The sequence below is a fragment of the Streptomyces olivaceoviridis genome, assembly GCF_014650115.1.
Taxonomy (GTDB): domain Bacteria; phylum Actinomycetota; class Actinomycetes; order Streptomycetales; family Streptomycetaceae; genus Streptomyces; species Streptomyces olivaceoviridis.
Genome location: NZ_BMUI01000001.1, coordinates 739,240 through 795,208 on the forward strand (window position 1 = coordinate 739,240; position 55,969 = coordinate 795,208).

General features: G+C 71.4%; 53 protein-coding genes, 1 tRNA gene and 2 pseudogenes (2 of these 56 running past the window's edge). 17 read left to right on the top strand and 39 right to left on the bottom strand.

Annotation, left to right across the window (positions count from 1 at the left end):
* Nucleotides 1-1,041, top strand: partial view of a PTS transporter subunit EIIC gene (locus IE273_RS03360; RefSeq protein ID WP_059261448.1) — the 3' portion only. Its footprint begins 222 nt before the window's first position; 1,041 of the gene's 1,263 nt are visible here — the last part of the coding sequence; its start codon lies off the left edge, out of view; the stop codon is at nt 1,039-1,041.
* A 74-nt stretch (nt 1,042-1,115) separates the two neighbouring features.
* Here IE273_RS03360 and IE273_RS03365 read toward each other — a convergent pair whose 3' ends face one another.
* On the bottom strand, nt 1,116-1,868 hold the full coding sequence (locus IE273_RS03365; RefSeq protein WP_189813585.1) for an MBL fold metallo-hydrolase: 753 nt from the start codon (nt 1,866-1,868) through the stop codon (nt 1,116-1,118).
* A gap of 238 nt (nt 1,869-2,106) precedes the next feature.
* Here IE273_RS03365 and IE273_RS03370 point away from each other — a divergent pair, with 238 nt between their 5' ends.
* A complete protein-coding gene (locus tag IE273_RS03370) occupies nt 2,107-2,565 on the top strand; it encodes a type II toxin-antitoxin system PemK/MazF family toxin (protein WP_189813586.1) in 459 nt (152 codons plus the stop codon).
* A gap of 8 nt (nt 2,566-2,573) precedes the next feature.
* On the opposite strand, the gene IE273_RS03375 is transcribed toward IE273_RS03370, so the two are convergent.
* From IE273_RS03375 to clpS, 8 genes are all read right to left on the bottom strand, one after another.
* Nucleotides 2,574-3,035 carry a hypothetical protein gene (locus IE273_RS03375; RefSeq protein WP_189813587.1) on the bottom strand — a complete coding sequence of 154 codons (462 nt, stop codon included), beginning with the start codon at nt 3,033-3,035 and terminating at the stop codon, nt 2,574-2,576.
* An 82-nt stretch (nt 3,036-3,117) separates the two neighbouring features.
* Entirely contained in the window at nt 3,118-4,068 is a 951-nt protein-coding gene (locus tag IE273_RS03380; protein ID WP_189813588.1) for a PLP-dependent cysteine synthase family protein, read from the bottom strand.
* A 17-nt stretch (nt 4,069-4,085) separates the two neighbouring features.
* Nucleotides 4,086-4,364: a MoaD/ThiS family protein gene (locus tag IE273_RS03385; protein WP_189813589.1), complete on the bottom strand. Its 279-nt coding sequence runs from the start codon at nt 4,362-4,364 to the stop codon at nt 4,086-4,088.
* Nucleotides 4,365-4,452: 88 nt separating this feature from the next.
* Nucleotides 4,453-4,548: a putative leader peptide gene (locus tag IE273_RS45055; RefSeq protein ID WP_309550412.1), complete on the bottom strand. Its 96-nt coding sequence runs from the start codon at nt 4,546-4,548 to the stop codon at nt 4,453-4,455.
* Nucleotides 4,549-4,627: 79 nt separating this feature from the next.
* Complete coding sequence (locus IE273_RS03390; protein WP_189813590.1) at nt 4,628-5,050, bottom strand: M67 family metallopeptidase; 423 nt, start codon at nt 5,048-5,050, stop codon at nt 4,628-4,630.
* Between the two features lie 165 nt (nt 5,051-5,215).
* The gene (locus IE273_RS03395) at nt 5,216-6,634 is read right to left on the bottom strand and encodes an amino acid permease (RefSeq protein WP_189813591.1); all 1,419 of its coding nucleotides are present in this window, start codon (nt 6,632-6,634) and stop codon (nt 5,216-5,218) included.
* A 331-nt stretch (nt 6,635-6,965) separates the two neighbouring features.
* Nucleotides 6,966-7,571, bottom strand: coding sequence for a DUF2017 domain-containing protein (locus IE273_RS03400; protein WP_189813592.1), 606 nt, complete (start codon nt 7,569-7,571; stop codon nt 6,966-6,968).
* Nucleotides 7,572-7,581: 10 nt separating this feature from the next.
* Nucleotides 7,582-7,890, bottom strand: coding sequence for an ATP-dependent Clp protease adapter ClpS (gene clpS, locus IE273_RS03405; RefSeq protein ID WP_014672994.1), 309 nt, complete (start codon nt 7,888-7,890; stop codon nt 7,582-7,584).
* A gap of 65 nt (nt 7,891-7,955) precedes the next feature.
* On the opposite strand from clpS, the gene IE273_RS03410 reads away from it, so the two are divergent.
* Entirely contained in the window at nt 7,956-9,302 is a 1,347-nt protein-coding gene (locus IE273_RS03410) for a nicotinate phosphoribosyltransferase (RefSeq protein ID WP_189813593.1), read from the top strand.
* A 94-nt stretch (nt 9,303-9,396) separates the two neighbouring features.
* Nucleotides 9,397-9,990, top strand: coding sequence for an isochorismatase family protein (locus tag IE273_RS03415; RefSeq protein ID WP_189813594.1), 594 nt, complete (start codon nt 9,397-9,399; stop codon nt 9,988-9,990).
* Nucleotides 9,991-10,075: 85 nt separating this feature from the next.
* Here the strand turns inward: IE273_RS03415 and IE273_RS03420 are convergent, their stop codons facing one another.
* Both IE273_RS03420 and IE273_RS03425 read right to left on the bottom strand, forming a co-directional pair.
* Entirely contained in the window at nt 10,076-10,402 is a 327-nt protein-coding gene (locus IE273_RS03420; protein WP_189813595.1) for a hypothetical protein, read from the bottom strand.
* 121 nt (nt 10,403-10,523) lie between these two features.
* Nucleotides 10,524-12,881, bottom strand: a complete 2,358-nt coding sequence (locus IE273_RS03425) for an immune inhibitor A domain-containing protein (RefSeq protein WP_189813596.1) — start codon at nt 12,879-12,881, stop codon at nt 10,524-10,526.
* A gap of 360 nt (nt 12,882-13,241) precedes the next feature.
* Between IE273_RS03425 and IE273_RS03430 the strand changes: the two genes are divergently transcribed.
* Nucleotides 13,242-13,478: a hypothetical protein gene (locus IE273_RS03430; protein ID WP_189813597.1), complete on the top strand. Its 237-nt coding sequence runs from the start codon at nt 13,242-13,244 to the stop codon at nt 13,476-13,478.
* A 94-nt stretch (nt 13,479-13,572) separates the two neighbouring features.
* Here the strand turns inward: IE273_RS03430 and IE273_RS03435 are convergent, their stop codons facing one another.
* Nucleotides 13,573-14,265: an RDD family protein gene (locus IE273_RS03435; RefSeq protein ID WP_189813598.1), complete on the bottom strand. Its 693-nt coding sequence runs from the start codon at nt 14,263-14,265 to the stop codon at nt 13,573-13,575.
* A gap of 65 nt (nt 14,266-14,330) precedes the next feature.
* Nucleotides 14,331-15,824 carry an RDD family protein gene (locus IE273_RS03440; protein WP_189813599.1) on the bottom strand — a complete coding sequence of 498 codons (1,494 nt, stop codon included), beginning with the start codon at nt 15,822-15,824 and terminating at the stop codon, nt 14,331-14,333.
* A 232-nt stretch (nt 15,825-16,056) separates the two neighbouring features.
* Between IE273_RS03440 and IE273_RS03445 the strand changes: the two genes are divergently transcribed.
* Nucleotides 16,057-16,470, top strand: a complete 414-nt coding sequence (locus IE273_RS03445) for an SsgA family sporulation/cell division regulator (protein WP_189813600.1) — start codon at nt 16,057-16,059, stop codon at nt 16,468-16,470.
* 26 nt (nt 16,471-16,496) lie between these two features.
* Here IE273_RS03445 and IE273_RS03450 read toward each other — a convergent pair whose 3' ends face one another.
* Nucleotides 16,497-17,903, bottom strand: a complete 1,407-nt coding sequence (locus IE273_RS03450) for an FAD-binding oxidoreductase (RefSeq protein ID WP_189813601.1) — start codon at nt 17,901-17,903, stop codon at nt 16,497-16,499.
* Between the two features lie 92 nt (nt 17,904-17,995).
* Here IE273_RS03450 and IE273_RS03455 point away from each other — a divergent pair, with 92 nt between their 5' ends.
* Nucleotides 17,996-19,462 (top strand): tetratricopeptide repeat protein, encoded by a 1,467-nt coding sequence (locus tag IE273_RS03455; protein ID WP_229887049.1) that lies wholly within the window; start codon nt 17,996-17,998, stop codon nt 19,460-19,462.
* Nucleotides 19,463-19,471: 9 nt separating this feature from the next.
* On the opposite strand, the gene hppD is transcribed toward IE273_RS03455, so the two are convergent.
* The gene (gene hppD, locus IE273_RS03460; protein ID WP_189813602.1) at nt 19,472-20,620 is read right to left on the bottom strand and encodes a 4-hydroxyphenylpyruvate dioxygenase; all 1,149 of its coding nucleotides are present in this window, start codon (nt 20,618-20,620) and stop codon (nt 19,472-19,474) included.
* Nucleotides 20,621-20,742: 122 nt separating this feature from the next.
* Here hppD and IE273_RS03465 point away from each other — a divergent pair, with 122 nt between their 5' ends.
* On the top strand, nt 20,743-21,222 hold the full coding sequence (locus IE273_RS03465) for an Lrp/AsnC family transcriptional regulator (protein ID WP_189813603.1): 480 nt from the start codon (nt 20,743-20,745) through the stop codon (nt 21,220-21,222).
* Between the two features lie 20 nt (nt 21,223-21,242).
* Here the strand turns inward: IE273_RS03465 and IE273_RS03470 are convergent, their stop codons facing one another.
* The 4 genes from IE273_RS03470 to IE273_RS03485 all read right to left on the bottom strand — a co-directional run bounded on the left by IE273_RS03470 (nt 21,243) and on the right by IE273_RS03485 (nt 26,743).
* A complete protein-coding gene (locus IE273_RS03470; RefSeq protein ID WP_189813604.1) occupies nt 21,243-22,034 on the bottom strand; it encodes a S16 family serine protease in 792 nt (263 codons plus the stop codon).
* Nucleotides 22,035-22,220: 186 nt separating this feature from the next.
* Complete coding sequence (locus IE273_RS03475; RefSeq protein WP_189813605.1) at nt 22,221-22,862, bottom strand: IclR family transcriptional regulator; 642 nt, start codon at nt 22,860-22,862, stop codon at nt 22,221-22,223.
* 468 nt (nt 22,863-23,330) lie between these two features.
* Nucleotides 23,331-25,130, bottom strand: a complete 1,800-nt coding sequence (locus tag IE273_RS03480; RefSeq protein WP_189813606.1) for a DEAD/DEAH box helicase — start codon at nt 25,128-25,130, stop codon at nt 23,331-23,333.
* 167 nt (nt 25,131-25,297) lie between these two features.
* A complete protein-coding gene (locus tag IE273_RS03485) occupies nt 25,298-26,743 on the bottom strand; it encodes an MFS transporter (RefSeq protein ID WP_189813607.1) in 1,446 nt (481 codons plus the stop codon).
* A 178-nt stretch (nt 26,744-26,921) separates the two neighbouring features.
* Here IE273_RS03485 and IE273_RS03490 point away from each other — a divergent pair.
* Nucleotides 26,922-26,993 (top strand) — tRNA-Cys (locus tag IE273_RS03490).
* Nucleotides 26,994-27,062: 69 nt separating this feature from the next.
* Here the strand turns inward: IE273_RS03490 and IE273_RS03495 are convergent.
* The 13 genes and pseudogenes from IE273_RS03495 to IE273_RS03550 all read right to left on the bottom strand — a co-directional run bounded on the left by IE273_RS03495 (nt 27,063) and on the right by IE273_RS03550 (nt 41,002).
* Nucleotides 27,063-27,272 carry a DUF397 domain-containing protein gene (locus IE273_RS03495; protein ID WP_189813608.1) on the bottom strand — a complete coding sequence of 70 codons (210 nt, stop codon included), beginning with the start codon at nt 27,270-27,272 and terminating at the stop codon, nt 27,063-27,065.
* Nucleotides 27,269-27,997: a DUF5753 domain-containing protein gene (locus tag IE273_RS03500; RefSeq protein ID WP_229887050.1), complete on the bottom strand. Its 729-nt coding sequence runs from the start codon at nt 27,995-27,997 to the stop codon at nt 27,269-27,271. Before IE273_RS03500 ends, IE273_RS03495 begins: the two co-directional genes overlap by 4 nt.
* Before the next feature lie 31 nt (nt 27,998-28,028).
* The gene (gene ltrA, locus IE273_RS03505; RefSeq protein WP_189813609.1) at nt 28,029-29,783 is read right to left on the bottom strand and encodes a group II intron reverse transcriptase/maturase; all 1,755 of its coding nucleotides are present in this window, start codon (nt 29,781-29,783) and stop codon (nt 28,029-28,031) included.
* 651 nt (nt 29,784-30,434) lie between these two features.
* Nucleotides 30,435-30,636: pseudogene (locus tag IE273_RS03510) on the bottom strand (helix-turn-helix domain-containing protein); the annotation flags it as partial.
* 103 nt (nt 30,637-30,739) lie between these two features.
* Entirely contained in the window at nt 30,740-31,897 is a 1,158-nt protein-coding gene (locus IE273_RS03515; RefSeq protein WP_189813610.1) for an SUKH-4 family immunity protein, read from the bottom strand.
* Nucleotides 31,898-32,025: 128 nt separating this feature from the next.
* Nucleotides 32,026-32,604, bottom strand: coding sequence for an AAA family ATPase (locus IE273_RS03520; protein ID WP_189813611.1), 579 nt, complete (start codon nt 32,602-32,604; stop codon nt 32,026-32,028).
* A gap of 13 nt (nt 32,605-32,617) precedes the next feature.
* Entirely contained in the window at nt 32,618-32,746 is a 129-nt protein-coding gene (locus IE273_RS44615; protein WP_014673016.1) for a hypothetical protein, read from the bottom strand.
* A complete protein-coding gene (locus IE273_RS03525; protein WP_189813612.1) occupies nt 32,743-35,052 on the bottom strand; it encodes a xanthine dehydrogenase family protein molybdopterin-binding subunit in 2,310 nt (769 codons plus the stop codon). The genes IE273_RS44615 and IE273_RS03525 overlap by 4 nt, the downstream gene beginning before the upstream one ends.
* Nucleotides 35,049-37,136 (bottom strand): 2Fe-2S iron-sulfur cluster-binding protein, encoded by a 2,088-nt coding sequence (locus IE273_RS03530; protein WP_189813613.1) that lies wholly within the window; start codon nt 37,134-37,136, stop codon nt 35,049-35,051. Before IE273_RS03530 ends, IE273_RS03525 begins: the two co-directional genes overlap by 4 nt.
* Entirely contained in the window at nt 37,133-38,026 is an 894-nt protein-coding gene (locus tag IE273_RS03535; RefSeq protein WP_189813614.1) for an FAD binding domain-containing protein, read from the bottom strand. The genes IE273_RS03530 and IE273_RS03535 overlap by 4 nt, the downstream gene beginning before the upstream one ends.
* A gap of 249 nt (nt 38,027-38,275) precedes the next feature.
* On the bottom strand, nt 38,276-39,913 hold the full coding sequence (locus IE273_RS03540) for a beta-N-acetylhexosaminidase (RefSeq protein ID WP_189813615.1): 1,638 nt from the start codon (nt 39,911-39,913) through the stop codon (nt 38,276-38,278).
* Nucleotides 39,914-40,118: 205 nt separating this feature from the next.
* Nucleotides 40,119-40,400, bottom strand: coding sequence for a DUF3039 domain-containing protein (locus IE273_RS03545; protein WP_030651613.1), 282 nt, complete (start codon nt 40,398-40,400; stop codon nt 40,119-40,121).
* Between the two features lie 29 nt (nt 40,401-40,429).
* Nucleotides 40,430-41,002 carry a YqgE/AlgH family protein gene (locus IE273_RS03550; protein ID WP_189813616.1) on the bottom strand — a complete coding sequence of 191 codons (573 nt, stop codon included), beginning with the start codon at nt 41,000-41,002 and terminating at the stop codon, nt 40,430-40,432.
* Nucleotides 41,003-41,281: 279 nt separating this feature from the next.
* Between IE273_RS03550 and murA the strand changes: the two genes are divergently transcribed.
* Nucleotides 41,282-42,622 (top strand): UDP-N-acetylglucosamine 1-carboxyvinyltransferase, encoded by a 1,341-nt coding sequence (gene murA, locus IE273_RS03555; protein ID WP_189813617.1) that lies wholly within the window; start codon nt 41,282-41,284, stop codon nt 42,620-42,622.
* A 182-nt stretch (nt 42,623-42,804) separates the two neighbouring features.
* On the opposite strand, the gene IE273_RS03560 is transcribed toward murA, so the two are convergent.
* The 6 genes from IE273_RS03560 to IE273_RS03585 form a co-directional block, all read right to left on the bottom strand.
* Nucleotides 42,805-43,086 carry an HU family DNA-binding protein gene (locus IE273_RS03560; protein ID WP_014673024.1) on the bottom strand — a complete coding sequence of 94 codons (282 nt, stop codon included), beginning with the start codon at nt 43,084-43,086 and terminating at the stop codon, nt 42,805-42,807.
* Nucleotides 43,087-43,408: 322 nt separating this feature from the next.
* Nucleotides 43,409-44,824, bottom strand: a complete 1,416-nt coding sequence (locus IE273_RS03565; RefSeq protein WP_189813618.1) for an NAD-dependent malic enzyme — start codon at nt 44,822-44,824, stop codon at nt 43,409-43,411.
* Nucleotides 44,825-45,200: 376 nt separating this feature from the next.
* Nucleotides 45,201-47,546, bottom strand: a complete 2,346-nt coding sequence (locus IE273_RS03570; RefSeq protein ID WP_189813619.1) for a HelD family protein — start codon at nt 47,544-47,546, stop codon at nt 45,201-45,203.
* A 69-nt stretch (nt 47,547-47,615) separates the two neighbouring features.
* Complete coding sequence (locus tag IE273_RS03575; RefSeq protein WP_308437022.1) at nt 47,616-48,395, bottom strand: anti-sigma factor family protein; 780 nt, start codon at nt 48,393-48,395, stop codon at nt 47,616-47,618.
* Between the two features lie 50 nt (nt 48,396-48,445).
* The gene (locus tag IE273_RS03580; RefSeq protein WP_009188888.1) at nt 48,446-49,030 is read right to left on the bottom strand and encodes a sigma-70 family RNA polymerase sigma factor; all 585 of its coding nucleotides are present in this window, start codon (nt 49,028-49,030) and stop codon (nt 48,446-48,448) included.
* 228 nt (nt 49,031-49,258) lie between these two features.
* Nucleotides 49,259-49,852: a CGNR zinc finger domain-containing protein gene (locus tag IE273_RS03585; protein ID WP_189813621.1), complete on the bottom strand. Its 594-nt coding sequence runs from the start codon at nt 49,850-49,852 to the stop codon at nt 49,259-49,261.
* 303 nt (nt 49,853-50,155) lie between these two features.
* On the opposite strand from IE273_RS03585, the gene IE273_RS03590 reads away from it, so the two are divergent.
* On the top strand, nt 50,156-51,529 hold the full coding sequence (locus IE273_RS03590) for a nitrate/nitrite transporter (RefSeq protein ID WP_189813622.1): 1,374 nt from the start codon (nt 50,156-50,158) through the stop codon (nt 51,527-51,529).
* An 86-nt stretch (nt 51,530-51,615) separates the two neighbouring features.
* Nucleotides 51,616-52,767: a uroporphyrinogen-III synthase gene (locus IE273_RS03595; RefSeq protein ID WP_189813623.1), complete on the top strand. Its 1,152-nt coding sequence runs from the start codon at nt 51,616-51,618 to the stop codon at nt 52,765-52,767.
* A 13-nt stretch (nt 52,768-52,780) separates the two neighbouring features.
* Here the strand turns inward: IE273_RS03595 and IE273_RS44895 are convergent, their stop codons facing one another.
* A complete protein-coding gene (locus IE273_RS44895; protein WP_308437023.1) occupies nt 52,781-52,933 on the bottom strand; it encodes an ATP-binding protein in 153 nt (50 codons plus the stop codon).
* Between the two features lie 538 nt (nt 52,934-53,471).
* On the opposite strand from IE273_RS44895, the gene IE273_RS03605 reads away from it, so the two are divergent.
* The 5 genes and pseudogenes from IE273_RS03605 to IE273_RS03625 form a co-directional block, all read left to right on the top strand.
* Nucleotides 53,472-54,326 carry a helix-turn-helix domain-containing protein gene (locus tag IE273_RS03605; protein ID WP_189813624.1) on the top strand — a complete coding sequence of 285 codons (855 nt, stop codon included), beginning with the start codon at nt 53,472-53,474 and terminating at the stop codon, nt 54,324-54,326.
* 9 nt (nt 54,327-54,335) lie between these two features.
* Complete coding sequence (locus IE273_RS03610) at nt 54,336-54,533, top strand: DUF397 domain-containing protein (protein WP_189813625.1); 198 nt, start codon at nt 54,336-54,338, stop codon at nt 54,531-54,533.
* A gap of 121 nt (nt 54,534-54,654) precedes the next feature.
* A pseudogene (locus IE273_RS03615) lies at nt 54,655-54,960 on the top strand (DUF6879 family protein); the annotation flags it as partial.
* Nucleotides 54,957-55,787 carry a helix-turn-helix domain-containing protein gene (locus IE273_RS03620; RefSeq protein WP_189813627.1) on the top strand — a complete coding sequence of 277 codons (831 nt, stop codon included), beginning with the start codon at nt 54,957-54,959 and terminating at the stop codon, nt 55,785-55,787. The pseudogene IE273_RS03615 and the gene IE273_RS03620, both read left to right, overlap by 4 nt.
* A 77-nt stretch (nt 55,788-55,864) precedes the next feature.
* Nucleotides 55,865-55,969, top strand: partial view of a DUF397 domain-containing protein gene (locus tag IE273_RS03625; RefSeq protein WP_189813628.1) — the 5' portion only. Its footprint extends 120 nt past the window's final position; 105 of the gene's 225 nt are visible here — the first part of the coding sequence; it begins with the start codon at nt 55,865-55,867; its stop codon lies beyond the right edge, outside the window.

Consider the following 55,969-nt stretch of genomic DNA (forward strand, 5'->3'; position numbering starts at 1 on the left):
GCGCTCACCGGCTCTCTTCCGCTGCTGTTCTGCATCGGTGTGGCCATCGGCTTCGCCAAGAAGTCCGACGGTTCGACGGCCCTCGCCGCGGTGGTCGGCTTCCTCGTCTACAGCAAGGTCCTCCAGGCCTTCCCGCTGACCGAGCAGCACATCGAAAAGGGCAAGATCGTCGAGGCGACGTACAACGACCCCGGCGTCCTCGGCGGCATCATCATGGGTCTGCTCGCGGCCGTGCTGTGGCAGCGGTTCCACCGCACCAAGCTCGTCGACTGGCTCGGCTTCTTCAACGGCCGCCGGCTCGTGCCGATCATCACGGCCTTCGTCGGCATCGTGCTGGGCGTCTTCTTCGGACTGGTCTGGGAGCCGATCGGCAACGGCATAGCGCACTTCGGCGAGTGGATGACCGGTCTCGGAGCGGGCGGCGCGGCCCTGTTCGGCGCCGTGAACCGCGCACTCATCCCGGTCGGCATGCACCAGTTCGTCAACACCGTGGCGTGGTTCCAGCTCGGCGACTTCAAGAACGCCTCGGGTGAGATCGTGCACGGCGACATCACCCGGTTCCTCGCCGGTGACCCGTCCGCCGGTCTCTTCCAGACCGGTTTCTTCCCGATCATGATGTTCGGCCTGCCGGCCGCCGCGCTCGCCATCGCCCACTGCGCCCGTCCCGAGCGCCGCAAGGCCGTGCTCGGCATGATGGTCTCGCTCGCGCTGACCTCGTTCGTCACCGGCGTCACCGAGCCGATCGAGTTCTCCTTCATGTTCGTCGCGCCGCTGCTGTACGTCCTGCACGCCGTGCTCACCGCCGTGTCGATGGCCGTCACGTGGGGCCTGGGCGCGCACGCCGGGTTCAACTTCTCCGCCGGCCTGATCGACTACGCCCTCAACTGGCACCTGGCGACCAAGCCATGGCTGATCATCCCGGTCGGCCTCGTCTTCGGCGCGATCTACTACGTGACCTTCCGGTTCGCCATCCTCAAGTTCGACCTCAAGACCCCGGGCCGCGAACCCGAGGACGAGGTCGAGGACCTCGCGAAGGCGTGAGGCCGGCCGCCACGGCATGACAAAGGCCCCCGGAGCCGACGCTCCGGGGGCCTCGTCGTGCGCGGACGGTGCTGTCAGATCTCGTACGTCTGCCGCGGCGCCGCCAGGTGTACCGACCCGGTGAACACCTCACGGGCGTCCCGCAGGTTCACCTCGGGGTCGGTCCACGGCGGGATGTGGGTGAGGACGAGCCGCCGCGCGCCCGCGCGGGCCGCCGTCTCCCCCGCCTCGCGGCCGTTGAGGTGCAGGTCGGGAATGCTCTCCTTGCCGTGCGTGAACGCGGCCTCGCACAGGAACAGATCGGTGTCCCGGGCCAGCTCGTCCAGCGCCGCGGTGACGCCGGTGTCGCCGGAGTACGTCAGGGACTTCCCGCCGTGCTCGATCCGGATGCCGTACGCCTCCACGGGGTGGCGGACCCGCTCGGTGTGCACGGTGAACGGGCCGATCTCGAACGTGGACGGCTTGACCGTGTGGAAGTCGAAGACCTCGCTCATCGAGGAGGCGGAAGGGGTGTCCGCGTAGGCCGTGGTCAGGCGGTGCTCGGTGCCTTCGGGGCCGTAGACCGGGAGGGGATCGCACCGGCCGCCGTCATAGCGGTAGTAGCGCGCCACGAAGTACGCGCACATGTCGATGCAGTGATCGGCGTGCAGATGGCTGAGGAAGATCGCGTCGAGGTCGTAGAGACCGCAGTGGCGCTGCAACTCTCCGAGGGCGCCGTTGCCCATGTCGAGGAGCAGCCGGAAGCCGTCGGCCTCGACGAGGTAGCTCGAACAGGCCGATTCAGCGGACGGGAACGACCCCGAGCAGCCGACGACGGTGAGCTTCATGAAGCAGAAACCTCCGTAGGCGGGTAACCGGTGGGCGGGACGTAAACCCCTTGCGGGGCGGGGGCTGTCGGGGGTCGTGCGGTTCGTCGAGAGTAAGGCGCGAAAGCACGGGTCGCTCCACCGCCAGGGGCCGTTGTGGGCGAACTCACCTGTGCTGTCACCGGTTCGGCTGGACGCGGGGCGCACCAGGGTCGGAAGAGGGCGCGCGAGGTCCGGCGCGCGCCGGTAACGTCGTCGTATGGACACGTCCTGGTGGCTGGCGCTCGCGGCGGTGGTACTGCTCGCACTGGTCGCCACGCTCGTCGACGGCTGGGGCCGCGGTCACCGGCCCGGCGGACGACGCGTGCGGCCCCCGGGCCGGCCGGGCCCGCGGACGGCACCCGCCGTACGGCCCTGCCCCGGGGACATCTGGTGGGCGGAGGTCCCCTACGAGGACCGGGCCGAGGCGAAGGACCGGCCCTGTCTGGTGCTGGCCGTGCGCGGCAACCGGGCCACCGTCGCGAAGATCACGAGCAAGTACCACGACGAGCGCTGCGGGGTGATCCCGCTGCCGCCCGGCGCGGTCGGCGACACCCAGGGGCGGCCCAGCTTCCTGGAGACCGACGAGCTGCGCGAGGTCCCGGTGGACGGCTTCCGCCGCCGGGTGGGCGTGGTCGACCCGGTCCTGTGGGACCAGGTACGGCACCTGGCGGGCTAGAGGGCGCCTCAGCTCACGCGCACCGTGACCGTCCAGTCCTCGATGGCCTTGCAGGAGACCTGGCCCGGTGCGGTCGGCTCGGCGCACAGCGGGCGGGACGACGTGAGCCTCACCGTGCCGGCCGCCACCGCCCGGTACGCGGCCGTGGCGTCACCCGGCTGGAGTACGAAGCCCGCGTTGACGGCCTTCAGTCCCGTACCGCTCACGGCGACCGGCTGCCAGGGGCGGGCCCTGGTGCCGTCCAGGGTGAGCCGGACCTCGCCGCCCTCGGTCACGCAGACGGTACGGCCGTGATCGGCGGCCGTCAGCTCCACGTGCCCGGTGCAGTCACCGGCGGACCGGGTGGGCGACGGCGTGCCCGTGCGGGCCGGCGCCGACACCTTGTCGCTGCTCCCGGTGTCCTGCTGGGAGCCGCAGCCCGCGAGGAGCAGCGCTGCCGCCGCGGGGGCGAGGAGCGTCGTACGGCGCATGGGGTCCGCCTTTCTGCCGGAGTCCTGGTACGGATGTGACGTACCACCGGCGCGCGCGGATCCACCGCTTCGGCGACGGGCGTCAGGCCCAGAGCTGGCCCTGGAGGGTCGCGATGGCCTCTTCCGTGGTGGGCGCGGTGTAGACGCCGGTGGAGAGGTACTTCCAGCCGCCGTCGGCCACGATGAAGACGATGTCGGCGCTCTCGCCCGCCTTGACGGCCTTCCGGCCGACGCCGATCGCCGCGTGCAGGGCGGCGCCGGTGGAGACGCCCGCGAAGATGCCCTCCTGCTGGAGGAGTTCACGGGTGCGGGTGACCGCGTCGGCCGAGCCGACCGAGAACCGGGTGGTCAGGACGGACGCGTCGTACAGCTCGGGGACGAAGCCCTCGTCGAGGTTGCGCAGGCCGTAGACCAGGTCGTCGTAGCGCGGTTCGGCGGCGACGATCTGGACGCCCGGCTTGTGCTCGCGCAGGTAGCGGCCGACGCCCATGAGGGTGCCGGTGGTGCCGAGGCCCGCCACGAAGTGGGTGATCGAGGGCAGGTCGGCGAGGATCTCGGGGCCGGTCGTGGCGTAGTGGGCGCCCGCGTTGTCCGGGTTGCCGTACTGGTAGAGCATCACCCAGTCGGGGTGCTCGGCGGCCAGTTCCTTGGCCACGCGCACGGCGGTGTTGGAGCCGCCGGCGGCCGGCGAGGAGATGATCTCGGCGCCCCACATGCCGAGCAGGTCCCGGCGCTCCCGCGAGGTGTTCTCCGGCATCACGCACACCATCCGGTAGCCCTTGAGCTTGGCCGCCATGGCGAGGGAGATGCCGGTGTTGCCGGAGGTGGGTTCGAGGATCGTGCAGCCCGGGGTCAGTCGGCCGTCCTTCTCCGCCTGCTCGATCATGTGCAGGGCGGGCCGGTCCTTGACCGAGCCGGTGGGGTTGCGGTCCTCCAGCTTGGCCCAGATCCGCACGTCCGGGGCCGGCGACAGCCGCGGCAGGCGCACCAGGGGGGTGTTGCCCACCGCGGCCAGCGGGGAGTCGTAGCGCATCGCTGCTCAGCGACCGATCAGCGCATGCCGCCGGCGACGGCCGGCAGGATCGTGACGTTGTCGCCGTCGGACAGCTTGGTGTTGATGCCGTCCAGGAAGCGGACGTCCTCGTCGTTGAGGTACACGTTGACGAAGCGGCGCAGCTGGTCGCCGTCCACGATGCGGGCCTGGATGCCCGCGTGCCGCGACTCCAGGTCGGCGAACAGCTCGGCGAGGGTGCTCCCGCTGCCCTCCACCGCCTTCTGACCGTCGGTGTACTGGCGGAGGATGGTGGGGATGCGGACCTCGATGGCCATGGTTGCGGGCTCCTGTCAGGAAGTGTCGGAAGGTGTGGGCACGCAGCGGGGCACGCCGCGGCTCACGGCCGTACGGCGGCGGGGGACGTCAACAGATGGCGCTGTTCAGCCTGCACAGATCGACGTGCAGCCGCGCCACGAGCAGCGTGCCCGGCGCCTTCTCGCTCACGTCGTTCAGAACCATGGGTTCATCGTATCGATTCCCGGTCCGGGTCCCCGAGTGTGATTCCACATCCCGGACGGAATCCGACCGATGACTGAGATCAGTACGCCTCGACGACCTTGACCTCCTCCTCGGTGACCTCCCCTTCCAGGATCCGGAAGGAGCGGAACTGGAACTCTCCGGCGCCGTCGGTGTCGGCGGTGGACACCAGGACGTAGTGCGCGCCGGGCTCGTTGGCGTAGCTGATGTCGGTCCGGGAGGGGTACGCCTCGGTCGCGGTGTGGGAGTGGTAGATGATCACCGGCTCCTCGTCGCGGTCGTCCAGCTCGCGGTAGAGCTTGAGCAGGTCCTGCGAGTCGAACTCGTAGAAGGTGGGCGAGCGGGCCGCGTTGAGCATCGGGACGAAGCGCTCGGGGCGGCCGGAGCCCACCGGCCCGGCGACCACGCCGCACGCCTCGTCGGGGTGGTCCTCGCGCGCGTGGGCGACGATCTGGTCGTGGAGCGCCTGGGTGATGGTCAGCATGGGGGTCAGGATAAGCAGAGGGGCCGTCCCGTACCGAGGGGTGGTACGGGACGGCCCACATGCCGGACGCCCTGAGCGGCGGTCGCCGGGGGCGCCACGAGAGCTCCCGACGGCCGGACGTCCTTTCCGGATGGTCTTCCGGTGTCTTCCGGTGTCTTCCGGGGGTCAGCCCACCTTCTCGAACTCCGGGTCGCGGCGGTCCGCGATGGACGGCGTCCGGGACTTAAGGACCAGCCAGCCGATGCCCAGGGCGACCGCCCAGACCGCCATCACGTACAGGCAGACGCGGGAGTCGGCGTCGTAGGCGATCAGACCGGTGACGAAGAGCAGGAAGGCGATGGCGATGTACGAGCACACCGCGCCGCCGGGCGCCGGGAAGGAGCTGGTGGGCAGCCGGCCCGCGTCGACCGCGCGGCGGTAGAGGACGTGGCTGACCAGGATCATCAGCCAGGTCCAGATGCCGGCCGCGGTGGCGACGGAGGTGACGTAGCCGAAGGCCTTCTCCGGGACGACGTAGTTCAGGACGACGCCGATGCCCATGAACAGCACCGAGACGGTGATGCCGAGCGCGGGGGTCTTGGTGGCCGACAGCTTCGAGAAGACCCGCGGGGCCTCGCCGTTGTCGGCGAGGGTGCGCAGCATGCGGCCGGTGGAGTACATGCCGGAGTTGCAGGACGACAGGGCGGCGGTGAGCACCACGAAGTTGACGATGCCGGCGCCGGCCGGGATGCCGATGACCGCGAACGCCTTCACGAAGGGGCTGACGCCCGGCGCGAACTCGGTCCACTTCACCACGCACAGGATGACGGTGAGGGCACCGACGTAGAACAGCGCGATGCGCCAGGGCAGCGTGTTGATGGCCTTCGGGAGGGTCTTCTCCGGGTTCTCGGACTCGCCGGCGGTGACGCCGACCAGCTCGACGGCGAGGTAGGCGAACATCACGCCCTGCAAGGTCATCAGCGACGAGCCGATGCCCTTGGGGAAGAAGCCGTCGAACTGCCACAGGTTCGCCACGTGCGCGGTGTCGCCCGCGGCGCTGAAGCCGAAGGTGAGCACACCCAGGCCGATCACGATCATGCCGATCAGGGCCGTGACCTTGACCATGGAGAACCAGAACTCGATCTCGCCGAACAGCTTCACCGAGATCAGGTTGGCCACGAACAGGACCACCAGGAAGACCAGGGCCGTCACCCACTGCGGGATGCCGGGGAACCAGTAGTGGACGTAGATCGCGGCGGCCGTCAGCTCGGCCATGCCGGTCACGACCCACATCAGCCAGTACGTCCAGCCGGTGAAGTAGCCGAAGAACGGGCCGAGGAACTCCCGGGAGTACTCGGCGAAGGAGCCGGAGACCGGGCGGTAGAGCAGCAGTTCGCCCAGGGCCCGCATGATGAAGAAGATGATCACGCCGGCGAGGGCGTACATCAGGATGAGGCTGGGACCGGCCTTGGCGATGTTCGCCCCGGCTCCCAGGAAGAGCCCGACGCCGACCGCGCCGCCGATCGCGATCATCTGGACCTGACGGCTGCCGAGCCCGCGCTCGTACCCCTCCTCAGGGGCGGTGGTGACCTTCTCAGAGGTCATGTGTGGTGCGCCTTTCTCCATGCCGACCCGGGCCTTTCGTCGGCCTCGGATCGGGTCTCGATCCCCCCGGATGATGGAGTTGTCTGCCTGGCCGACGGTCGTCGGCTCGGTGGCGCACCCGGCCGGACATGGGTGGTGTCGGCCGGGCGGTCGTGAAGATTTATCACGGCCGCAATATTGATCACAGGGGGCCTGTGTGGCGCATCACACAGGTAAAAGCGGACAAAGAGCGCCTGAATGCGGCAAAACCGGCCACTAAGGTGACGGGATCGTTATCCGGATTTGAGCGTCCCCTGAGCGAACGCTTCCGAGGGGGGCGAAACCGTACGAACTACGGCATCAAGGTCGTCACCAGGGTCTCCTGGAGCCCGCCGAGCCACAGATACGCCATGACCATCGGCTTGCGCGGGTCCTCGTCCGGGAGCCGGTAGAGCAGGTCGGTGTCGTCCTCGTCGGTGATCTCCAGCCGGGAACCGATCGCCAGCCGCAGATCGTTGAGGGCGCCGAGCCACTGCCGGGACTGCTCCGGGGACAGCTTGAGCACCGCCCCGCCCTCGTCGACCGGGGCGAGCGCGTCCAGGCTGCGGATCACCCCGAGGGCGCTCTCCCGCTTGTCGGCGCGCAGGTCGTTCTCGGTGAAGCGGCGGAACTCGGCGGAGTGCGCCCGCCGCTCCTCGGCCTCGGCCGACGAGGCGGGGGCCTCCTCCGGGTCGCTGTAGGCGTCCGGGAAGAGCCGTCGCAGCACCGGGTCGGCGGGCGGCTCGCTCGGCCCCTCCGCGAACAGCTCGGCGAGCGGGTCGTCCGGGGTGTCGGCGCCGGGTCCGGGACCGATGAGCTCCAGGAGCTGTACGGCCAGCGACCGGATGATGGAGATCTCGACGTCGTCGAGGGCGACGGCCGCGCCGCCGCCGGGGAGCGGTTCGAAGTGTCCGGGCATCTGGGTGCGTTTACTTCCGGTCCTGCTGGAGGGTGGCCCACAGACCGTAGCCGTGCATCGCCTGCACGTCGCGCTCCATCTCCTCGCGGGTCCCGCTGGAGACGACCGCCCGGCCCTTGTGGTGGACGTCGAGCATGAGCTTGGTGGCCTTGTCCTTGGTGTAGCCGAAGTACGTCTGGAAGACGTACGTCACATAGCTCATGAGGTTGACCGGGTCGTTGTGCACGATCGTGACCCAGGGGACGTCGGGCTCGGGTACGGCGAAGACCTCCTCCGCCGACTCGGTGCGTTCGATCTCTACGGGCGCGGGTGACGTCACAAGCCCATGCTGCCACGGCCTCCATAAATCGTCACACCGACGAAAAGGGAGTACGATTCCTCGCCATGAACACAGCGGACCTTGGGCTACCGGTGGACGTTCCCTCGACAGCGCTCTTCACGGACCAGTACGAGCTGACGATGCTGCGCGCCGCGCTGAAGGCCGGTACGGCCGAACGGCGGAGCGTCTTCGAGGTCTTCACCCGGCGGCTGCCGAACGGGCGCCGCTACGGCGTGGTGGCCGGCACCGGCCGCGTCCTGGACGCGGTGGAGAACTTCCGCTTCGACTCCGGCGTCCTCGGCTTCCTGCGCGAGCGGGACATCGTCGACGAAGAGACCCTGCGGTGGCTCGCCGACTACCGCTTCAGCGGCGACATCTGGGGCTACCCCGAGGGCGAGGTGTACTTCCCCGGCTCGCCGATCATGCGCGTCGAGGGCAGCTTCGCCGAGTGCGTCCTGCTGGAGACCGTCATCCTGTCCATCCTCAACCACGACTCCGCCATCGCCGCCGCCGCCTCCCGGATGTCCTCCGCCGCCGGTGACCGCCCGCTGATCGAGATGGGCGCGCGCCGCACCCACGAGCTGGCCGCGGTGGCCGCCGCCCGCGCCGCCTACGTCGGCGGCTTCGCGACCACCTCCGACCTGGCCGCCGGCTTCCGCTACGGCATCCCGACCGTCGGCACCTCCGCCCACGCCTTCACCCTGCTGCACGACCGCGAGCGCGACGCCTTCCAGGCCCAGGTCGACACCCTCGGCCGGGGCACGACCCTCCTGGTGGACACCTACGACGTCGCCGAGGCCGTCCGTACGGCGGTGGAGGTGGCCGGCCCCGAGCTGGGCGCGGTCCGCATCGACTCCGGCGACCTGCTGCTGGTGGCGCACCGGGTGCGGCAGCAGCTGGACGAGCTGGGCGCGACCGCCACGAAGATCATCGTGACCTCCGACCTGGACGAGTACGCCATCGCCTCGCTGGCCGCCGCGCCGGTGGACGCGTACGGCGTCGGCACCCAGCTGGTGACGGGCTCCGGGCACCCGACCTCCTCCATGGTCTACAAGCTGGTCGCCCGCGCCGAGTCCGCGGACCCGAAGGCGCCGCTGCTGCCGGTCGCGAAGAAGTCCAGCGGCGGCAAGACGTCCATCGGGGGCCGCAAGTGGGCGGCGCGGCGGCGGGACGCTGAGGGGGTCGCGGAGGCCGAGGTCATCGGCACCGGGCCGGTGCCGGCCGAGCTGGCCGACCGGCAGCTCCTGGTGGAGCTGGTCAAGGGCGGCGAGGTGGTCGCCCGGGAGCCGCTGGACGTGGCCCGGGACCGCCACATCGCGGCCCGCGAAAACCTGCCGCTCTCCGCGATCCAGCTGTCAAGGGGGGAACCCGTCATTCCGACGGAGTACGTCCACGGGCGCTCGGGCAGCTAGCGCGGGACCCCGTCCGCCCCTCGACGCCCCCTCCCGCAGGAGCCCGGGATTCTCTAGGCTCAGTTACTTCACTCTCAGTCGAAGGACACCCACCATGCGCCGCGCCTTGATCGTCGTAGACGTGCAGAACGACTTCTGCGAGGGGGGCAGCCTCGCGGTGGCCGGCGGTGCCGACGTGGCCGCCGCCATCACCGAGCTGATCGGCCAGGCGGCGGGCACCGGATACCGGCACGTGGTGGCCACCCGCGACCACCACATCGCGCCCGGCGGCCACTTCGCGGACAACCCCGACTACGTCCGCTCCTGGCCCGCGCACTGCGTCGCGGGCACGGAGGGCGTGGGCTTCCACCCGAACTTCGCCCCGGCCGTCGCCTCCGGCTCGGTGGACGCCGTCTTCGACAAGGGTGCCTACGCGGCCGCGTACAGCGGCTTCGAGGGCACGGACGAGAACGGCGTCGCCCTGGCCGACTGGCTCCGCGCCCGGGAGATCACGGAGGTGGACGTGGTGGGCATCGCCACGGACCACTGCGTACGGGCCACGGCCCTGGACGCCGCGCGAGAGGGCTTCCGCACGCAGGTCCTCCTGGACCTGACGGCCGGGGTGGCGGGCGAGACCACCGAGCGGGCCCTGGAGGAGCTGCGGGAAGCGGGCGTGGAACTCACCGGCAAGCCCGTGGTGAGCGGCTAGGGGAACGCCCGAAGGGGCGCGGGGACCCGCACGGGCGGCCACGGCGGGCCCGCGGTCGCCGTACCCGCGCCCCCACACACAGGCGTCACCCCTGCCGCACCAGCGCCGGTCCGCGCAGCAGCGCCCGGATCGGGTGCCACAGCTCGTTCACCATGACACCGTTGTCGGCCGGGGCCGTGCGCCATATCAGGCCGTCGGGGTGGTGCAGGACCGCCGTGATCTCGTCCGGCGTCGGCGGCTCGGCGTTCCCCCGGAGGTAGATCGCCCGCAGGCCCAGGTTGCGCAGCCTGGTCAGGGCCCGCGCACGGTTCCGGGCGTGCACGAGCACCCGCACCCCGGCGGGGCCGTACGGCAGGTTCAGCGCCACCACCACCGTGCCGTTCGGCAGCTTGCAGAAGCCTCCAGCGGCCATGCGGTCACATCCCCGTTCCGGTCGGTGTCAATAAGCGGTCCACAGGACGCACCTAAACACGACCGGCGGCAACCCGCCAAGGGGTTGCCGCCGATACGCCTCTGACCTGCGATGACGCGGACTACTTCACCGCGGGACCGATCTTGAGCTGGATCGTGGAGCCGTCCTTGGCCTCCTTGACGATCGTGATCTTGGTGTTGGTGTCAGTGACCTTCACCCCGCCCGTCGGGTTCGCCGGGTCGTAGTAGGTGCTGGTGTGGTCGTTGAAGACCCGGACACCCTTCGAGCCCTTGATCTTCAGCGCGACGTCGGCCTTGTGCAGCGTGATGCCGTCCGTGCCGTAGATGCTGAACGGCGAGTCGTAGGCCTGGATGCGGTTGCGCAGCAGCGTGCCGTCGGCCCACTTCAGTGCCTTCGGGTGCGAGTCGATCGGCAGGATCAGACCGGAGCCCGGGTGGCCGTTGGCGGCGTTCGTGTTGTTGTCCGCCTGGGAGGTGTCCCACTTCCAGATCAGCAGGCCGTTCTGGTACGGGTAGTGCTCCACCCAGTCCGGGCGCGACGCGAAGCCGAAGTTGTACGGGCCCGTCTTCAGCGTCTTGTCGTACGACACGTACTGCCGGTTCTCGGCGATGTAGTACTGCTTGTAGTCCTTGGTGAAGGACGCACCGATGCGGGAGAAGCCGTCCGCGGTCCAACCGGCGTCCGCGGTCTCGGCGTTGTCCGAGAACAGCGGGGTGCCGTCGGCGGTCACCGCGATCTCGTCGGCCGTGAAGCCGTTCTCCGCGACACCGCCGTCGGTGGCGTAGCGGAAGCGCAGGTCGACCTTCTTGCCCGCGTAGGCGTCGAGGGAGAACGCCAGCTTCTTGTGCGTCTGCGAGAAGCCGCTCAGCGCCGGCTTGCCGCTGGCGTCGCGCGGCAGGGCCTGGCCGTCGGCCGTGCCGTCCAGGGCGGTCCAGTTGGCGCCGCCGTCGGTGGAGACCTCGGTGTAGACGTAGTCGTAGCCGGCCTCGGTGGCCCACCAGCCGTCCAGGGTGAGGCTCGCCGAGGACTTGCCGGTCAGGTCCACGGAACGGGTCAGCGTGTTCTTCAGGTTGTTGCCGCTGCCGCTCCACCACTGGGTGGCGCCCTGCGCCGGCTCGGTGATGGTGGTGGTGACCGCCTTGTCCGGCAGGGTCACCACGAGGGCCTGCTTGTCCCAGGTGTTGTACTCGGCGACGCCCAGCTTGTGCGTGGACTGCTTGCCGGCCTTGGCGGTGTCGTAGTTCAGCCAGCCCAGCTGGAGCTTGTCCCAGGCGTTCATGTCGCCCGGCAGGTCGCCGATGGACTCCTTGCCGGTGCCGAGCCAGGAACCGGAGGACATCAGCGTCCAGAAACCGGTGGAGTTGTCGCCGCCGGCGGTGTCGTACTCGTCCGGCAGGCCGAGGTCGTGGCCGTACTCGTGGGCGTAGACGCCGAGGCCGCCGTTCTCCGGCTGGATGGTGTAGTCGCCGACCCAGATGCCGGTGTCGCCGACCTGCGTGCCGCCGAGCTTGTTGTTCTCGGGGCCGGTGGCGCCGGCGTCGGTGCCGAAGGCGTACCAGCGGTGGGCCCAGATCGCGTCCTCGCCCTGGGCGCCGCCGCCGGCGGACTCGTCCTCACCGGCGTGCACGATCTGGAAGTGGTCGACGTAGCCGTCCGGCTCGTTGAAGTCGCCGTCGCCGTCGTAGTCGTAGCGGTCCCACTGGTCGTACTTGGCGAGGTCCGACTTGATGTCGGCGTCGGTACGGCCGGCCTTCTTCTGCTGGGCGACCCAGGCGTTCAGGCCGTCGCTGACGACGTTCCACACGCTCGGGCAGTTGGTGGCACCGCAGGCGTTGTTGCCGTAACGGGCCTCGTTGTAGGGGACCTTGACCCAGTCGGTGACCTCACCGGAGACCGAGTAGCGGCCCGAGGACTGCTTCTCGTAGTACTTCTTCAGCGACTCGGTCTTCTTGCCGGTGCCGAAGTAGAGGTCCTGGAAGTGCTTCTGGTCGTAGTCCTTCTGCCAGGCCGTCGAGTTGTCCTTCTTGCGGTCCGGCGCGGCGATCTTGTTGTGCAGCGGGCCCGGGGTGCCGCCGACCTTGGGGTCGGTCTGGTCGCCGAACTCCACCAGGATCGTGAAGATCTTGTCGGTCTTCTCGCGGCTCAGTTCGACGTACTTGCTCTGGCCCTTGCGGCTCTTGAGCTCGACGACCTTGGAGCCGTTGCGCTCCTTCGCGGTGGCCTTGCCCGATATGAGCTGGTTCAGGGCCTCTTCGCGCTGGGCCTCCTGGGTCTTGCTCAGGGGGCCGTCCAGGTCGTGCGCGCGCTGCTTCACCGGAGCCGGGTCGTGCCGGTTGGCCGCGGCGTTCTGGGCCTGGGTGCCCGCCTCCGCGACGGCGAAGGTGGCGAACGTGGCGGAGGCCGCCGCGAGCGTCACGCCGATGGCGGCCGCTCTGAACGTCCAGGATCTGCTGGTCACTTGAGTTCCTCCCCCGCGCCGCGCACACGGACAGATGGTTCCGGGTCTTGGAGGAATCCGTGCGCGCACGATCAACGCGTGTAGTCAAGTGACGACATTTGACTAGAGGTTTAGCTGAAAAAACAGACCTTGACTTGAGCAGGACAAGTGCACTATGCGGAGGTGACGTCCGCTTTACGAACACGTGCCGGCCCGCCGACCGGCGCAGGGGAACGCCCGTTTGGCCGGGACGGTGACTCCATGCGCCCCCTGTGCACCGGTACCGTGGGTTAGGTCACGCTTACCGGGCGTCCCGCTCGGGCATGCAGGCCAACAGAGTGGCACCCCCGACTTCCGAAGACTGCCGAGGACACGATTGCCATGCCTCGTCCGACCGCCGCACAGCTCGCCTACGGTTCCTGCACCGTGATCTTCTCGACGCTCGCCATGCTGCTGCTGTCCCAGACGAGTTCGGGCCTCGGGGTCGCCGTCATCGCCCTCGCGGCACTCGCGCTGGGCCTGCTGGTCGCCCTGACGGTCCCCGTCCCCGGGGCGCGCGCGGAGCGGGCCCCGGCCGAGCCCGTCGCGGAGGAGGAACGCGTCCCCACGGCCCTGTGAGCGGACGGGGACACAGCGCCGCGGAGCTTGCGGCAGTGGCGGTTCCGGACGTCCCGGAACCGCCACTGCCGTGCGAGCACTCCCGGCGGCCGGCTCAACCGGTGCTGACCACCACCGTCTTGGCCGCCTTGTCGTGCAGGCCCTGTTTGTACGGCTTGTCGAAGAAGCTCCAACCGCCCGAGATCGCCGTCCAGATGCAGGCGCAGCAGAAGGCGAACGGCACCCACAGCACCAGGGAGCGGATCAGCATGGTCTGCACGGAGGGCGTGGCGCCGTTCTCCAGGTTGGCCACCCGCAGGCCGAGCCACTTCTTGCCGAGGGTCTGCCCCGACCTGGTCATCAGGACGGTGTCGTACGCGATGTAGAGCACGGCCGCGATGACGGACTGGGCGAGGGACCTGCCGACCTCCGCGCGCTCACTGTCGAACGTGTACGCGCTCACCCCGATCGCCCAGGTGAGCAGCAGCACGACGATGCCGACCAGGATCATGTCGATGATGCGCGCGAGCGTCCGCTTGCCGCTGTCGGCGAGCGGGGGCATCCCGGCCAGCGGGTCGGCGGGGTAGCCGCCGGGACCGTAGGGGCCGCCGCCCGGACCGCCGCCGTAAGGGCCGCCCGGACCACCGCCGTAAGGACCCCCCGCGCCGCCGCCGGGGGGAGGGGGCTGGGCTCCGCCGTACGGGGCGTCGTACGGCGAGCCCGAGCCCTGGTCCGACGGGGGCCGCTTCCTGAAGGGGTCGTCCTCGGGGGGCTGCTCTCCGGAGCCGGGGGGCGGTTCGCTGCTCATGGCCCGAGTGGAACCCGAAGATCCCGGCTCCGCATCCGGCAGACGGCCGGACGGAGTACGCGCGCTCAGCCGGCCACGAAGGTGTGGGCCGCCTTGTCGTGCCAGCACTGGTGCCAGGGCCGGTCGAACAGGCACCACAGCACGCCCACGATGCCCACGACCAGCAGGCCCGGCACGCTGAGGACCAGCCAGCGGCGCAGTGCCGCGCCGAACGCCGGGGGCTCGTGCGCCTCGATGTCCCGGACCTCGAGACCGCACAGCTTCTTGCCGAGGGTGCGGCCCCACCTGGCCGTGGGGAGCACCTCGTACAGGACACCGGCCAGGAGCAGGACGGCGAGGACGACGCCGAGGCTGGTACCGGTCGTGCCGTCGAGCAGCCAGACCGTGACCTCGTGGCCGGAGAGCCGGGCCGCGTCGATCTTCTGCTGGACGTGGTCCACGGCCCGGGTGCCGAGCGGGACCGCCGCGGCGGCCGTCACGGCGCCGATGGCCAGCAGGTCGATCAGCCGCGCGGCGAGCCGCTTGCCGAGTCCGGCGGGGCGGGCGGCGGCCTGCCGGCGCGCCGCGGCCTGGAAGAGGTCCTCCACCGGCGGCTTCCACGGCGCCACGGGCTGCTCGTCCCCGCCCCCGGCGAGCTGGTGCACCTGCTGCGCCCAGGAGGCCTGCCCGCCGCCGGGTCCGCTGGTCAGCGGGGTGACGGGGGCACCGGCCTGGCCGGGACCCGCCTGGTGCGGCACCGACGGGGCCACGGGGGCGGGGGCGGGAGCGGCCGGGGAAGGCTGGGGCGTGGGAGAGGGCTGCGGGATCGACGGTGACTGCGGTCCCTGGGCCGCCGGGGGTGTCTGTGCGGCGGCGGCGCGGGCCGCGGCGGCCTTTCCGGCGCCGAAGCCCGGGTTCGCGGGCGCGCCGACCGGGCCCTGCGCGCCGGAGCCGGCCGGGCCGCTGTCGGTGCCGGACGGGGCCGGCGGGGCGGACGGGACCGGGCGGAAGGTCATCGTGCCGTCGTCGGTGCGGTCGGCCGCCGCCGGGCCGGGGATCGGGCGGCGGAAGATGAAGGTGCCGGGGTCGTGGGGGTCGTCCTGCGTCGGCGGGATCGTCGCGGCGCCGTCGGTCCGGGTGGCGGCCCGGCCGTCGGGGGCGGTGGAGGCGTCGGCCGGCACCCGGGGGTCGGCACCCCAGGGTTCACCGGGCTGACCGGGTGACCCGGGCTGAGCGGGCTGACCGGGCTGACCGGGCCGGGCCGGTCCACCCGGCCGGCCCCACTGCGCACCGTGCGCGGGCTGCCCGCCCCGCGGGTCCCGCCGGCCCGCGCCGCCCGGCTGCTCCTCGTCCGGCGGGTCCTCGTCGAAGAAGTGAGGACCCGTCTCCTCCACGGAAGGGGACGCCGGGCGGGCGCCGGGGGGCGGGGTGAGCGGTTCGCCGTTCTTCGGCGCCGGGCGGCTCGTGCCGGGCACCCAGGAGGCGCCGTTCCAGTACCGGACGTAGCCGGGGATGGACGGGTCCGGGTAGTAGCCCTCGCGGGGCCGGTCGTCGCCTGGGGCCGGGGTTGGGGCGCTCATGTCCGTCGTCCCGTATCTGCTCGGGGGTGGGATGGGGGCCTCCACATCTATCAGACCCGGGCATCCCCCACCGCCAGTCCCGCCGGACCCACCCCTTTCCGGGCAACGCCGCACGGGACTCCCCGGGCCCCCGAAAAGAAGTTCCCCGAACCCGCGTAATGGTCCGGCCCCTGCCCCCTCTCCCCCGGTGCGGGCCCGTCCGGTGGCCCCGACGCGAGAGGAGACGCAGGTCATGCGGCACACCGTGGTGGAGCGCGAACTGGAGCTGAGGCTCGTCCTGTCACCCGAGCAGAGCGTCCCGGTGCCGGCCCGGCTCGCCTACCGCTCCGACGACCCCTACGCCGTCCACATCACCTTCCACATCGACTCGGCGCACCCCGTCGACTGGACGTTCGCCCGCGACCTGCTGGTGGAGGGGGTGTTCCGGCCGTGCGGGCACGGGGACGTGCGGGTGTGGCCGGCGAAGGCGGACGGGCGCGGCGTCGTGCTGATGGCGCTGAGTTCGCCGGACGGCGACGCGCTGCTTCAGGCGCCGGTCCCGCAGGTGTCGGCTTGGCTGGAGCGGACGCTGCGGGCGGTGCCGCCGGGCACGGAGGGCGGCCGGCTGGGCATCGACGACGCGCTCGACCACCTGCTCGCCCGGTGAGCCCGGTGAGCCCGGTGAGCCCGGCGTCAGAAGAGCTTGCCCGGGTTGAGGATGCCCAGCGGGTCGAAGACCTGCTTCACAGCCCGCTGCATCTCCACCCCGACCGGGCCGATCTCCCGGGCCAGCCACTCCTTCTTCAGGACGCCCACGCCGTGTTCGCCGGTGATGGTGCCGCCCAGCTCCAGGCCGAGGGCCATGATCTCGTCGAAGGACTCGCGGGCCCGGCGGGACTCCTCGGGGTCGCGGGCGTCGAAGCAGACCGTGGGGTGCGTGTTGCCGTCGCCGGCGTGCGCGCAGACCCCGACCGTGAGGCCGTACGCGGCGGCGATCCGCTCCACGCCCTCCAGCATGGCGCCGAGCCGGGAGCGGGGCACGCACACGTCGTCGATCATCGTCGTGCCCTTCACCGCCTCCAGCGCGGTCAGCGAGAGCCGCCGGGCCTGCAACAGCATCTCGGACTCGGCCGCGTCCTCGGCCGGGACGACCTGGGTCGCGCCGGCGGCCTCGCACAGGGCGCCGACCGCGGCCAGGTCGGCGGCCGGGTCCGGGGTGTCGAACGCGGCCAGCAGCAACGCCTCGGTGGTCTCGGGCAGCCCCATGTGGGCGAGGTCGTTGACCGCCTTGACCGTCGTACGGTCCATGAGTTCGAGGAGGGACGGCACATGACCGCCCTCCATGATCCGGCAGATGGCGTCGCAGGCCGCCGCCGCGGAGGCGAACTCGGCGGCCAGCACCAACTGCCGGGGCGGCTTCGGCCTCAGCGCGAGGACCGCCCGGACGACGATGCCGAGGGAGCCCTCGGAGCCGACGAAGAGCCGGGTCAGGTCGTAGCCCGCGACGCCCTTCGCGGTGCGGCGGCCGGTGGACATCAGGCGGCCGTCGGCGAGGACGACGTCCAGGCCGAGGACGTATTCGGCGGTCACGCCGTACTTGACGCAGCACAGGCCGCCGGAGGCCGTGCCGATGTTGCCGCCGATGGTGCACATCTCCCAGCTGGACGGGTCCGGCGGGTAGTACAGGCCGTGCTCCTCGACCACGCGGGACAGGGTCGCGTTGACCACGCCCGGTTCGACCACGGCGATCCGGTCGACGGGGCTGATCTCCAGGATGCGGTCCATCTTGGTGAGGGACAGCACGACACAGCCCTCGGTGGCGTTGGCGCCGCCGGACAGGCCGGTGCGGGCGCCCTGCGGGACGACGGGCACGCGCAGCTCGGTGGCCGTGCGCATGACGTGCTGGACCTGCTCGACGGTGCGCGGGAGGACGACGACGGCGGGGCTGCCCGCCGGGCAGAAGCTCGCCATGTCGTGGGCGTAGGAGGCCGTGACGTCGGGGTCGGTCAGGACGGCCTCGGGCGGCAGGCCGGCCAGGAGCCGGTCGGTGAGGTTACCGGTGTGCTCGTCGCGCGGTGCTTCGATACGGCTCATGATCACAGCGTGTCACTCACGGCCATCGGTGTGAACCCCGCCCGCGCCGCTCCGGGGCCACACGGATGTGCTCGTCGTATTGACGCACAGTGAGCGCCATGGACAACCGACAGTGCGTGGGGACGTCACTGGTCCCGGAGCCGCCGGCGCCGCGCCGGCGGGTGCTGCGGCGGGTGCTGGTCGCCTCGCTGGCGGGCGGTGTCGTGGCGGGCACCGTGCTGATGCTGCTGCCGCACGAGCGGCGGCACGGGCCGGCCGCACCGCCCGCCGCCGGTCCGCAGGCGCGGCCACGGGCGCAGGTGCCGGCGCTGACGACGGTGACCTACGGGGTGCCGGCCGCGCTGCCCGGACTGACGGCGCTCATCGGGCGGCAGGAGCGGTTGGTGCGGGCGCAGCCGCAGGACGCCCGGGCCTGGGCGGTGCTGGGGTCGGCGTACGTGGAGCGGGGACGCCGGGCGGGTGACGCGGCGGACTACCCGAAGGCCGAGCGGGCGCTGCGGGAGTCGCTGAAGGTGCGGGGCGGCCGGAACACCGAGGCGCTGGACGGCCTGGCCTCGCTGGCGCTGGCGCGCCGGGACTTCCCGGCGGCGAAGACCTATGGCGAGCAGGCGCTGAAGGCGGCGCCGAAGCGGTGGCAGGCGTATCCGCCGCTGATCGACGCGTACACCGGGCTCGGCGACTACGAGAAGGCCCGCTCCACTCTGGACAAGCTGCTGGCGCTGCGCACCGATGCGGCGGCCCGGCCGGCCGTGATGGCGCGGGCCTCGGCGGTGTACCGGGACCGGGGCTGGCGCGAGGACGCGGTGGCCCAGCTGACCGACGCGGCGGCGGCGGCCCGCACCCCGGCGGAGCAGGCGGCGTGGCTGGCCGGACTGGGACAGCTCGCCTGGGAGCGCGGGGACCTCGCGGACGCGCTGCGGCACTTCGAGGCGGCGCTGCGGCTCGATCCCGACCAGCGGGCGGCGGCGACCGGGCGGGCGCGGACGCTGGCCGCGCTGGGGCACACGCCGCAGGCGCTGGCCGCGTACCGGGCCGTCGTCGCGAAGCAGCCGAACCCCGCGGACCTGCTGGAACTGGGTGAGCTGTACGAGTCGCTGGGGCAGCCCGGGGTCGCCGAGGAGCAGTACACGCGGATGAAGGAGGCGGTACGGCGGGCGGTGTCCGGCGGGGTGGACGAGGAGGTGCTGATCGGGCGGTACGAGGCCGACCACGGGGACCCCTGGGACGGCGTGGAGCGGTTGCGGGAGGAGTGGCGGCGGCAGCCGGGGACCGAGGTGGCCGACGCGCTGGGCTGGGCGCTGCACCGGGCCGGTGAGGACCAGGAGGCGCTGACCTTCGCGACCACCGCGACGGACGAGACGAAGGGGGGTGGGGTGCGCAGCGCGCTGTACGCGTACCACCGGGGCGTGATCGAGGCGGAACTGGAGCGGTACGCCCCCGCGCGGCGGCACCTGGAGGAGGCGCTGCGCATCAACCCGTACTTCTCGCCGCTGAAGGCGCCGATGGCGCGGGAGGCGCTGCGGGAGCTGGGCGACGTACCCGACGAGCCGCCGCCCAGCGAGTAGGGCCCGCCGTTACAGGTTGCCCCGCTTCTCCTGCTCGCGTTCGATCGCCTCGAACAGCGCCTTGAAGTTGCCCTTGCCGAAGCCCATGGAGCCGTGCCGCTCGATGAGCTCGAAGAACACGGTCGGGCGGTCCTGGACCGGCTTGGTGAAGATCTGCAACAGGTAGCCGTCCTCGTCGCGGTCGGCCAGGATCTTCAGCTCGCGCAGGGTCTCGACCGGCACGCGGGTGTCGCCGACCCACTCGCCGAGGGTGTCGTAGTAGGAGTCGGGGGTGTCGAGGAACTCGACGCCGGCCGCCCGCATGGTGCGGACCGTCTGCACGATGTCGTTGGTGTTGAGCGCGATGTGCTGGACGCCCGCGCCGCCGTAGAACTCCAGGTACTCGTCGATCTGGGACTTCTTCTTGGCGATGGCGGGCTCGTTGATCGGGAACTTGACCTTGAGGGTGCCGTCGGCGACCACCTTCGACATCAGCGCGCTGTACTCGGTGGCGATGTCGTCGCCCACGAACTCCTTCATGTTCGTGAAGCCCATGACCTTGTTGTAGAAGGCCACCCACTCGTTCATCCGGCCGAGTTCGACGTTGCCGACGCAGTGGTCGACGGCCTGGAAGACGCGCTGGGCGGGCGGCTCGACGATCGGCCGGGCGGCGGTGTAGCCGGGCAGGTAGGGGCCGTCGTAGCCGGTGCGCTCGACCAGGGTGTGCCGGGTCTCGCCGTAGGTGGCGACGGCGGCGAGGACGACCGTGCCGTGCTCGTCCTTCAGCTCGTACGGCTCGGCGACGCTCTTCGCGCCCTGCTCGACGGCGTACGCGTACGCGGCGCGCGCGTCCGGGACCTCGATGGCCAGGTCGATGACGCCGTCGCCGTGCGCCGCCACGTGCTGGGCGAGGAAGTGGCCCCAGGCGCTGCTCGGCTTGATCACGGAGGTGAAGACGAAGCGGGCGGAGCCGCTCTCCAGCACGTAACTGGCGGTCTCGCGACTGCCGTTCTCCGGTCCGGAGTAGGCGACCAGCCGCATGCCGAAGGCGGTGGAGTAGTAGTGCGCCGCCTGCTTGGCGTTGCCCACGGCGAAGACGACCGCGTCCATTCCCTTGACCGGGAAGGGGTCGTCCTGCCGGGCGGTCGTGTCGGGAGTGAGGTCTGTGGTCTGCGTCATAGCGGAAGGGTGGCTCTGCTCTGCAAGGTGCGCAATAGTTCGCGCAATCGCTGGGCAATCTGACCAGTGGTATCACCGCCCTGGCGGTGTTTCTGTACAGGATGACCATCTCAGGGGGTCCCGTGGCGATCGATCATCTGGACGGGCGCATCATCGTGCTGCTGGCCCGGGAGCCGCGCATCGGGGTGCTGGAGATGTCCCGGCGGCTGGGCGTGGCGCGCGGGACCGTGCAGGCGCGGCTGGACCGGCTCCAGTCGAACGGGGTCGTGCGCGGCTTCGGCCCGCAGGTGGATCCGGCGGCCCTCGGCTACCCGGTCACCGCGTTCGCCACCCTCCAGATCCGGCAGGGCCAGGGTGCCGACGTACGGGCGCACCTGACGACCGTGCCGGAGGTGCTGGAACTGCTGACCACCACCGGCAGCGGGGACATGCTGTGCCGGCTGGTGGCCCGCTCGAACGCCGATCTCCAGCGGGTGATCGACCGGGTCGTCGGCTTCGACGGCATCGTCCGGGCCTCCACGGCGATCGTCATGGAGAACCCCGTTCCGCTGCGGATCATCCCGCTCGTGGAACAGGCGGCGGCGGACGCCGAACGGCTGTAGGCGAATCCGGCGCCCGGGAATCAACAGCTCGGGACCGAGCCCTTGCCCTTCTCCAGCGCCACCAGGGCGTCGACCGCGCCCTTGAGCGTGGTCACCGGGACCAGTCGCAGCCCCTTCGGCAGCTCCGCCTCGGCGTCGGCGCACTCCGCCTTCGGCACCAGGAAGACGGTGGCCCCGTCCCGGCGCGCGGCCTGGGTCTTCAGGGCCACCCCGCCGACCGCGCCGACCTTGCCGGCCGCGTCGATCGTGCCCGTACCGGCGATGACGCGGCCCCCCGTGAGGTCGCCGCCGCCGCCGTCGCCGTCCAGCTTGTCGACGATCCCCAGGGAGAACAGCAGCCCCGCGCTGGGCCCGCCCACGTCGGCGAGCTTCAGCGTCACCTTCACCTCGCCGGCGCCGAGCCCGAGGTACTTCAGCGCGGCCTGGGTCGCCGCGTCCTGGGACTGGCGCATCTGTGCCTCGTTGTGCTGCTCGATCTCCTTGACGGTGTCGCCGCTCGGGTAGACCGAGTCGCGCGGCAGCACCGCGCGGTCGGTGCGGAACCAGCTGTCGACCACGTCACCGAGCCTCACCTCGGCGTCCGGACCGGTCGCCTCGATCGTGGTCATCCGCAGCTGCCCGCTGGTCCTGCGGGTCTCCGCGCCCGAGACCGTGATCACCGGGGTGCCCTGGTTCCGCCCGAGCACGTTCGCCGTCATGCCGGGCTGCGCCACCGAGAACGGCAGCGGCGCGAACGCCGCCGTGGCGAGCAGGGCCACGACGGGCAGCGCGCAGACGGCGAGGGCCTGGGGGCGTGAGAGACGTGAGAGCACGAGCTCAATCTAACGTGACGACCAGGTGCGCCTTCTGCCGCGTACGGGTCCGTCATGGCGTGTACCGGTGCCGCCGGTGGCCGAGGAGGGCAGGGGACCACCGTCGAGTGCGGCGAGCGGGCGGCTGGCCGCGCGGTTCCCCGCGCCCCTTTCCGGGGCGCCGCGGTGCGGTCGGCCGCGAGGGGCTCAGCGCAACGCTTCCGCGACCTCCCTCGCCGCCTCCACCACGCGCGCACCCACCCGTTCCGGAACGGCGTCCGCGAGCATCACCACGCCCACACTGCCCTCGACCCCCGTCACCCCGACCAGGGGCGCCGCGGCCCCGCTCGCCCCCGCCTCCAGCTCCCCGTGCGTGAGCGTGTAGCCGGGATCGGAGGACGGCGACTGCCGCGCGGAGAGGATCGCCTTGCCGGCCGCACCCCGCTCCAGCGGGTGCCGGAACCCGGCCCGGTAGGCCACGTGGTAGTCCGTCCAGGTGGGCTCGACCACCGCGACGGCCAGCGCCTCGGACCCGTCCACGAGCGTGAGGTGCGCCGTCGCCCCGATGTCCTCCGCGAGCGACCGCAAGGCGGGCAGCGCGGCCTCCCGTACCAGCGGATGCACCTGCCGGCCGAGCCGCAGCACGCCGAGTCCGACCCGGGCTCGACCGCCCAGATCACGCCGTACGAGCGCGTGCTGCTCCAGCGTCGCGAGCAACCGGTACACCACGGTCCGGTTCACGCCCAGTTTGGTGGACAACTCGGTGACGGTCAGCCCGTGGTCGGTGTCGGCCAGCAACTTGAGGACGCGCAGTCCCCGGTCGAGCGTCTGAGAGGTCTCCGCGGTCACGACGCCCACTCCTTCGGCGGTGAGGCGGCGGCCCCTGTTCGGCGGATGCGTCACCGAGTCCCGTCGGCGACGCGCTTCAGAGGCCGCCGATCGGCAGGACGGCCCGGCGGCTCCCGGGCCGAGTCGCTTCACGGCTGCGCTCCGCGGCGGCGCTGCCACGGGGCGTGTGCGTAGCGGGACAGTAGCGAAGCAGGTTCGCTGAGCGGAAGTCTTCGTCCAGAATCCGGGCAAGCCCAGATCCGGCCTGCCTGCATTCGTCCGGATACGCACACACGAAGATCCGCGCCGATGCCGCCACACGGCGCCCTCTCACCGACCCGGGCCCGGGGCAGACCCCTCGGGCGGCTCGCTCTCACCGACCCCAGCCACCCACCCGGGGTCCGGGGCGGAGCCCCTGGGCGGAGCCCTATCGGCGGACCGAGTCGGGTGGGCGGGTGGGAAACCAACCTCCCCGAGCCCAGCGCGGCGTCACCGCATGCGCGTGGCCCACTCCCGGACCTTCTCGATCCGCTGCCGCAACTGCCCCGCCGTGGCCTCCGCGCTCGGCGGCCCCCCGCACACCCGCCGCAGCTCGGTGTGGATCACGCCGTGCGGCTTGCCGCTCTGGTGCACATACGCGCCGACCAGCGTGTTCAGCTGCTTCCGCAGCTCCATCATCTCCTTGTGCGTGACCACCGGCCGCCGCTCGGCCGGCAGCTCCAGCAGGTCGGCCTCGGTGTCCGGCTTCTTCCGGCTGTGCGCGATCTGCCGGGCCTGCCGCTTCTGCAACAGCAACTGCACCTGCTCGGGCTCCAGCAGCCCCGGAATCCCCAGGTAGTCCTGCTCCTCTTCACTCCCGGGGTGCGCCTGCATGCCGAACTCGGCGCCGTCGTAGAGCACCCGGTCGAAGACGGCGTCGGACTCCAGCGCCTCGAACGGCAGCATGTCCTGCTCGCCGGTGTCCTCGTCCTGCTCCTTGTTCGCCTCCTCCATCTCCTTCTCGGATTCGGCGTACGGGTCCTCCTCGCCCTCCTTCTTCGGCTTGTCGAGGGCGTGGTCCCGCTCCTTCTCCATCTCGTTGGCGAAGGTCAGCAGGTCGGGCACGGTCGGCAGGAACACGGACGCGGTCTCGCCGCGCCGCCGGGACCGTACGAAACGCCCGACGGCCTGTGCGAAGAACAGGGGCGTCGAGATGGTCGTCGCGTACACGCCCACCGCGAGCCGGGGCACGTCGACCCCCTCGGACACCATCCGCACGGCGACCATCCACCGGTCGTCGCTCGCGCTGAACTCGTCGATCCGCTTCGACGCCCCGGCGTCGTCGGACAGCACGAGCGTCGCCTTCGTCCCGGTGATCTCCCGGATGAGCTTGGCGTACGCGCGCGCGGAGTCCTGGTCGGTGGCGATGACGAGCGCGCCCGCGTCCGGGATGGCCTTGCGGACCTCGGTCAGCCGCTGGTCGGCGGCGCGCAGCACGCTCGGCATCCAGTCGCCGCGCGGGTCGAGGGCCGTACGCCAGGCCTGGCTGATCGCGTCCTTGGTCATCGGCTCGCCGAGCCGCGCGGCGACCTCGTCGCCGGCCTTGGTCCGCCAGCGCATGTTGCCGCTGTAGGAGAGGAAGATCACCGGCCGGACGACCCCGTCCGACAACGCCGACCCGTAGCCGTACGTGTAGTCGGCCGCGGACCGCCGGATCCCGTCCGCCCCCTCCTCGTAGGTCACGAAGGGGATGGGGTTGGTGTCGGACCGGAACGGCGTACCGGTCAGCGCGAGACGCCGCGTCGCCGGCTCGAAGGCCTCCAGACACGCCTCGCCCCAGGACTTGGAGTCGCCGGCGTGGTGGATCTCGTCCAGGATCACCAGCGTCTTGCGCTGCTCGACCCGGTTGCGGTGCAGCATCGGACGCACCCCGACACCGGCGTACGTCACGGCCACGCCGTCGTACTCCCTGCCGAGCGGGCCCGCGCTGTACTCCGGGTCGAGCTTGATCCCTATCCGGCCCGCGGCCTCGGCCCACTGCTTCTTCAGGTGCTCGGTGGGCGCGACCACGGTCACCTGCTGTACGACGTGGTGGTGCAGGAGCCAGGAGGCGAGCGTCAGCGCGAAGGTCGTCTTGCCGGCGCCGGGCGTGGCGACGGCGAGGAAGTCACGCGGCTGCTCCTGGACGTACTTCTCCATCGCCCCCTGCTGCCAGGCGCGCAGCTTGCTGGCGGTACCCCAGGGGGCCCTGCCCGGGAAGGCGGGCGAGAGGTGGTGGGAGGAAGCGGACGAGGCGGCGGTGGTAGTCACGGTCTCCGAGCGGGGTAGGGCGGCTACGTATGACAACCGGGCCACCCTACCGGCGCCGCCCTGCGCTCAACGCGCGGACGACCCCGGGTCGCCCGCGGGTGGGAGCGACGTCACAACAGCCCCGACCACCCCACCGCACCCACGGCCCGACCGCGCTCACCGCCCCCTCACCGCGTCGGCGCCGACCCCTCCCGCAGCCGCGTGGTCACCCAGGCACCCGCCACCGCCACCGCCGCCATCGGCAGGAAGACGGCGGCGAAGGCGGCGGGATGCCCGCCACCGGCCCCCGTCGTGGCCGCGGTGCTGCCGCCGCCCAGGGCCGCGAAGGCCGCGCCGGTGGCCGCCAGGAGCACGACGTTGGAGAGGGCGTCGGAGATCTGGAGCGCGGCGGAGTTGGCGCCGGCCTCCTCCGGGGCGGACAGCTGGAGCAGCAGCACGCTGGTGGAGGAGATCACCAGGCCCATCCCGAAGCAGCCGACGCCCCAGGCGACGGCCACGGTCCACACGGGCACGGAGTGCAGGAGCACGCTCGGCGCGGTGACGATCGCGACGGCGACCAGCACCATCCCCACGGTCATCAGCCGCTCCCGGTGCGGCGCCAGGCGCGGCCGGGACTGCACGAACGAGCCCAGCGCCCACGTCCCGCCGCCGGCCGCCAGCGAGAACCCGGCGAGCGTCGGGGACAGCCCGCGCTGCGTGACCAGCATCAGCGGCACGAAGGACTCGGCGGCGACGAAGGACCCCGCGGACAGCCCGCGCAGCAGCACCACGCAGGGCAGGCCGCGGGCGGCCCGGTAGGTGCCGTGGGGCAGCAGCCCGAGCACGGCGGGCACCAGCAGGGCCGCCCCGGCCAGTCCCGGGAGCAGGGCGAGGGGCCGTAGGTCCTGGGCGGCGTACTGGAGGAGCCCGGCGCCCAGGGAGATCCCGAACGCGAGCCGGATGCGCCGCCGGTCGAAGGAGCCGGGGCCGGCCTCCGCGTCCACCGGGCCGGCCGCCCGCCGCCGTATCTGGGGCAGGGCGAGGGCGAGCGGGAACACGACGAGGACCGGGATGCCGAGGAAGACCCAGCGCCAGCCGAGGTGCTCGGTGACGGCGCCGGAGGCGAGGGGACCGACGATCGAGGGGACCACCCAGCCGGCGGCGAAGGAGGCCATGATCGCGGGCCGCAACCGCTCCGGATAGGCGCGGCCCACGACGACGTACAACGCCACGATGACCAGCCCGCCCCCGAGCCCCTGCACGGCCCGCCCCAGGATGAACATCCACATGACCTGCGCGGTCCCGGCGACGACGAGGCCCACCGCGAAGGCCGCGATGCCGGTCGTCAGCGCCCCGAGCGGGCCGCGCCGATCGGACCACTGCCCGGCGAGCACCATCCCGAAGAGGCTGGTGGTGAAGTACCCCGAGAAGGCGAACGCGTACAGCGCCAGTCCGTCCAGCTCTCGCGCGGCGACCGGCATGGCGGTCCCCACGGCCGTCGCCTCGAACGCGATGAGGACCACGACGGAGACGATTCCGACGCTGAGCGCCCGGTACGCCCTGCTCAGCACACCGCCGTCCTGCTCGGCGGGCGGATCGAGGACGGCGGGCTCACGGGATCCAAGGGCACTCATGTGCGACAGAGTAAGGCCCACAGCCACCTTTGGCCCCTGTCAGGAGTCCGACCCTCACTAGGCCCTTGGTCGTACGCCCCGCCCCGCTTCATGAACGGCACATGGCAGTCCCGTTGCACCCCACCCCATCCCCTTGAGCCCCCGGCCCCGGCCCCCGTACGTTCTTGAACACGGACACGGCCGTGTGCCCGAGTGGTTCAGGGACTCGCCTGCAAAGCGAGTTACGCGGGTTCGATTCCCGCCACGGCCTCTGATGCCCGAACCAGGCGGAACGGAAGGGCGGCACCCCGTGCGGGATGCCGCCCTTTCCTCTGTCGCCTCAGCTGCGGGACGCGTACGAGACGAAGTCCGTCCAGGCGTCCGACGCGACGGCGAGTTGCGGGCCACCGAGGGACTTCGAGTCACGGACGTGCACCTCGCGGGGAGTGACGGCCACCTCGACGCACGACTCGCCGTTGGTGCCGCCGCTGTAGCTGCTCTTGAACCATGCCAGTTCGGAGGGGTGCCCGGCGGAGGCCTCGCGCATCATGTCTCTCCCAGCAGTTTCTGGATGAAGGCAAGCGACTCCCGGGGTGGGAGGGCCTGCGCCCGGATGGTGCCGTACTGCAACTCCAGGATGCGGAGCTGCTTCGGGTCGGAGACGGGCCGGCCGTTGAACAGGCCGTCGGAACGGCCCACCGCCTTGCCGTCCGAGAACTTCAGCAGCTCGATCCTGCCGTCCAGCCCGGGGTGGGCGTCGGTGTTCGTCGGCATGACCTGGAGCGAGACGCTGTTCAACTGCCCCACCTCCAGCAGATGTTCGAGCTGCCGACGCCACACCATTGTGCCTCCGACTTGCCGGCGCAGCGGCGCTTCCTCCAGCACGAAGTGGATCGATGGGGCCGGTACACGCTCGAAGACCGACCTCCGGGCCAAGCGGGCGGCCACCATGCGTTCCACGTCATCCGGCGAGTACGGTGGCTGCGCGGCCCCGATCACGGCTCGTGCATGCTCGGCCGTCTGTAGAAGTCCGGCGATGATGTTGCACTCGTACAGGCCGATCTCCACCGCCTTGGCCTCCATCTCCGCCAGGGCGCGCACCTTCTTCGGGTAGCGGACCTTCTGCACGTCCTCCTTCATCGCCGAGAGCAGGCCGCCGGCTCCCAGGACGTCATCGGCCCTGTCCAGGTACTCGGGCCGGGGAATCCGCTTTCCGCTCTCGGTCGGGTAGCCGGGGCCCATTGCTGGGACCCCGGCCCCCTCAGAACCGGGCATGCGGTTTTCACCGCACCACGGCTCAAGCAGGTCACATGGGCCTGCCCGCATCCGCGCCTTCGAGCGCGTGATGTTGCTGGTGGCATTGCGAGTGGAGGAGTTCGAGGTTCTTCAGGTCGTTCCCGCCGCCGTGCTTTCGGTGCACGATGTGGTGCACGTTCAGCGTCCGGCGGACGGCGTCGAACCAGGACACCCAGTCGTGCACGTTGTCCGGTTCGAACTCAGCTCCTTCGACGAGATCGAGGCCGCATCGTGCGCATCGGCCCTTCTGGCGGACGGCAAGAGTCTGGACGAACTTGTTCTCCAGTCTCAGTTTTGTCCGCTTGGCCGCACGTTCGGCCCAGTAGTCGGCCAGCGCCGGGTCGTCCTTGGAATGGGCTCCAAGGACCAGCACATGCCGGACGATTCTGGTCATGGCGGCGGGCTTGATATGCACTGAGCCTTCTCCGAAGATCCAGCGGTTCTCACTCCCGGGAATCCGCTTGTCCCAGTACCGGGCCGCGATCCACTGCTTTCCCTTCCGTCGATGCTGTCTGCTCGCCCAGTTCCACAACTGTCCGAACATGATCCGATCGATGTCGTTGAAAGCCCTCTTGGAGCTCCAGGGTCGGTAGTACATGGTCCATCCCCGGACGAACGAGTTCATCGCGCGGATCAGGCGATCCGCTGGACTGCCCCGATGCGTCCGGGCGATTTCCCGGATACGTTCCCTGGCCTTCATTACCGCGTCCTTGCTCGGTGTCACAAGGGTGTAGCCGTTGGCATAGGTCCGAATCGTGCACCCGAGGAAGTCAAAGCCGTCCGTGAGGTGTCGGACTTTCGTCTTCTCCTCATTGAAGGCCAGCCCTCTGGGCGTGAACCATTCCTTCAGCCGCCGGTATGCCTCGTGTGCGGCTTGCTCCGTGTGACAGATGACCACGAAGTCGTCCGCGTACCGCACAAGTGCCGGAGAGTCTTCCTTGATGACGCGGGAACCCCGCTGCTTCTTCCAGGAGACCCCGGCTGCCTCTTCCATTCCGTGCAGAGCGATGTTGAGCAGGAGCGGACTGATGACCCCTCCTTGCGGGGTGCCTTCCACCGTCGGTGCGAAGACCCCCCTGTCCATCACTCCGGCCTTCAGCCATCCCTTGATCGCGTCCCTGGCGGGGAAGCTGCCGATGGACCGCATCAGGTGCGCATGGTCGATCCGGTCGAACGCCGCCGACAGGTCGGCGTCCAGCACCCATCTCCGGAGGCTGGCAGGCTTGCCCACCACCTGGAAGATGGCCGCCAGGGCGTCATGACATCCCCGGCCGGGGCGGAAGCCGTAGCTTCGCGCCTCGAAACGCGCCTCCCACTCAGGTTCCAGGGCGTTCTTCACCCTGGCCTGGTGGACCCGGTCCCGGATGACCGGGATACCGAGCGGGCGCGTTTTCCCATTCGCCTTTGGAATCTGTACTCGCTTGACCGGGCGGGGCCGGGTGGCCCCATCCCGCAGGAGATGACGGGCGAGCCGACCCCGCAACTTCGGGTTCAGCGCCGTTTCCCCATCTACTCCAGCGGTCTTCCGCCCCCGACTCACCTGCGTGACCCGCCGCACGCTGAGCAGCGTGTTCGCAGCCGACCTCATCATGAGCTTCTGGAGGTTTCGGACCTTCTTCATGTCACCAGCTTGGGCGGCCTTGAAGATCCTCTGTCGCAATCTCGTTACTTCACGGTCGACCCGGCCCCAGTCGATCTGGTGCCAGGCGTCCGCGTCGTCGACAGCTCCGTTCCAGAAGGGAGCCGATCCATTCTCATGTTCCACGCGCCCTCCCTGTCTAACTTGCACTGTCGTGAACTCGATTCGTCGTCGGTACTTCAAAGACCCACCCGGTCCGCTTGGGCGTCCTTTCGGACCCGGGCATCAGCCCGGTATCCGCCGAGTTATAGCCGGAGGGTGGAGTCCCTGTACCCGACCTTTCCCCTTGCCTTTCGGCGTGGCGGCATTCGCTTCTCGAACCATCCTTTTCCCGCAGAGGAGTTCAGCCTTCGTTGCCTCCGGCCTACCCAGAGGGACCTCTACGGGTTTTCCCTGTTCCACACACACGAGATACGTCCGGGGTGGGCGCCCTCTCTGACCCGGGAGCCGCGGTGACCTACTCCAGATAATCCAGATGCCGTCCGGAGTCGCGTAGGGGTTCTCACCCGATAGCTCCTAGACCGCCTCGACTGATCCCACTGAGGCGGCTGATCTTTACGAGTCCTCATCAAGGGTTCACTTGTGTTCACCCGTCCGGACTTTCCCCGACCCGTACCGATCCAGTGGTCGTCTCGGCCTTCGGTCTGTTGGCCAGGCTCCGCACCGAGGAATTACTTCCTCCGCACGCTGGCTGGGGAATCGACCAGTTGGTCACAGGTCGAAAGCGTCGATATCTCCATCCCAACGCTTACTCGGTTGTGCGGCTTTCAGGTCGCACATCTTGTAGACCATGTCCTCCCCGTAGCCGACGGCCTTGGCGAAGTCACCGGCTCCTCATGCCCACCGCTTCCCGGCGCAGCTTCAACTGCCGTCCGACAGTGGCGATGACGGCGATGCCCCACTCGTCGTCCGGGTCGACCTGCCAGCCCCGCTCACTCATCTCGCCCTTGAGCGTCTCCGCAGCCGCGTCGACCGCCATGCGCACCCCTCCGTCACCGTGCGTGTCTGCACCAACACGGACCACGGTAGGGATTGCAGCCACGCTCAGTGACCGGAATCGGGGAAATCATCGCGGTCTGAGGTCAGAACACCCCGCCCGCCTCGTCCTGGAAGAGGTTTGTCCAGTAGTGCCAGGTCGTGTCCGGTGCGGTGCCCGTCGGGTCGATCGAGTGGAGGGTGTGGATCATCAGGGCGACCAGGTGGTCGTAGGCGTGGGTGGACAGTTCGTGGGACAGGTGGGCGTCGATCGTGCGCTCGTGGTGGATGAGCCACAGGGTGAAGGCCAGGGTGGAGACGTCGGTGTTGAGGGGGTAGAGCGTCGCCTCCGGCTCGTTGAAGGTGAGGACCGCGCCCGTTCTGCCGTCGATCACCAGGCTGTTGTCCTCCAGGAGGTGGCCGAGGCGGATCAGGTGGTCGCAGTGGGCCGGGAGTTCGGCGAGGGGGTAGTCGGGGCGTTCCTGGGTGACGTACTCGCGGAGCGTGGGGAGCGGGACGTCCGTGTCGGCGTGGAAGAAGACCGCCTCCTCCGGCAGGCCCGTCTCGCGCAGGAAGCGGCGGGTCGGCTCGTGGGTGAGCGTCCTCGGGAAGTCGACCTCCTCGAAGCGGGCCACCCTGCCGTGCCCGAACTGCTGGTCCAGGACGCGCGCGGGGACGTCCAGGGTGAGGCCCGATGCCGTGCCGGGGCCGGCGATGAGGGAGAGCGGGCGGATCAGGGCCGCCGCCTTCCAGTACGGCGGGACCTCGCCGCCCGTGCCCTCCTCGAAGAGGGTGAGGAGGCGACGGGAGGCCTCGGTCACGGTCCTGGGGCCGTACTGGCCCGCGAGGGCGGCGAACCGGCCGCGCAGGCCCGCCAGTTCCTCGGTGACCGCGGCGAAGCGCAGCAGCGTGTTCAGGGAGGGCGCGAAGGGGCACGGGTCGGACGCGTCGAAGAGGTAGGCCGTCGTCAGCTCGCCCGTGGCGCCGTCGAGCAGGATCGACTGGCGCTCCATGCCGGCCGGGGTGAGCAGTTCGCCGATGACCAGGCGGCCCCGCAGTTCCTCCGCCAGGTGGAAGGGGCTGTCGGCGGCGTCGGCGAGCGTGCGCAGGCCGTACGTGCGCAGCGGGGAGAAGGTCAGCAGGGCGGTCTCCGCGGGCAGTCCGGCGCCCGCGAGCAGGCCGCGCGTCGGCGCGTGCGTGACGTAGCGGTCCAGTTCCGCCTCGGTCAGCGTGATCGCCGGAACTTCGGCGTCCGTCGTACTCATCGCTCCCCCGCGATCTCCCGGTGCGTGGCAGGCCCGCGTACCCCGTCGTACGCCGGCTCCGGGCAGGTGCCCCCACTGCTCGGCACACTACGCCGCCCCACTGACAACGACCCTCGCGAGGAAGGACGTCAGGCGACCCGGGCCCGTTGCGCGTCCGTGAGAATCGCCTCCACCGTCTCCTCCGGCGTCCAGCCGGACGTGTCCAGCCAGAGGCCGATGCGCGGGGTACGCAGCCGAAGTTCCTCGTCCAGGGCGGCCACGGTCCACCCGCCGCCGTATCCGGTCTTCGCCCGGCCCGCCTCGCGGGCCGCGACCTCCGCCGCGCCGGGCGCGAGGACCACCACGTGCAGGGGGCGGGTGCGGACCAGGCCGGCGTACGCCCGCAGGTGCTCGCCCAGGACGACGTCCTGCACCACCGCCGTGAAGCCCGCCGCCGCATACCCGTCCGCCGTCGCCGCCGACAGCCGGTACCGCAGCCGCAGTTGGGCCACGGCCTCCCCGCCCGACCCGGACGCCTGCTCGCCACCCGACCGGGCCACGTGCTCCCCGTCATCCCCGGGACCGTACTCCGCCCGTCCCGACACGATCATCCGGCGGAACGCGTCGCCCCGGACGTGCGCGGCGCGCGGCAGCGCCTCCGCCAGGCGCTGGGCCACCGTCGACTTGCCCGCCGCCATCACCCCGGTGACCAGGACCACACCGTCCATCGGGCCAGGTCCCTCAGGTGAAGTAGATCCCGCCCAGGACCACGGCCAGCGCCGCCGCGGCGAACAGCAGGATCCACAGGAACAACTTGCCCACGCCGGGCGCGGGTTCGTAGCGCGGCTCCTCGGGCGGCGGCGTGCTCACCGGTCCGTCACCACCGCGGCCTGCGGGCGGATCGGGAGGCGGTTGACCGGGCGGCCGGTGGCGGCGCGGACGGCGGAGGCGATGGCCGCCGGGGCCGTCACCACCGGGACCGCGCTGACGGACTTGGCGCCGAAGGGGGCCACCACGTCCCGTTCCTCCACCAGTTTCACGATCCGGATGTCGGGGGCGTCCAGGGCGGTCGGCAGGGCGTAGCCGGTCAGGTCGGGATGGCGGACGAGGCCGCGAGGGGTGCGCAGGTTCTCGGTGAGGGCGATGCCCACGCCCTGGGTGACGCCCGCCTCGATGCGCGCGGCGAGCTGCGCCGGGTTGAGCACCCGGCCCACGTCCTGGGCGACCGCCAGCTCCACGACCCGGACCGAACCCAGCTCGACGTCGACGTCCACCACCGCGCGGATCGCGCAGAAGGCGAGGCCCACGAAGGCGTCGCCCTGGCCGGAGGCGTCCAGGGGCTCGGTCGGGTGCGGGCGGCACTGGGCGGTGGCCCACAGCTCCTTGCCCTCCATCGCCTCCGCGACGGTGGTCGACAGCACGCCGTCGTACGAGGTGATCTTGCCGTCCGTGATCTGGAGCAGCTCGGTGGACATGCCGAACTTGTGCGCCAGGGGTTGGAGGAGTTGCGTGCGGACCATCTTGGCCGCCCGCTCCACCGCGCCGCCCGACACCCAGGTGTGCCGGCCCCGGCAGCCCGCGCCGGCCGACGGCTGGTCGGTGTCGACGGGGGCGACGTGGACCTCCTCGACGCCGAGGGTCTCCTGGACGATCTGCCGGGCCAGGGTGGTGAAGCCCTGGCCGGTCTCCACGGCCGCGCACAGCACGGTCGCGATGCCGTCGTGGACCTTGACCGTCGCGGTCGACACCTCGTCGGCGCCCTCCGCGCCGAGCATGTGCACCATGCCCAGGCCGTAGCCGACGCCCCGGCGCACCGCGCCCGGCTCGCCCGCGCCCTCGGGGCCGCCGGGCAGCAGCCACTCCTCCTCCGGGCTGTCCTTGGGCAGTGCCGGGAGCGGGAAGTCCCGGACCGCCTGGAGGAGTTCGGCGACGGGCGCCGGGCAGGTCACGGTCTGGCCGATGGGGAGGACGTCACCGGTGGCGAGGACGTTGCGCAGGCGCAGTTCGGCCGGGTCCAGGCCCAGCTTCTTCGCCAGCTTGTCCATCTGCGCCTCGTAGGCGGCGCAGACCTGCATGGCGCCCTCGCCACGGACATGACCGGAGGGCGGGTTGTTGGTGCGGACGGCCCAGCCCTCGATGAAGGCGTTGGGGACGACGTACGGGCCGCACGCGAAGGAGACGGCGGCGGCGAGGGCGTCGGAGGACGTGTCGGCGTACGCGCCCGCGTCCAGCAGGATCTGCGCCTCGACCTTCACGAGCCTGCCCTCGGTGTCGGCGTGGTGGCGGTAGCGCAGCAGCGTCGGGTGCCGGTGGGCGTGGCCGAGGAAGGACTCCTCGCGGGTCGCCGTCAGTTTCACCGGGCAGCCGGTCTTCAGGGCGAGCAGGCCGAGCGGGAGCTGGAAGCCCTGGTCCTCGCGGTCGGCCGTGGCACCGGGCACCCCGGTGACGACGATCTTCACTCGGTCGGGGGACAGGCCGTAACAGGCGGCGGCCGTGTTGCGGTCGGTGTGCGGGTCGGTGGAGGCCAGGTACAGCTCCACCCCGCCGTCCGGGCGCGGTACGGCGAGACCGGCCTCGGCGCCGATGGGCGCCGGGTCCGCGCGGCCGATGCGGTACTGGCCCTCGACGACGATCTCGCCCACGGCGCCCGGGTCGCCGTGGTGCAGCGGGATGTGCCGGATCAGGTTGCCGTCGGGGTGCAACGGCTCGGCCTCGAAGGCATGTTCCGGGTCGGTGACCGGGTCGAGCACCTCGTACTCGACGATGACGGCGGCGGCGGCCATCCGCGCGGTGTCCGGGTGGTCGGCGGCCACGGCCGCGATGGGCTCGCCGTGGTGGCGTACGACCTCGGAGGCGAACACCGGCCGGTCGGGCGTGCCCCGGCCGTGGCGGGGGGTGCCGGGCACGTCCTCGTGGGTGACGACCGCGCGGACGCCGGGCATCTCGCGCGCGTGGGTGGTGTCGATGGAGACGATGCGCGCGTGCGCGTGCGGGGAGCGCAGGACGGCCGCCCACAGCAGGCCCTCGGCCCACAGGTCGGCCGCGTACGGGAAGGTGCCCTCGGTCTTGGAGCGGGCGTCGGCGTGCGGCAGGGAGACGCCGAGGCCGTGCGGCGACTCCTCGGCCGCGGGGGCGGGTTCCGCGGCGGTGGTCGCGGTGCCGGCTTCGTTGCTCACGCCTGGCCTCCGTCCTGGCCGTAGTGCTGGTCGTGCGGTCCCGGCGGCGTGCCGTACGGGTCCGGCGCGTCGTACCGGTCCGGTCCGCCGTACGCGTCGGGCGTGTCGTACGTGTCCGGCGACTCGTACGTGTCCGGCGCGTCGTACGTGTCCGGGGCGTCGTACGTCTCCTGTCGCCGCGGGGTGTCGAACGCGCCGGGCGCCTCGAACGCCGACGGGTGGACGCCGCCGGAGCCGGGGCCCGCCTGGTGCGGGATGCGTGCCTCGTCCGTGTCCGTCCCGGGGCCGGCGTGGGACGCCTCGCGCTCGGCGACGACCTCCTTGACGGCCTCCAGGACGCCCCGGTAGCCCGAGCACCGGCACAGGTTGCCGCACAGGGCCTGCCGGGTCTCCAGCTCGGTCGGCGCGGGGTTGCCCTCCAGCAGGTCGTGCACGGTCATCGCCATGCCGGGCACACAGAAACCGCACTGCACGGCTCCGCAGCGGGCGAGCGCGCGCTGTACGTCGGAGGGCCGGCCGTCCTCGGCGAGGCCCTCGACGGTGCGCACCTCGCTGCCGGCCGCGGTGACCGCCGGGACCAGGCAGGAGGCCACCAGACGGCCGTCGACCTGCACGTTGCAGGCGCCGCACTCGCCCTGCGAGCAGCCGTCCTTGGCGCCGGCGAGGCCGAGCCGCTCGCGCAGCACGTACAGCAGGGACTCGCCGATCCAGGCGTCGGTGACCGGGCGGTCGGTGCCGTTGACGCGCAGGACGTAGGAGGCGAGCGGGTGGTCGTCGTTCGGCGGGAGGGGTACGGCGGCCCCCTCGGGGGTCCCCTCGGCGTCCTCCTCGGCTGCGCCCTCGGCTCCGGTGCCCTCGGAGGGGGTGTCCGGCGCGGACGCGTCGACGGCACCCTCGGGCCCGGCTGCCTCGCTCCCCGGCGGGGAGTCGGGCGTGCCGGGCGTGCCGGGGGCCGTGGAGTCGGCCGGGGCCGCCGGCGCCTCCGCGTCGCCCGTGTCCGGCGCCGTGGCGGGCTGGGACGCGGTCGCCGGGTCTGCCGGTCGCTCGTGGTCCGCCGGGGCCTCAGCGGGGCGCTCAGGGGCTTCGGCGGGGCCGTGGGCGTCACCTTCCGGCGCCGTACCGGGTTCCCCCGACTCCCGCGCCGGCGGCGCCGGTTCGGCGGGCGCGGTGGGAGCCGTCGTACCGCCGGGCGTGTCGGCGTCGGGTGCCCCGGCGTGACCGGCGTCCGGACGATCGGCGCCGTCGTGGCCGCCCTCGTCGGGGCCGGCGTGCACGTGGCCGGCGTCCCGGTGACCGTCCTCCGCGTGACCGGCGTGACCGTCCTCCGCGTGACCGGCGTGACCGTGCCCGTACCCGTCCTCCGGAACGTACGCCTCCGCGGCGCCGTACCCGTCCTCCGCGGCGCCGTACCCGTCCTGCGAGCCGTACGTCCCGTCGGCGCCGTACGCCTCCTCCGGCCCGTACCCGTCGTCCACGCCGTACGCGTCCGGCGCGCCCGCCGGAGCGCCACCCGCCGGCTCGCCCCCGGAGGGGTACGCGTGGCCCGTGCCGTCCGTCGCCCAGGGGGCCGGCGCGCCGCCGGGCAGTGTGGCGGGCGGTGCGGCGCCCCACTGCCCGACCAGCGAGGACGTGGTGAACTCGCCCGACTCGTCCGGCAGGTCGCCCCCGGCGACGGGGATGGACCACTGCCCGGTGACGTCGTGTCCCGGGGCGGCCGGCGCCGCGGGCTCCTCGAAGGTCCAGTGCTGGGTGGCGGCGGGCTGGTAGGTGAACCGGTCGTCCGCGGCGGGCGGCGGGGCCGGCGTGGCGTTCGGGTCGGGCCAGTGGCCGCCGCCGTCGGGCGCGGGCCACGTGCCCGTGGTGCCGTCGGTGTGCGTGCCGTCCGTGTGCGTGGCCGTGATCCGCGGCGGCACATAGCCGTGTCCGGGCGCGGCCAGCGGGCTGTCGCCGGACAACAGGGCGTCGATGCCGCCCTCGGGGAGTTTGACGAAGGCGGTGGCGCCGTCGTCGTAGTCGCCCTGGGGCAGCGGGTCCCAGCGTCCGCCGCCCTGGGGCGTGCCCTCTCCGTGCTGGTCGTCGGTCACGACAGCGCCCTCCCCAGTGCTCGTCGGGCCAGTGCGGCGACAGTGCGCCGCAGGTGCAGTACGGCGGGCGGAAGCGGGGCCACCGAACCGTCGGGCTCGGGGGCCGGGTCGGGGATGCAGGCCGCGGCGACGTACTCACCGAAGGCGTGCAGGGCCTCCGGGACGAGGGCGCGGTCGTTGTCCCAGTCGATCAGCTGGGCGACCCACTGCTCGGCCTCCAGCGGCCGGAGCGGCATCGGCGCTATGGCTCCGACGGCGCAGCGCACACCGCGCCGGGCCGGGTCGAGGACGAGCGCCACGGAGGCGAGCGCGCGGCCGGGGCCGGTGCGTCCGGTCGCCTTCAGGAAGACCTGCGGGGCGTGCAGCAGCGGTACGCGCACGTAGCCGATGAGTTCGCCGCCGCGCAGCATCTCCACGCCGGCCAGCAGGTGCGACACCGGGATCTCCCGGCGGGCTCCGCCCGGGCCCGCGATGATCAGGGTCGCTTCCAGGGCGGCCAGCACCGGCAGCGCGTCCCCGGTGGGGGCTGCGGAGGCGATGTTGCCGCCCAGGGTGCCCGCGTTGCGGATGTGCGGCGGGCCCGCGGCGCGCGCGGCGGCGGCGAGCGCCGGGATCAGGGCCGCGAAGTCGGGACGGCCCATGCGCGCGTGCGTGAGGCCGGCGCCGAGCAGCGCGTGGCCGTCCTGGTACTGCCAGCCGCGGATCTCGCTGATCCGGCCGAGGCCCACCAGCGCGGCGGGCCTGAGCTGGCCGGAGTTGACGGCGGCCATCAGGTCGGTGCCGCCCGCGACGGGGACGGCGGTGGGCATGGCGGCGAGGGCCGCCACGGCCTCGTCCAGCGTCGTGGGCAAGGTGACGGCCTGCGCCGTCTGCGGTGCGTGCGTGGTCAAACCGGCTGCCCCTTCCCGCTGCCCCACCTGGTCCCGCCTGTGTTGCCGTACGGTACGTGCTGACAGGGCGGACGACGCAACTCTGGCACATCTTCGCGACGCCCGGACGCAGGGGTCCGTCAGGAGGCATTCGCCCACCCCGCCAGGGAGGTGGCCGTTTTCGCACGGCATCGCCGGTGTGCGCGGATTGCCACTCTTCGGTGATGCCGCCGGGGGTTTTCCGTTGCCCGTTCGGGGCGGGCCCCGCCGTCACCTGTTCGGGGGCGGCCCCTCGATCGGGCGGCCGAGCACACCGGGGCGCTTCTGCCACGGGCGGGGCCCGGCCGGCGGCCGGTAGGCGACGCCGAGGGCGTCAAGTCGCCGGTAGTGGGCGGCCATCCGGCGTTCGAAGCCGGCGTAGTCCCGGTCCGCGGGGGCCGGCAGCGGGCTCCAGGCGACCTCGGCGAAGGCGGCGAGCCGGGGGAAGGTCTGGTAGTCCACGCGCGCGGCGTCCTCCAGCACCTCGGTCCACACGTTGGCCTGGGTGCCCAGCACATGCCGGGCCTCCTCGTCGGTGAGCCCGTCCGGCACGGGCTCGAACCGGTAGACGTCCTCCAGGGTGCGTACGAAGCCGATCGGCACGGGCTCGTCCTCGCCCGGGGCCTGACGGTGGTCCAGGTACACGTACTGCTCGGGGCACATGACCACGTCGTGGCCGGCCCGCGCGGCGGCGACGCCGCCCCCGTAGCCGCGCCAGGAGGAGACGGCGGCGCCGGGCGCCAGGCCGCCCTCCAGGATCTCGTCCCAGCCGATGAGGCGGCGCCCGCGCGCGGCGAGCCAGGCGTCGAAGTGCCCGATGAACCAGGACTGCAACTCGTCCTCGTCGGCGAGGCCGAGGTCCGCGATCCGCGTCTTGGCGGTGACGGACTCGGTCCACTGCTCCTTGCGGCACTCGTCGCCGCCGATGTGGACGAACTCCGAGAACGCGGCGGCGTCCGCGGGGAACAGTTCCAGGACCTCCTCGAACACCCCCTCGTAGAACCGCAGGCCGGCGTCGGTGGGGGCCAGGACGTTGGACGAGATGCCCCAGTTGTCCCAGACGGAGAGGGCGGTGGTGTCGATGACGTCGGTGTTGCCGAGTTCGGGGTACGCGGCGATGGCGGCCTGCGAGTGGCCCGGTACGTCGATCTCGGGGACGACGGCGATGTGCCGCTCGGCGGCGTAGGCGACGATCTCGCGGATGTCGTCCTGGGTGTAGAAGCCGCCGTGGGGTTTCTCCTCCCACAGCGGTGAGGCCCGGTGGCCGAATTTCGACCGCGTGCGCCAGGAGCCGATCTCGGTCAGCCGCGGATAGCGCTTGATCTCGATGCGCCAGCCCTGGTCGTCCGTCAGGTGCAGGTGCAGGACGTTGAGTTTGTGCGCGGCCATCAGGTCCAGGTAGCGCAGCACGCCGTCCTTGGGCATGAAGTGCCGGGCGACGTCGAGGAGCAGCCCGCGCCAGCGGAACCGGGGGGCGTCCTCGATGACCTGGTGCGGGACGCCGAGGACGGTGTCCGGGCGTACGGGGGCGCGCCGGAAGGCGTCGGGGCCGAGGAGCTGGCGCAGGGTCTGCGCGCCCCAGAACACGCCGGCGGGGCCGCCGCCGCGGATCTCCACGCCCCGGTCGGCGGCGGCGTCGAGCCGGTACGCCTCCGGTTCCAGCGTGTCGTCCAGCAGCAGCCGCACGCCGTCGCGGGCGTCCCGCGGTCCGGGGCGCAGCGGCAGGCCGAGCGCCGCGCCGAGGGTGGCGCGCAGCCAGCGTTCGGTGCGCTCGGTGCCCGGGGCGGCCCACAGCGTGGTGCCGGGGCCGAAGGGTACGGCCGGCCCCTCCGGGCCCTCGATCGCGCGCGGCGCCGGAATCAGTTCCATGACATCGCCCCTCCCGCGTTGCGCCAGACGCAACGCTCCTGCCGCCCTGCACCACGCGTGCCCCGTCGTCTCGAAGGCTAGGGACTGCGCGAGGACCCCACAAGAGGTCTGGACCAGTTGCCGGCCGGAAAACACGAAGATCCCCGGGACGCGCCGCACGCGCGTCCCGGGGACCTCACCGTCCGCGGGCGGACAGGGGCGCGACCTACTTGTCGCCGCCCTTGCCCTCGTCGCCGCCGCTGCCCATGGACTCGTAGATCTCCTTGCACATGGGGCAGACGGGGTACTTCTTCGGGTCGCGGCCCGGCACCCAGACCTTGCCGCACAGCGCCACGACGGGGGTGCCGTCGAGGGCGCTCGCCATGATCTTGTCCTTCTGGACGTAGTGGGCGAAGCGCTCGTGGTCGCCGTCGCCGTGGGACACCTGTGGCGTCGGCTCTACGAGGGTCCCCGTACCAGTCCCGCGCTCGGGCTCAAGAGTGCTCATATCAGCAAGGGTACTGAAGCTCGCAGGCATCAGTTGAGCGACGGGTCGTCCGGGTACGTGGCCACCATCGCGAGCTCGTTGCGCTGGCGGCGCAGCACCTCGCGCCAGAGTCTCTCCGGGGCCGGGGAGGACACGTCGCCCGGCTCGGACTCGACGACGTACCAGGCACCCTCCACCAGCTCGTCCTCCAGCTGGCCCGGGCCCCAGCCGGCGTACCCGGCGAAGATCCTCAGGGAGCCGACGGCGGAGGCGATCAGTTCCGGAGGGGCCTCCAGGTCGACCAGTCCGATCGCGCCGTGCACCCGCCGCCAGCCGAGCGGCGCGCCGTCCCCGTCCGCGCCGCCGGGGATCACGGCGACGCCGAGCGCCGAGTCCAGCGAGACGGGGCCGCCCTGGAAGACGACGCCGGGCTCACCGGCGAGGTCGGCCCAGTCCTCCAGGATGTCGCCGACGACGACCGGGGTGGGCCGGTTGAGGACGACACCGAGGGAGCCCTCCTCGTCGTGGTCGAGAAGGAGCACCACCGCACGGTCGAAGTTCGGGTCCGCCAGGGCGGGGGTGGCCACGAGCAGCCGCCCTGTGAGCGAGGACACCTCGGTCATGCCAGACATGATCCCGCATCTTCCCCCGGAGTGGGGAGCCAATCGGGGGCACGGGAGTGAAGGCAGCTCAGAGCGTACGGGAGCGACCCCGGCGCACGTCCCCGCGCCGGTGACCCCATGTGCCCGGCAGGGAACGGTTCGTGTTGTGACACAGCTATGACGCGGCTGGGCGGTACGTGGACTTACGGGCGGGGGGTGATCGGCGATTACCCTGTCTTCCCGGCCCGTGCGCACAGTGATCGGCCGCCCCCCTGACCAACTCATCGGAACGCGAGATTCATGACCGTCAACGACGATGTCCTGCTTGTCCACGGCGGAACCCCGCTGGAGGGCGAGATCCGTGTCCGCGGTGCGAAGAACCTCGTACCGAAGGCCATGGTCGCCGCCCTGCTGGGCAGCGAACCGAGCCGACTGCGCAATGTTCCGGACATCCGTGACGTGCGGGTCGTCCGCGGCCTGCTCCAGCTGCACGGGGTGACGGTCCGTCCGGGCGAGGAGCCCGGCGAACTGGTGATGGACCCGACGCGGGTCGAGAGCGCCAACGTGGCTGACATCGATGCCCACGCGGGTTCCAGCCGTATCCCGATCCTCTTCTGCGGTCCGCTGCTGCACCGCCTCGGCCACGCCTTCATCCCGGGCCTCGGCGGCTGCGACATCGGCGGCCGGCCCATCGACTTCCACTTCGACGTGCTGCGGCAGTTCGGCGCGACCATCGAGAAGCGGGCCGACGGGCAGTACCTGGAGGCCCCGCAGCGGCTGCGCGGCACGAAGATCCGGCTGCCGTACCCGTCCGTGGGCGCGACGGAGCAGGTGCTGCTGACGGCCGTACTGGCCGAAGGCGTCACGGAGTTGTCCAACGCGGCCGTCGAGCCGGAGATCGAGGACCTCATCTGCGTGTTGCAGAAGATGGGCGCGATCATCGCGATGGACACCGACCGCACGATCCGCATCACGGGTGTGGAGAAGCTCGGCGGGTACACCCACCGCGCCCTTCCGGACCGCCTGGAGGCCGCGTCCTGGGCCTCCGCGGCGCTCGCGACCAACGGCAACATCTACGTCCGCGGCGCCCAGCAGCGCTCGATGATGACGTTCCTGAACACCTACCGGAAGGTGGGCGGTGCCTTCGAGATCGACGACGAGGGCATCCGGTTCTGGCACCCGGGCGGCCAGCTGAAGTCCATCGCGCTGGAGACGGACGTGCACCCCGGTTTCCAGACCGACTGGCAGCAGCCGCTGGTGGTGGCCCTGACCCAGGCCACGGGCCTGTCCATCATCCACGAGACGGTCTACGAGTCCCGCCTCGGCTTCACCTCGGCGCTGAACCAGATGGGCGCCCACATCCAGCTCTACCGCGAGTGCCTGGGCGGCTCCGCCTGCCGCTTCGGCGCGCGCAACTTCCTGCACTCCGCGGTCGTCTCGGGCCCCACCAAGCTCCAGGGCGCCGACCTGATCATCCCCGACCTGCGCGGCGGCTTCTCGTACCTCATCGCGGCCCTGGCCGCCGAGGGCACGTCCCGCGTCCACGGCATCGACCTGATCAACCGCGGCTACGAGAACTTCATGGAAAAGCTCGTGGAACTGGGCGCGAAGGTCGAACTGCCGGGCAAGGCCCTCGGCTAGGATCACCGACGTCGAAAGGGCGGCCCCCTCTGCGGGGGCCGCCCTTTCGACGTCTTCGGCCGTTCGTGCCCGAAGGGGCGCGGGGAACTGCGCGGCCGGCCACGACCGGCCCGCAGTCACCCGCGGCGCTCCATGCCACGGCGCTCGCGCTCCAGTGGGACGGCGCCTCGAAGCGGAGCTTCTTACTTGCCCTTGGCGGCTTCCTTGAGCTTGGAGCCCGCGGTGACCTTCACGCTGAAGCCGGCCGGGATGTTGATGGGCTCGCCGGTCTGCGGGTTGCGCGCGGTGCGAGCGGCACGGTGGGTGCGCTCGAAGGTCAGGAAGCCGGGGATGGTGACCTTCTCGTCGCCCTTGGCGACGATCTCGCCGACGGTCTCGGCGAACGCGGCCAGCACGGCGTCGGCGTCCTTGCGGGTCACCTCGGCGCGGTCGGCCAGCGCGGCCACCAGCTCACTGCGGTTCATGTTGTTACTCCCGTATTTTTCTTGCCGTTGGGGTGTGCCACGCGGCGGAGCCGCCCGAGGCACTGCGATGCCGATGCGCTCGCGCCCTTGGGGGTGCCCCCGGGGACGAAGGTCCCTGGGGGAGCATCCTGCCCCTACCTGCGGCGGGAAAGCCAATCCGGCACCCGTAGGAGTCGTGAGAACACCCTGGGGAGTCACACGAAAAGCGCCTGCTCGGCCGTCACCCTAGAGCGCGCCCGGCATCGCGGGGTTCCACGACGCGCCGGTGCGGGGGCCGCCGTGGTGATGCTCACAGCCCCCTGCACATTACGGCACGCCCTGATCAGACGGTCGCCCCGGCCGCCTTGGCGGCCTCGCGGACCGCCCCGGCCACGGCGCCCGCGACCTTGTCGTTGAAGACGCTGGGGACGATGTAGTTCGGGTTCAGCTCGTCCTCGGTCACCACGTCGGCGAGGGCCTTCGCGGCGGCGAGCATCATCTCGGTGTTGACCGTGCGGGACTGGGCGTCCAGCAGGCCGCGGAAGACGCCCGGGAAGACCAGCACGTTGTTGATCTGGTTCGGGAAGTCGGAGCGGCCGGTGGCCACGACGGCCGCGGTCTGCCGGGCGATCGCCGGGTCGACCTCGGGGTCCGGGTTCGCGAGCGCGAACACGATGGCACCCTCGGCCATGGCGGCCACGTCGGCGCCGTCCAGGACGTTCGGGGCGGAGACGCCGATGAAGACGTCGGCGCCGCGCACGGCCTCCTTCAGGGTGCCGGTGAGGCCCTCGGGGTTGGTGTTGTCGGCGATCCAGCGCAGCGGCGAGTCGGCCGGGGCGTTCACGAGGTCCTCGCGGTCGGCGTGCACGACCCCGTGGATGTCGGCGACGACGGCGTTCTTCACGCCGGCGGCGATCAGCAGCTTGAGGATGGCCGTGCCGGCCGCGCCGGCGCCGGACATGACGACCCGGATGTTCTGGATCGCCTTGTTCGTGACCCGCAGGGCGTTGGTCAGGGCGGCGAGCACGACGATGGCGGTGCCGTGCTGGTCGTCGTGGAAGACGGGGATGTCGAGGGCCTCGCGCAGCCGGGCCTCGATCTCGAAGCAGCGCGGCGCGGAGATGTCCTCCAGGTTGATGCCGGCGAAGCCGGGGGCGATCGCCTTGACGATCTCCACGATCGCGTCGGTGTCCTGGGTGTCCAGGCAGATCGGCCAGGCGTCGATGCCGGCGAAGCGCTTGAAGAGGGCGGCCTTGCCCTCCATGACGGGCAGCGCGGCCTTGGGGCCGATGTTGCCGAGGCCGAGCACGGCGGAGCCGTCCGTCACGACCGCAACGGAGTTGCGCTTGATGGTGAGGCGGCGGGCGTCCTCGGGGTTCTCGGCGATGGCCATGCAGACCCGGGCCACACCGGGCGTGTAGACCATGGAGAGGTCGTCACGGTTGCGGATGGGGTGCTTCGACGCCATCTCGATCTTGCCGCCGAGGTGCATGAGGAACGTACGGTCCGAGACCTTGCCCAGGGTGACGCCCTCGATGCCGCGCAGCTTCTCGACGATCTCCTCGGCGTGGGCCGTGGAGGTGGCCGCGATGGTCACGTCGATACGGAGCTTCTCGTGGCCGGACGCGGTGACGTCGAGGCCGGTCACCGAGCCTCCGGAGGACTCCACGGCGTTGGTGAGCTGCGAGACGGCGGTTCCGCTCGCGGGCACCTCCAGCCGGATCGTCATCGAGTAGGAGACGCTGGGCGCCGTTGCCATGGCCGACTTCCTCTGCTTTCACCGTGTCGCGGGTTGTGCCGTCCGATCGTCGCACCTACCGCTCAGTACGTGGTAGTCGCCCTGGGTTACGGACGTTGTGTTCACGCGGGGTTTCCCGGCAGATGCTGATTTCGGAAAACCACTTCCACCATACGAGAAGTGATCGGTCGGGGAAAGAGGCACGCCGGGCAAAGAAAGAGACCCACGTCACTGTGGTGACGTGGGTCTCCTGCGTTCATGACACCGGCCCGCCATGCTCGCCTCGCGGCAAGTGGTCCCTCTGAGGGACGAAGGTTGGGCCCGGGGGCTTGGATCGGGCCGGTGCCACACCAAGGCTAACAAACGGATCCCGTAAGGCCATTCCCGTGCGGGAGGTTCAGTCCCTGAGGAGGTCCGGGACCCCCGCCGCGTCCGGCTCGTCCCGGTCCCCCGACACCACCGTGAGCTGCTGGGTGGCCCGGGTCAGCGCCACGTACAGCACGCGCAGACCGGCCGGCGACTCGTCGGCGATCTCCGCGGGCGAGACGACGACCGTCGCGTCGTACTCCAGGCCCTTGGCCTCCAGGCTGCCGAGGGCCACCACCCGGTCGCCGAGCCCGGCCAGCCAGCGCCGGGCCTCCTCGCGCCGGTTCATCGCGACGACCACGCCGACCGTGCCGTCCACCAGCCCGAGCAGCCGCTCGGCCTCCGCGCCCACGGTCTTCTCCAGCACGTCTTCTACGACGGTGAAGCGCGGCTCCACGCCGGTGGAGCGCACCGCCGACGGCGCCTCGGAGCCGGGCATGGCGAGCGCCAGCACCTTGGCGGCCAGCTCGGCGATCTCGGCCGGGTTGCGGTAGTTCACGGTGAGCTGGAAGCGGCGCCGGGGCCGGGTGCCGAGGGCCTCGTCGCGGGCCTCGGCCGCCTCGTCCGGGTCGGACCAGGAGGACTGCGCCGGGTCGCCGACCACCGTCCAGGTGGCGTGCCGGCCGCGGCGGCCGACCATCCGCCACTGCATCGGCGTGAGGTCCTGCGCCTCGTCCACGATGACGTGCGCGTACTCGGTGCGCTCCTGCGCCAGCCGCTCGGCCCGCTCCCGCTGGGACTCCTCCCGCACCGGCATCAGTTCCTCCAGGCCGGTGAGCTGGTCCAGCGGGTCCAGCTCCCGCTTCCTGCGCGGCCGGGCCGGGGCGCCGAGGATCGCCTGGAGCTCGTCGAGCAGGGCGATGTCGTGCACGGAGTACCCGTCCCGCCTGAGCGAGCGGGCGACCTTGCGGACCTCGCCGGGGTTGAGGATCCGCCGGGCCCAGCGGCCGAGCCGCTTCTCGTCGGCCATGGCGGCGAGCACGGCCTTCGGGGTCAGCTCGGGCCACCAGGCGTCGAGGAAGGCGATGAAGGAGTCCTCGCCGGCGATGTCCTCGTCGAAGGAGGAGCGCAGCTCGGCGGCCAGCTCGGGGTCGGTGTGCCGGGCGGCGGCGCCGGAGCGGTCCCACAGGGCGTCCAGGAGCAGCTTGCGGGCGCGCGGGCGGAGCAGGTTGACGGGCGCGGTGCCGCCGAGGGCGGTCCGGCGGACGCGATCCAGCTCGTCGGCCTCCAGTTCCAGGCGGCGCCCGAAGGCGACGACGCGCAGGCGGCCGGGCGGACCGGCGACCGTGTCCTGCTCCGTGGCGTCCGCCGGAGCGGCCGGCCCCAGCTCCAGGGCGCCCCGGGCGGCCTTCCGGAGCACCTTCAGCATCCGGTACGAGCCCTTGGCGCGGGCCACGGCCGGGGAGTCGTACAGCGTGGCCCGCGCGCCGTCGACCAGCGAACCGATCGCGCGGATCGCGACCTGGCCCTCCTCGCCGAGCGAGGGCAGCACGCCCTCGGTGTAGGCGACGAGCAGCGGGGTCGGGGAGACGATGAGGATGCCGCCCGCGTAGCGTCTGCGGTCCTGGTAGAGCAGGTAGGCCGCGCGGTGCAGGGCGACGGCGGTCTTGCCGGTGCCCGGCCCGCCCTCCACGTAGGTGATGGAGGCCGCGGGGGCCCGGATGACCAGGTCCTGCTCGGCCTGGATGGACGAGACGATGTCCCGCATGGTGTGGCCGCGGGCCTGGCCGAGGGCGGCCATCAGGGCGCCGTCGCCGATGACGGGCAGCTCGCCGCCGTCGAGGAAGGCCGTCAGCTCGGGCCGCATCAGGTCGTCCTCCACGCCGAGGACCCGGCGTCCCTTGGAGCGGATGACCCGGCGCCGCACCACCCGTCCCGGCTCCACGGGCGTGGCCCGGTAGAAGGGGGCGGCGGCGGGGGCCCGCCAGTCGATGACCAGCGGGGAGTAGTCCTCGTCCAGGACGCCGATGCGGCCGATGTGCAGCGTCTCGGCGATGTCGGCGGTGTTGTCCGGCCGCACGGCCCCCTCGGCCGGCTCGACCGCCGTGTAGGCCCCGTCGGGCCCCTTCTTGCCGTCCTTGCCGAGCAGCAGGTCGATCCGCCCGAAGAGGAAGTCCTCGAACTCGTTGTTGAGCCGGTTGAGGTGGATACCGGCCCGGAAGACCTGCGCGTCCCGTTCGGCGAGCGCGCCCGGGGTGCCCACCTGGCCGCGCTTGGCCGCGTCGTGCATCAGGAACTCGGCCTCGTGGATCTTCTCCTCCAGGCGCTGGTACACCCGGTCCAGGTGTTCCTGCTCGACGCTGATCTCTCGGTCGCGGACGGAATCCTGTGCGTCGTGTACCGAGCCGACCGCGGACTGCTGAACCTGAGCGGCCACCGGGCCCCCTTCTGACGTGCTGGGCAGCCGTCAACCGTACGCGAAGGGGGCCCGTCGAAGCTACGTCGGCTACGCGTCCACCTGGACCAGCTTCTTGCCCTCGAACGTCACCACCTCGAAGTGGTCGATCTCATTGGGCTGGAAGGCCGCGGCCCCGCCGATGTAGAGCGGTTGCTTCGACTGCTCGGTCTTGGCGTCCGGGATGCCGTACCCCCAGTCGGGCACGGACCACGACGACATGGTCACGCGCTGCCCGTTCTTGGCGACGAGCACCAGGGAGCACTTCAGCGGACCCTTGACGTTCTTCAGCTCCAGGACCGCCTGGGTGCCCCAGTCCTTGCGCGCCAGGGCGACGGTCGCGCTGACGTGGGTCGACGCGTCCGTGGCGGACTTCTTGTCGGACATGGTCCGGAACGTCGCCTGGGCCGGCGTCGCGGTGACCTGCCCGCCCCCGTCCGAGCCGCCGTTCACCGCCACCGCGGCCAGCGGCCCGGCGATGATCAGCGCGGCCGCCGCCGCGATCATGTAGAAGCTGCGCCGGCGCTTCTGGGCGCGCTTCTCGGCGACCTCGTCCACCAGCTTCTCCACCAGCCGCGGGCTGGGTTTGGCGGACAGCGACTCGCCGATCGCGGGCGTGCTGCCGGAGCCCGGCAGGTCCGCGAGCGCGGCCAGCATCGGCTCCATCCCGGCCAGCTCGTCCAGTTGCCGGGCGCACCACTCGCAGCCGGCGAGATGGGCCTCGAAGGCGGTCGCCTCGGCGTCGTCGAGGATGCCGAGGGCGTAGGCGCCGACGGTCTCGTGCTCACTCGGCACCGAAGATCCCTGACTGGGGCTCATGGGCCCAGACATACCCGGACCACCCGGTCCGAATCCCTGCATTCCCCCGTACCCGCTGCTCATCACGCCGTCACCCCCCGCTCCTCCAGTGCCAGCTTCATCGACCGCAGGGCGTAGAACACCCGGGAACGGACCGTTCCGCTCGGTATGCCCAGTGTCTCGGCCGCCTCATTGACGGTACGCCCCTTGAAGTACGTCTCGACGAGCACCTCCCGGTGGGCCGGGGTCAGGTCGTCGAGCGCGTCCGACAGCGTCATCAGCCACAGCGCCTTGTCGATCTCGTCCTCCGCGGGGATGACCTCCAGCGGCGACGGATCGACCTCCTGCGGCCGGGCCTGCCGGCTGCGGTGGCCGTCGATGACGATGCGGCGCGCGACCGTCACCAGCCAGGGGCGTACCGAACCGGTCGCCCGATTGAGCTGACCGGCGTTCTTCCAGGCACGGATGAGCGTTTCCTGTACGACGTCCTCGGCGCGCTGCCGGTCACCGGCGACCAGCCGCAGGACATACGCGAGCAGGGGTCCGGCGTGCTCCCGGTACAGCGCACGCATCAGCTCCTCATCCGGCTCCGAGGGCTGTGAGGACATGCGATGTCGGGCCCTCGCTCCACGTTCATTGGCCACGGCCGCATCCTTGCGCACGCCCACCTCCGGTGTCCGGGGGTTCCCCCAGTCGGTCGCTCGCCCACCCGTACGGACGGGGGCGGCCCGGTGTTCAAACCCGGGGGGCGGATTTCTCGGGGGTGGTGTGACGAGCGGGACATGCGCACACATTCCCACCGCGCGATCTCCACATCTCCGACACGTGGACGCGGTCGCCGGGAAATCCCCGTGTACGGGCCATCCAAACCCGCTGTTGCGGAAATCACTCCGGCCTCAGGCCCGCGCCAGCGCCGCCCGCCGCCGGTGCCGGGCGACCCGTTCCCGGTTGCCGCACACCTCGCTGGAGCACCAGCGCCGGCGCCGGCCGCGGGAGGTGTCCAGGTACACGAGGGGGCAGTCGTCCCCCTCGCACTCCCGTACGGCGGCCCGCGCTACGGGGTCGGTGAGCAACTCGACGGCGTCCCGGGCGACGAGGGAGAGCAGCGCGGCGGAGCCGGGCGGCCCGGCCAACTCCCGCACCAGTCCGCCGCCTTCCGCGGGTACGGCGACGGGCGCGGGGGTCGCCGAGAGGGCGAGCTCGTTGACCCGCCCGAGCGCCCGCCCGTACGACGACGCGTCCCCGGGGCACGGTCCGCGCACCAACACCCCGACGCAGCAGCGCAGTTCCCGGAACCCGGCCAGCCAGGAGGCGTCGGCGTGACCGAGCGCCGTCCCCTCGGGCACGAGCCCGGCGCCCCCGATCCACGCGCACAACGCGCCGACGCCGTCCAGCCGTTCGCCCGGGTGCGTGGTGGCGAGGAGATCCAGGCACACCCGTCCGGCGTCGAACCGCGGCGCGTACGCGGAGGGGGCGCTACCGAGTGCCATGGGCCAGTCACCGCCTGGGCAGGAACCGTGCGGGGTCTCCCCCCACAGTGCCCGCGCGGAGGAGACACCGGAACCCCTCGCGCCACGCTCGCGGTGGGATCCCGGGTTCCCCCGGGGCCGGCGTCCCGCCTGTCCCGGGGGAACCCGGGGGCAGACGTCCCGCCTCACCGGCCCCTCCCCGGCCGAGTGAGAGCAACGTTCCCTCGCGGTCACCCACAGCCACAGGCCGGAAACGCGTCCTCCCTACCTTCGGGCTGAGTCAGTGGTCGGCAGACCGAGCAGCCGGAGCACCGTGGAGGCGTGATGACAGGCCCAGCCCCAACCCGTCGCAGTGGCCGCTGGATCGAGCGCTGGGATCCGGAGGACGAGGCGTTCTGGCAGTCGACCGGGGAGCGGATCGCCCGCCGGAACCTCTGGTTCTCCGTCCTCTCCGAGCACATCGGCTTCTCCGTCTGGACCCTGTGGTCGGTCCTGGTCCTGTTCATGGGCCCGGAGTACGGCCTCACGCCCGCCGACAAGTTCCTGCTGACGTCGGTGGTCACGCTGGTCGGCGCGGTGGTCCGGGTGCCGTACACCTTCGCCGTGGCCGTCTTCGGCGGGCGTAACTGGACGATCATCTCGGCGAGCCTGCTGCTGATCCCGACCGTCGCCGCGTTCGTGGTGATGGAGCCGGGGACGTCGTACTCCACCTTCCTCCTGGTGGGCCTGCTGGCCGGCATCGGCGGCGGCAACTTCGCCTCCTCCATGACCAACATCAACGCCTTCTTCCCGCTCAGGAAGAAGGGCTGGGCGCTCGGCCTCAACGCGGGCGGCGGCAACATCGGCGTCCCCGTCATCCAGCTGGTCGCCCTCGCCGTCATCGGCGCGAGCGGCGGCCCGCGCGTGCTGCTCGGCATCTACATCCCGCTGATCGTCGTGGCCGCCGTACTCGCCGCGCTGTTCATGGACAACCTGTCCTCGGTGAAGAACGACACCGGCGCGGCCAAGGACGCCGCCCGGGACGCCCACACCTGGATCATGTCCGTGCTCTACATCGGCACCTTCGGCTCCTTCATCGGCTACAGCTTCGCCTTCGGCCAGGTGCTGACGAACGGGTTCGGCCGGACGCCCCTCCAGGCCGCGTACCTCACCTTCATCGGCCCGCTGCTCGGTTCCCTCATCCGCCCCCTCGGCGGCTGGCTCGCCGACCGCTACGGCGGCGCCCGCATCACCCTGTGGAACTACGTCGGCATGGCCGCCGCGACCGCCGTGCTCATCGTCGCCGGCATGCAGAAGTCGCTGCCGCTGTTCGTGTCCGTCTTCGTCGTCCTGTTCGTGCTCAGCGGGCTCGGCAACGGCTCGACGTTCAAGATGATCCCCGGCATCTTCCAGGCCAAGGCGCTGGCCAAGGGCCTGGAGGGCGAGGCGGCGGTCGCCCACGGCCGACGGCTGTCCGGCGCGTCCATGGGCCTCATCGGCGCGGTCGGCGCCCTCGGCGGCGTCGGCATCAACCTGGCCTTCCGCCAGTCCTTCCTCTCCTACGGCTCCGGCACGGGCGCGTTCGTCGCCTTCCTCGCCTACTACGGTGTCTGCTTCGCGGTCACCTGGGCCGTATACCTTCGTCGTACGGCGGCGCGGGTCCCGGCCACGGCCGCCGCGTCGGAGGCGAAGGCCCAGCTCAACTATGCCGAGGTGTGACGTAACACCGGTGACATCGAGCCGAACCGAGCCTGTCACGCGTCGTTGACAGGCTCGATCGGCGTGCCGGTCAGCTAGGAGAGCCCATGTACGACGAAGAGCAGCACCCCGAGCACGGCCCCCTCGCCGGGTTCACCGTGGGCGTCACCGCCGCGCGCCGGGCCGAGGAGCTGGGCGCCCTGCTCCAGCGGCGCGGCGCCACCGTTGTGCACGCCCCCGCCCTGCGGATCGTGCCGCTCGCGGACGACGGCGAACTGCTCGCCGCCACGAAGGAGCTCATCGACCAGGTGCCGGACGTCGTGGTCGCCACCACGGCGATCGGCTTCCGCGGCTGGGTCGAGGCCGCCGACGGCTGGGGCCTGGGCGAACAGTTGCTGGGCCGGCTGCGCGGGGTCCGCCTGCTGGCCCGCGGCCCCAAGGTGAAGGGCGCGATCCGCGCGGCGGGACTCACCGAGGAATGGTCGCCCACCTCGGAATCCCTGGCCGAGGTGCTCGACCGCCTCCTGGAGGAGGGCGTCGAGGGCGACCGCGTCGCCGTACAGCTCCACGGCGAGCCCCTGCCCGGCTTCGTGGAGTCGCTGCGGGCCGCCGGGGCGGAAGTGGTGCCCGTCCCGGTCTACCGCTGGATGCCCCCCGAGGACCTCAGCCCGCTCGACCGCCTCCTGGACGCGGCCGTCACCCGTGGCGTGGACGCCCTCACCTTCACCAGCGCCCCCGCCGCGGCCTCCCTCCTGTCCCGCGCCGAGGACCGCGGCCTGCTGGACGACCTGCTGGCCGCCCTGGCCCACGACGTCCTGCCGGCCTGTGTGGGACCGGTCACCGCGATCCCCCTCCAGGCCCGCGGGGTGGACACGGTCCAGCCGGAACGCTTCCGCCTCGGCCCGCTGGTCCAGCTCCTGTGCCAGGAACTCCCGGCCCGCGCCCGTTCCCTGCCCGTCGCCGGGCACCGGATGGAGATCCGCGGCCACGCGGTCCTGGTCGACGGCGACCTCAAGCCGGTCCCCCCGGCCGGCATGTCCCTCCTGCGCGCCCTGGCCCGCCGCCCCGGCTGGGTCGTCCCCCGCGCCGACCTCCTGCGCGCGCTGCCGGGCGCGGGCCGCGACGAACACGCCGTCGAGACGGCGATGGCCCGCCTCCGCACGGCCCTCGGCACACCGAAGCTGATCCAGACGGTGGTGAAGCGGGGCTACCGCCTGGCCCTGGACCCGGCGGCGGACGCGAAGTACGCGGACGCGTGAGGGGTCGCGCCGCTCAGCCGACGCCGGCCGCTCCCTGACCGCCCACCTCGAACCACAGCAGTTTCCCCGCGCCCCGGTCCAGCGGGCTGTCCGCCAGGGACAGGCCGCCCCAGGAGTCGGCGTACTCCTGCACGAGGTGCAGTCCGCGCCCTGCCTCGGCGTCCACCGGAGCCGCCGGAACACGGTCCCAGGGGGGGATCCCCGAAAGGCGCCGGGACGCGCGGGTGGCTGTCCCAGACGCCGACCCGCAGCCGGCCGTCCGCGACGGCGGTGACCCGGAGGGAGGCGGGGCCGGCGGTGTGCCGGTAGGCGTTGCCGACCAGCTCGGACGTCAGCAGTTCGACGGCGTCGAGGACTTCGTGTCTGCCGTGCCCGTTCAGCACGGCCCGTACGGTCATGCGTGCGACGCGTGCCGCGCGGGGATCATGCGGCAGCCGAAGGGCGTACACCCAGGTGTCGGGCAGGGATACGGTGCCCATGAAGACCTCCGGTGAGAGAAGGGAACGGGCTCGCTCAACTGGTCACGCCGGGCGGTGGCTCTGCCTGGGGAGGTGCGCTTCCGGCTTATGGGCGCGGTGAGTTGAGGAGTACGTCGTAACCGTAGGGCAGATGGTTAGATGCATCTAACGAAACTGGCTAGATGCGTCCATGCTTCACTCGTGTGAGGGAGCGCAACGCCGCTTCGCGGCCGGGAAGGAGACGTCGTGCCGCCCACCAACAGCCCTACGCTGCGGCAGCGAAGGCTGGGTGCAGAGCTGCGAAAACTGCGGGAGCGGGCGGGACTCACCGCCACCGGTGCCGCCGAACTGCTCGGCGTCAACCAATCGCGTGTCAGCATGATCGAAACCGGCCGCACGCCCATCAGCGCGGACCGGCTGCGCTCCATGGCGCACGTCTACGACTGCTCGGACGAAGCCCTCATCGACGCCCTCGCCGCGATGACGGGACGACGCGCCCGTGGCTGGTGGGAGGAGTACCGCGACCACCTGCCGGCCGCACTGGTCGACCTGGCCGAACTGGAACACCACGCCTCCGGGTTGCGGGTGGCACTTGTGATCCATATCCCGGCACTTCTGCAGACCACCGATCACGCCCGCGCCATCTTGCAGTCGGCAGCCCCGCCGATGCGGCAGTACGAGATCGAACACCGTCTCACACACCGCATGAAGCGGCAGGGCGTGCTGCACAGGACGGATCCCCCGCCATACACGGCGATCATCCACGAATCGGCGCTCCGCATGAACTTCGGTGGCCCGGCCGTAGCCCGGGGGCAGCTCAAGCACCTGCTCGACATGAGCGAACTCCCGCACGTCACCGTGCGCGTCATCACCTTCGGAGCGGACGACTTCCCGACCACCGGCCAGCCCTTCGACTATGTCGAGGGCCCCGTCCCACAGCTCGACACCGTTCAGCTGGACTCGCATCACGGCGCCTGTGAATTCATCGACGCCGAGGCTCCGCTGAACAAGTACCGGGCTGTGCTGAACCGGATGGAGTCCTGCGCGCTCAATCCCGCCGAGACGCGTGACTTCATCCATCACCGCATCCAGAACCTGTAAGGAGAAACCATGCCGACCCTCCACTGGCGGAAGTCCACCTACAGCTCCGACGGATCGAACTGCGTGGAGATAGCCACCACCCCCACCGCCATCCACATCCGCGACTCCAAAACCCCCACCGACCGCCACCTCACCCTCGCTCCCTCCACCTGGGTGGAGTTCCTGCCGTACGCGACGCAAGCCGAATCCTCGGCCGCTTCGCGCTGACGGTTTCCAGAAGCGGAAACCAGGGACCCTTGCCGAGCGCCCCACTCGGTGGAGACGATCAGTCGTGATAGTCGTCCCACAGACGCACTGATCAGGAAGGCTGTCCGTGACAACCTCATCTAGCCGTTCCCTGACGGACTACCTTCGATTCGAGCTGTCCTGGGGATACCGACGGAACATGACCGTCGGCGAGGAGTTCTTCATCCTCGACATCACGGAGCGAGACAACCCGATCCCTGACGCGCCCGACTTCTGGATGTTCGACGACAGGGCGGTCGGCGTGATGGCGTACGACGGTACCGGGAAGTACCTGGGAAGTGAATTCCTGAGCGACGAAGACCGGCTGGCTGACTTCCGGTACTACCGGAACACCGCGCTCGCGCATGCCGTACCGTTCACGGACTGGTGGGCACAGCACGCAGAGTGAACAGAGCTGAGCTCGGATCCGCGCTGCGGGCGCTACGGCAGGCATCCAGCAAGGAGGCCAGAGCCATCGCCCGCAGCGCGGCCATGTCCGCTTCGAAGCTGTCGAAGATCGAGAACGGCAGTGTCATGCCGAGCGTCGTGGACGTGGAGCACATCCTCACCGCCATAGGGGTGTCCGAAGACGTAAAGGCCGAGTACATGTCGGTTGCTCGGGCAGCAGCGACCGAGGCGACGGCATGGCGCCTTTACCGGCGGCTCGGGTATCACCGGAAACAGCAGCAGATCCAGGCGATCGAGTCCCGCACGACGCTGCTCCGGCTCTTTCAGCCGACGCTGGTCCCCGGCCTGTTGCAGACGCCGGAATACGTGCGGGCAGTACTCGGACGCAAGCAGCTCACCCCGGACCAACTGGCGCGTGCAGTGGGGGCACGCCTGGCACGACAGAGCATCCTGTACGAGCCGGGAAGGCAACTGCGTTTCATCGTCACGGAGTCCGTGCTGCGGTGGCGAATCCTCTCGCCTCTGATGATGGCCGGGCAACTCGACAGGCTGATCTCGGTCTCCCGGCTCCCAGGGGTCGACCTCCGAGTTGTGCCGTTGTCCGCGCGACAGACCGACTTCGCCAATCACTCCTTCTCCATCAAGGACGATCGCATGGTGACGGTTGAAACCGTCCATGCGGAGCTGGCAGTGACCGATCCGCGAGACGTTGCTCTCTACATCGATAAGTTCGAGGGATTCACAGCGGTCGCACTTTCCGGCGATGCCATGCACGGCATGCTGGAAAGCATCCGGGACGAGTTCTTGCGAGAACAGGAAACCAGCTAGGCCGGCGCACCTGATCTGTCGAATATGGACCGCGAAGAGCGGCTCATCGGCCGCCATCACGATCAGGAGGCACGCTGATGCAGAACGGAATCGATCTGTACGCCCTCGACATCAACGCCGTGGACTTCGTCCAGGCGTGCGGCGGGCCCTGCACCGAAGGGTGCGTGGTGCTCGCCCGTATC

Coding starts and splice junctions, on each gene's coding strand:
- IE273_RS03500 (WP_229887050.1), bottom strand. CDS start 27,997: ATGCCCGGTTCTGAGGGGGCCGGGGTCCCAGCAATGGGCCCCGGCTAC.
- IE273_RS03410 (WP_189813593.1), top strand. CDS start 7,956: ATGAACACAGCGGACCTTGGGCTACCGGTGGACGTTCCCTCGACAGCG.
- IE273_RS03395 (WP_189813591.1), bottom strand. CDS start 6,634: ATGACCTCTGAGAAGGTCACCACCGCCCCTGAGGAGGGGTACGAGCGC.
- IE273_RS03515 (WP_189813610.1), bottom strand. CDS start 31,897: ATGAGTACGACGGACGCCGAAGTTCCGGCGATCACGCTGACCGAGGCG.
- IE273_RS03610 (WP_189813625.1), top strand. CDS start 54,336: ATGCCGACCCTCCACTGGCGGAAGTCCACCTACAGCTCCGACGGATCG.
- IE273_RS03590 (WP_189813622.1), top strand. CDS start 50,156: ATGACAGGCCCAGCCCCAACCCGTCGCAGTGGCCGCTGGATCGAGCGC.
- IE273_RS03385 (WP_189813589.1), bottom strand. CDS start 4,364: ATGGCCATCGAGGTCCGCATCCCCACCATCCTCCGCCAGTACACCGAC.
- murA (WP_189813617.1), top strand. CDS start 41,282: ATGACCGTCAACGACGATGTCCTGCTTGTCCACGGCGGAACCCCGCTG.
- IE273_RS03380 (WP_189813588.1), bottom strand. CDS start 4,068: ATGCGCTACGACTCCCCGCTGGCCGCGGTGGGCAACACCCCCCTGGTG.
- IE273_RS03595 (WP_189813623.1), top strand. CDS start 51,616: ATGTACGACGAAGAGCAGCACCCCGAGCACGGCCCCCTCGCCGGGTTC.
- IE273_RS03455 (WP_229887049.1), top strand. CDS start 17,996: ATGGACAACCGACAGTGCGTGGGGACGTCACTGGTCCCGGAGCCGCCG.
- IE273_RS03370 (WP_189813586.1), top strand. CDS start 2,107: ATGGACACGTCCTGGTGGCTGGCGCTCGCGGCGGTGGTACTGCTCGCA.
- IE273_RS45055 (WP_309550412.1), bottom strand. CDS start 4,548: ATGGTTCTGAACGACGTGAGCGAGAAGGCGCCGGGCACGCTGCTCGTG.
- IE273_RS03375 (WP_189813587.1), bottom strand. CDS start 3,035: ATGCGCCGTACGACGCTCCTCGCCCCCGCGGCGGCAGCGCTGCTCCTC.
- IE273_RS03565 (WP_189813618.1), bottom strand. CDS start 44,824: ATGGCAACGGCGCCCAGCGTCTCCTACTCGATGACGATCCGGCTGGAG.
- IE273_RS03445 (WP_189813600.1), top strand. CDS start 16,057: ATGCGGCACACCGTGGTGGAGCGCGAACTGGAGCTGAGGCTCGTCCTG.
- IE273_RS03575 (WP_308437022.1), bottom strand. CDS start 48,395: ATGTCTGGGCCCATGAGCCCCAGTCAGGGATCTTCGGTGCCGAGTGAG.
- IE273_RS03440 (WP_189813599.1), bottom strand. CDS start 15,824: ATGAGCGCCCCAACCCCGGCCCCAGGCGACGACCGGCCCCGCGAGGGC.
- IE273_RS03495 (WP_189813608.1), bottom strand. CDS start 27,272: ATGATGCGCGAGGCCTCCGCCGGGCACCCCTCCGAACTGGCATGGTTC.
- IE273_RS03415 (WP_189813594.1), top strand. CDS start 9,397: ATGCGCCGCGCCTTGATCGTCGTAGACGTGCAGAACGACTTCTGCGAG.
- IE273_RS03540 (WP_189813615.1), bottom strand. CDS start 39,913: ATGGAACTGATTCCGGCGCCGCGCGCGATCGAGGGCCCGGAGGGGCCG.
- IE273_RS03560 (WP_014673024.1), bottom strand. CDS start 43,086: ATGAACCGCAGTGAGCTGGTGGCCGCGCTGGCCGACCGCGCCGAGGTG.
- IE273_RS03435 (WP_189813598.1), bottom strand. CDS start 14,265: ATGAGCAGCGAACCGCCCCCCGGCTCCGGAGAGCAGCCCCCCGAGGAC.
- IE273_RS03390 (WP_189813590.1), bottom strand. CDS start 5,050: ATGCTGACCATCACCCAGGCGCTCCACGACCAGATCGTCGCCCACGCG.
- IE273_RS03420 (WP_189813595.1), bottom strand. CDS start 10,402: ATGGCCGCTGGAGGCTTCTGCAAGCTGCCGAACGGCACGGTGGTGGTG.
- IE273_RS03485 (WP_189813607.1), bottom strand. CDS start 26,743: ATGAGTGCCCTTGGATCCCGTGAGCCCGCCGTCCTCGATCCGCCCGCC.
- IE273_RS03400 (WP_189813592.1), bottom strand. CDS start 7,571: ATGCCCGGACACTTCGAACCGCTCCCCGGCGGCGGCGCGGCCGTCGCC.
- IE273_RS03365 (WP_189813585.1), bottom strand. CDS start 1,868: ATGAAGCTCACCGTCGTCGGCTGCTCGGGGTCGTTCCCGTCCGCTGAA.
- IE273_RS03545 (WP_030651613.1), bottom strand. CDS start 40,400: ATGAGCACTCTTGAGCCCGAGCGCGGGACTGGTACGGGGACCCTCGTA.
- IE273_RS03430 (WP_189813597.1), top strand. CDS start 13,242: ATGCCTCGTCCGACCGCCGCACAGCTCGCCTACGGTTCCTGCACCGTG.
- hppD (WP_189813602.1), bottom strand. CDS start 20,620: ATGACGCAGACCACAGACCTCACTCCCGACACGACCGCCCGGCAGGAC.
- IE273_RS03550 (WP_189813616.1), bottom strand. CDS start 41,002: ATGACCGAGGTGTCCTCGCTCACAGGGCGGCTGCTCGTGGCCACCCCC.
- IE273_RS03585 (WP_189813621.1), bottom strand. CDS start 49,852: ATGGCACTCGGTAGCGCCCCCTCCGCGTACGCGCCGCGGTTCGACGCC.
- IE273_RS03520 (WP_189813611.1), bottom strand. CDS start 32,604: ATGGACGGTGTGGTCCTGGTCACCGGGGTGATGGCGGCGGGCAAGTCG.